This is a genomic window from bacterium, assembly GCA_040753085.1.
In the GTDB taxonomy this organism is placed as follows: Bacteria; UBA9089; JASEGY01; order JASEGY01; family JASEGY01; genus JASEGY01.
Genome location: JBFMHI010000002.1, coordinates 1 through 56,006 on the forward strand (window position 1 = coordinate 1; position 56,006 = coordinate 56,006).

Consider the following 56,006-nt stretch of genomic DNA (forward strand, 5'->3'; position numbering starts at 1 on the left):
TTTATTCACGCGCTGTAGCCTGTCTGAGGATGATTCTGAGTCTCTACGGTATCGAGGAGGATGAAAAGACACTGAGGAACCAGTGTGGAACTACAGAGCTTGGGACTTATGTTCAGAACATTGCAGCCTCGAGCATCGAGCCTCGAGCATCGAGCCTCGAGCATCGAACATCGAGCCTCGAGCATCGAGCCTCGAGCATCGAGTATCGAGCATCATTTTCATAAAAAGGGGGATGCTCAGGGTGAGGAGGTCAACAACGCCAATGCACACGCTGGCCAGGACCAGGTCGGAAATATGTGGTCTTAGAAATCCGGTGAATCTGATCAGGTTATTGAACGGCATCTATATAATGAGTGGCTGGGGTTCTGGGCGGAATGAATAACAAAGATGAGGCTTCATCAGTAATATCTACCCAATTGGGATCAAGCGAGGCGCCATTGGTTTCAAAATAGTCTGTGATCCTGGAATATTCTTCCAGGGGAACAGAATTTTCTTGCGTCAATGTGTCTCCTTTCAGGGAATCGTTGTTAGTTTCAGGAAAGTTTTTTTGTGGGATATCGACAAGCCCTTCCTGGTTGGCCATAGCATCATTGCTGGTTTCAGAAGAAATCTTTGATGTTTCTCCTTTTTCTTTACCCTCCATCTTAGCTGCAATCTCCTTTAGCATCTCTTTCAGCTTAGCTCTGGTTTTTTCTTCCATTTCTTCTCTCATTTTTATAGCTTCTTCTTTAGTTATTTGTCGAAGAGATTCAAAATCAAAATAAAAAAAATCATCTATTATTCCCTGTGAAACACTATCTTCCGCTCCCTCAAAAACAATCAAATCGGCCTTTACAATTTCAATTATCTCATCTTTACTTAAGTTCGCCACGTCCTTATTCTTAGATGCGGCTACAAGTTTAAGAATAACTACAAAATCCTGGGGGTCAACTATACCTTCTTCTTCAGCCATCAATCTCAATTTTTCTTCCTCTGTAATTGCTCCCCTAAAAAGGGTCTCATGGGCCTGAAGATATATTTCTTTATCTATTCCTGTAAGATTGCTATCTGCAACTTTTTTAACGTAATTCATCATTTTTAATTCTTTTCCTTTAGTAAGGTCACTGACCACTGAAAGCAACTCTTCTTTGCTAAGTTCAAAAGGGTGCTCTAAACCCATTTCTTTCGTTTTTTCTTCCCAAGCATCTGCAAGCTTGTTTAGACTAATATCAGCCATTCTCACTTCTATTGTTTCTCGCCAGATACTACCTTTATCCCTACCTTCTGCAGGCATACCTTCTACAGATAGACGAAGGAAGGCTGAAGCCAGTGTCTTGCTCGTATCTTCATCGAGGCCAGTAAACACTCCCCACAACTCTTCTACTTCTCTCACTGCTGATATAAGATCTTTTTTATCAATTATGTTAGAATGTGCGCTTTCTAATATATAATGAGCAATATTCTTTCCCCTTACAGAAAGAGTTACAGTACCAGAAGAGATGTCTGCTTCCTTTTCAGTATTCGTCTTTTCTTGATTGGACAACTTCTCGGTTTTGAGAACATCGGGTATATTTAAAGATGGTGATTGTATATCTAATCTTAGTTCCATTGTTCATCTCCTTCTCTAAGGTATTCAGAAGGCAAGCAGGAAATATCATCCCTTTACGTATATCGACATTTTTTAAAGAAAACTTTACTCCTTTTTTGCAACTGTTGCCTTTATATCTCTGCGCCTTTGCGAGAAATCCCCAAAATGCGACCTGTATGGTCAGAAATTAAGCTGGCTATAAACATCTCGCGCCCCGCTGAGGCTGAAAAGCTAACCCGCACGGGTTGCAAAATTTGTGGTTCATCGGGACGGTTCACAATCGATCATTTTGCTGTGAAACCTTGCGTCTTCGTATCTAAAAAGGAACACAGATTCCACAGATTACACAAGATTTCACAGATTGTCAGGAATTATTTTTTATCTGTGCAATCTGGGAAAATCGGTGTAATCTGTGTTCTCTAAATGAGGGCTGATAGACGCAAGCTATCACAGGAAGGTGAACCATCCCGTTCATCATATTATCGGGCCGTGGGCTCGACCCACTAATAGGTAAAATTCGCAAGAGAATCAACCTATCAGCGGGCTAAGCCTTCCGGCCAACTCTTAGTTGCTATACGACCTACCTAAGACAGCTTATCATGCAAGTAGCTGCCAATCGGATTCCTCGGCTTATAGTACCTCATGAGACGGTACCTATTCCAACCCATCAGGAATCTATACGACATACTTCTCACCCCCTCCCTTTTTTGGATTCAGCGCGCGCTCAAAAGTAAAAACCTTCACCCATCTCTCATTGATACTCACGCCGTCAAAGGAATATTACTCTTTCTAAATCAAAGTACTAACGGGTGAGTACCTAACCGTACAGGTCGAAATTTATTCGTGTGCAATCAGTATTCATTTGTGACTGAATAAAGACAAAAAAAGCCTAGGCATCTTTCGTCCTGCAGACGAAACACACCTGGGCTTTGCTTAGCCGATTTCCGTTTTTGTAATCTACGCCGCTGCGTTGGGGGGGGGGGGTATATTTTGTAACTCTATTATTTATCGTCTGTTTAGTCTCCATCGCCATCTCCTTCGTGAGGAATAATCCTCCTCACTATTCACCGCTTACATTATCTGACTTCCCCTCTTCTTCCTCCGCTAACCAAATCGGGAACTTATTATACAGTATATGCGCCATATTGTCAAGAAAAAATCGTATATCGACCACAAAAATGTTAGCGTTAATGTTTCTGCTTCTTCTGTTTTTTTAGATACATCCTGATCTCTTCAGCGGAAAGACCTTGCAGCCGCTTACCAGCGGAAACTCGCTGCAAGATCTCATCAGCAGTCAACAAATTTAAATGGTTCCATTAGTGAAAGACATAAATAAGTTGACATGTTTACTGTAAAATAACCCTTTAGGGCTACTTATAGCAAGGCTAAAGCCTTTATCCTATGTCTACTTATTTTAGCGTTCACTATAGCCGGGCCCGTTGTTCTGGATGAAGGAGAAGACAGTGATATAACAACAGACTCAGGATCAGGCTTCGGCGATATCCTTCTTCGTCAGGTTGTTTGGTCAACTGTCCCCATCCTTCATACGCAGCAATTCTTATTATGGCCAGCCAAGGGGGCGTGTTCCTCCAGATGAGGTGGTTTTCTATCTCGAAAATTGCAATTTCGTATGCGTAGATGAGGGCGTGTTCCTCCAGATGAGGTGGTTTTCGTAGCTGATTGAGTGGGAATAATGCATTGTTTCTGAATTGAAGTTTTTTTATTTCTCCTTGACATCTACCTCAATCATGTGTTAAAATTTATTCACGCGCTGTAGCCTGTCTGAGGATGATTCTGAGTCTCTACGGTATCGAGGAGGATGAAAAGACACTGAGGAACCAGTGTGGAACTACAGAGCTTGGGACTTATGTTCAGAACATTGCAGCCTCGAGCATCGAGCCTCGAGCATCGAGCCTCGAGCATCGAACATCGAGCCTCGAGCATCGAGCCTCGAGCATCGAGCCTCGAGCCTCGAGTATCGAGGATCGAGCATTGAGCATCGAGGATCGAGCATCGAGGATTATTTGGTGGCGGCGGGAGACCGCCCTATGTATATCTTCTCGATATTATGGAGGGCTCCTCCGTAAGCGGTGGGGTTGAGGTTGCCGAATTTGTTGCGGATAGCATAGATGGCCGGATCATTTACCGTATAAATCAAAGGTAACTGTTCAGCCACAATTTCCTGCCAGCGATGATACATCGCCTTTCGTTTTACATGGTCCATTTCAGAGACAGCCTGATTAAAGATGTCATCTATCTCCCGCTCCCAGCCGGTGAGCTTCTTTTCCCAGGTGGCCAGCTCTTTTTTGTAAACAGCCTCCTTTTCCTTCCATTCATTTACTTTCTTTTTATCCGCCTTTTCTTCATCACTCAGGGGCATTGGCTTCTGGGGTTTGGGGTTCCACATATGGAGGTGCCCGCTAGATTCCCAGACATTCTTTCCTCCATGCGGATCAACCTCTCCAGTTAAACCAATCAGGATCGCATCCCAGTCATAAATGGCATCAAGCCTGGTAACCAGATTATTGAAATCAATAGGGCTGAAGGTAACATCCATTCCCAATCGCTTTAAATCAGTCTGAATAATGGTTCCGATATCTTTTCTTACCGTGTTCTCAGCATTAGTAAGAAGGGTAAACTTTATGGGATTACCCAGTCTGTCCTCTTTAATTCCATTACCGTCTTGATCTTTATACCCGGCTTCGGACAGGATTCTGGCGGCCATATCAAGATCATAATCGTAAGTAGTCACCTTCGGATTAAAGAAGGCTACCGCCGCTTTGCTCATAGCCGCGGTTTGGGGGTAACCCAGGCTGTTAAAGATATTATTTATGATGGTCTCTTTGTCTAGGGCATAAGCGACCGCCTTTCTGAAGGTCAGATCAGTAAACCAATCTATCTTGGGAGACTTAACCCGATAAGGATTTTGATTAAAACAGATAAAGTTGGTCCCAAAGGCCGGACCACAATTATAGAGGGTAAAATTGCCTTCCTTTTCTTTACGCTTCAAGTGGGTATAGTCCTTTGACCTCACCCCGATAATATCCAGTTCACCAGACTCAAAATTGACTAACTCCACATCCTGATTTTCTACAATCTGGACGACTATTCGCTCCAGATAAGGAAGCCTGTTTCCCTCTTTATCCTTCTTCCAGTAATTGGGATTACGCTCGTAAACGAGGCGTTCATCCTGCCGAAATTCTACCATTCTAAATGGACCGGTGCCAATAAGTTTAGACGGATCAGTATCCACTCCCCAGGTGGAATTAAACCGTTTCTCCTCCACGGCCGGTCTTAGAACATGCTCTGGAAGGATAGCCTGTCCCAGATACCGGAGCAAAGGGACAAAGGGTTTGGGCAGCCTGAAGACCACCGTATAATCGTCTACCTTCTCTATCTTGAATTTCTGTCCATCGATAATGAATATATCTCGGGAAGAAGACGGGATGGACTCGTTAAAGATGAGATCATTATAAGTAAAGATAACATCATCAGCCGTGAAAGGCTCACCATCGAACCAGACCACATCATCCCTGAGATGAAAGGTCCAGACCAGACCGTTTTCGCTAAACTCCCAGGATTTGGCCAGGCGGGGAATAACTTCCGTGGTTACCCCATCGGTTTCGGTCAGACCCTCAAAGAGGTAACCAATCGCACTGGTGGTCGAAGTCTCTTTGGCGATAATGTCATTAAATGACTTGGGGCCGGAAATGGTAGAAAGAACCAGGGTGCCGCCATACAGACCCTTTGGTTTTACCTCCGGGACCTCCTTTTTTTCTCCGGCACAACCGATGGCCATCAGAATAGACAAAATCAATAGCCAGCCTGTGGTTAACTGTTTCATTTTGATATTACCTCACTTCCCCTCTCTGTTTTTAAGCCCTTCTGGTAACTATTCAACCCCTAAGGCACAAAGATTACAAATAATAGCCGTTCCGTGAGTTCTATTTCGGGCATACCAATAGGGTAGTTAGCGCCTCTCCCAAAACCGATAGCCGCGACCGTTAGGGAGCGGCTACAGGCTCTTGCCCTCTATCCATCGGTAGTTGTCCTCTATCGGCTTTCATCGCGCCGAGGTTTGGGGATAGGCTCTTAATATACCTAAATCTTAAAGTTATGTCAAGTGAAAAAAACGACCTGGTCAATCGGCTTTCTAAACCGCTAAAACGATGAGGAGGACTCTATGTGAAAAAAGCCGGGGGATGACTGAAAGTCATCCCCCGGCGCGCAGGCTAAGAGCCTATCCCACCTGCGCAAGCAGGAAATGCCCAATCAGCATACAACAAGGCTTCCCGGATGAACCATTATTGGCCAAAGAAGGCGGCAGAGGAGATTTTGGAGAAGATACAGGTGCAGGTGTAGGTATGTGTTTAGCAAGGTGTCGCATTTTATATTTGACAAAGGAGGATTTGTATAGTATAATCAATATAGTGAATAAAAAAAGACCTTTTTGTTCAGTATAATTATTTAAAATGATAAAAGATGTAGTCTTAGAACACAAATTAGAGAAAGAGAGGCTTCTTTTGAAGGATTATATCTTACGAGAGAAGCTTGATTTTGCTAAAAAATTTTTGGATTCCACCCTGATAAAGATAATCACCGGACCAAGGAGAGCGGGGAAATCTATATTTTCACTTCTGCTCCTTAAGGCTAAAAATTTTGCCTATATAAATTTTGATGATGAAGCCATTTTGAAGATAAAGGATTATGATGATCTCACAAAGTCAATCTTTGAGGTTTATCCTGAGACTGAGATTATTTTATTTGATGAGATTCAAAATCTACAAGAGTGGGAGCTATTTGTAAATAAACTTCAAAGAAGGGGGGTTAATCTAATCTTAACCGGCTCAAATGCCCGACTCCTAAATAAGGAGCTATCTACCCGCTTAACAGGAAGATATATCCCGATAGAACTCCTTCCCTTTGATTTCAAGGAGATTTTGCAGGCTAAAGGTTTTAATCTAAAAGAAGAAGATATTAATCTTGCCAGGACCAAGGCAAGGATTTTAAACTATCTGGAGGATTATCTTAAGAACGGTGGCTTCCCTGAGGTTGTAGTTACAAATTTAGAGCCAAAGATTTACCTTCAGACACTCTTTGATGCAACCCTTCTCAGAGATATAGTTAAAAGATATAATCTTAGATTCCCTCAAAAGATTTATGAATTAGCCCTCTATTTAGCAGATAATTTTTGTAATGAATTCAGTTTCACGAGATTAAAGAATCTCCTGGAGTTTAGAAGCACAAATACACTTCAGAACTATCTAAAATATCTTGAAGAAGCCTATCTATTTTTCTCTTTAAACAGATTCTCCTTCAAAATGAAGGAGATAATTAAAACCCCAAAGAAGATATATCTTGTTGACAATGGTTTTATTCTGTCAAAGGCATCTCTATTTTCACAGAATTTAGGTAGATTGATGGAGAATTTGGTCTTTATAGAGCTTTTAAGAAGGGAATTCCGATTAAACGAGAGCCTCTTTTATTATAAGACAAGAAACAACAGAGAGGTTGATTTTGTTATAAGGGAGGGGCTAAAGATTAAAGATCTAATCCAGGTATCTTATGAGATTAGTGATTTTAAGATAAAAGATAGGGAGATAAGATCATTAGTTGAAGCAAGTAAGGAATTAGATTGTAATGAGCTATTGGTGATTACCTGGGATTATGAGAATGAGGAAAGATTTAAAGAAAAGAGGATTAGATTTCTTCCTTTGTGGAAGTGGCTTTTGTATACAAAATGACAGTCAAGGAGGATGAGGGAAAATGAGACTGACGCTTGAAGAGATAAGCGAGTTATCTACCGAAAGCTCTTTTGAAAGGGGCCAGGAATACTTCCAGGAAGGTCGGGTTACTGACCTGAAACAATTTGGTGATATGATCACGGCTACTGTAGCTGGTACAAAGGATTATGAAGTAACAATCCATATAGATAAGGAGGATATTGAGGCTTCCTGCACCTGCCTTTATGATTGGGGATGTTATTGTAAGCATATTGCTGCCACTTTGATGGCGTTATCCGAGGACTACCCAAAGATTGAAGAAGAAGGAAAGAAGGAAAAGAGAAAGGCGGTATATCAGAGTCAAAAATTTCCTTGAGGCAGCTTCAATCTACCAGGCATTATCCGAGGTCATCTCTGAGAATAAGGATGAGATAAAAACCAGTGCCACGACCTTCTTTTATCCACATTTACAACCAAGGGGCCAGTTCGGCTCTAAATATTCATCTCATGGCTCAATACCTTAGAGAGAAAACCGGCCTGGATGTTGATATCCGAGGGAATCTTATTCCCACCCACGGCGACACCCAAAAATTAGTGGCTGAAGAGTTTGCTGGGGCAAAGATTGTTGACCCGCAGAAGAAGGGGCTAAATCCAGACCCGCTGTCGGCTGAGATTGAATATGAATCCAGGCTGCTTTCTGCTCAAAAGCCTTCCGGACTGCTTTATGATGGTTTCTGCGTGCAAGAGATATTTCGCAAGCTGATTCCTCAAATAGAACATAATCTAACCCATGCGCATATCATATTTACTTCCCGGCTCTTTGGGACTTATGAAGACAACCGTTACCATGCCAGGATAGCTGTCTTTGGCATTCCTTCTATTATTTCTACTACCGGAATAGTTGAGGCGCCGGCCAAACCAAGAGAGTTTTACTTAAAAAAGGAGCTGGGGCAGGATCTAGCCAGGCTCAAAGAGGAATTTAAGGGCAGATTTATTGACTATGATGACCCGAGGCTGACTGAGGTGATGAAGGGGTATGTGATGCAGGCCCTTTTCTATCATGCCTTCGGTAATCCTTTTTGTGACGACCCTGAGTGCAGGCTTTACAATGCTCATTGGCAAGAGGAAGTAATCAAAGCCCAGCTTGAGGCCGAATATGAATTCTGTCCCCTTCATGAGCAGGCTTTATGGGAGGCAGCCAATTGAATAGACAGGCACTTAACAAAGATGGTGGAGAGATCAAAGAGAGGCTCAGGTGCTGGGAGTTTTATGATTGTGATAAAATAGAATGCCCTGCTTACCAAAATAAAGACCTTCCTTGTTGGCTTGTCTCAGGAACCCATTGTCGGAATGAAATCCAGGGTAAGTTCTACGATAAGCTTGAAGAGTGCGTTAAGTGCAGGGTCTTTCTTTCAGAAATGGATGGGGAAGAAGGCAGACAGGTCGTAGAAAAGGTGGTTAGTTCCCTCCATTCAATGGTGGCCAAACTGGAGGAGGAAGAAGAGCATCTGAAGTTAGAGAATATTTATCTAAAGAAAAGACTATCTAAAGAATATGCGCCCGATCTGGTGGTGGGAGCCAATAAGCAAATGGAACAAATCTATAGTTTAATCACTAAAGTAGCCGTGACTGACTCGACCGTCCTGCTTACAGGTGAGACAGGTACGGGTAAAGGCCTCTTTGCCAGGGCCGTCCACTATCATTCACCAAGATCAAGCCAGCCCTTTGTGCCCGTAAACTGTAGCACCCTGAGCGAAAGCCTCCTTGAATCCGAATTGTTCGGCCATGTAAAAGGGGCATTTACCAGCGCTACTTCTGATAAACATGGTCTATTCGAGCTGGCCAATAAGGGCACCTTCTTCTTTGATGAAATAGGCGATATTTCTCTGGCCATTCAGGGCAAATTGCTTGAAGTCCTCCAGGATAAAACTACAAAAAGGGTAGGGGGAACAAAGCCTGTAAAGGTAGATGTGAGGATAATCGCCGCGACCAACAAGGATATTGAAGCCCACGTGAAAGAAGGCCGGTTTCGGGAAGACCTCTTTTATCGATTAAATGTCTTCCCCATCCATCTGCCGGCTTTAAGAGAACGCAAAGAAGATATCCCCGCCCTGGCGGAATATTTTTTAGAAAAATTTAACCGGGAAAGAAAGAAGGGCGCCAAAGGTATTCATAAGAAGGCATTAAAAAAGCTGATAGAATATGAATGGCCTGGCAATATCCGTGAATTTGAAAATGTTATTGAACGGGCGGTAATCTTAGCGGAGGAAGATCTTATCAGGCTTGAACACTTACCTATCTATATTAAAGGAAAAAGAGAAGGAACGGCCGCCGTTGAAGAGAAAGAAGTGATAAAAACCCTGGACGAATTAGAGAGAGAGCATATCTTAAGGGTGCTTAAGCTCACTTCCAACAAAAGGTCTGAAGTAGCTAAATTGTTGGGTATAGACCGAAAAACCCTTTATCGAAAGATAAAGGTATATAAGTTAGAAACAGCGGGGCATAATGTCCTACCTGTAGCATAATGCCTCAATTGGTTATATCTTAATCAGTGATTCAGACATAAGGATTAAGAATTAGGTTATGAATAGAAATAACAAGCTTTTGTAGAGGGCGCTTGTTTGGCAAGAGAATATTTATGTCGCCAATGATAGATACTGTAGGGGCAACCCCCTGGGGTTGCCCTTCAGACTGAGTGGTTACCTTCTGCCTTCATTACCCGGCGTAAAATCCGGTTTAGTTTTTCCGGTCTGTATGGCTTAGCGACCGTATCATAAAAACCGTAGTCTTTAAAGTCGGCCAGCACTGGATAGTCAGAGTAGCCGCTGGCTACAATCACTTTCACCTTGGGATCGATCTCGATCAGCTTGGAAATGGTCTCTTTCCCTCCCATCCCGCCAGGAACGACTAAATCTAAGATAACCGCATCAAAGGGCTGGTCGAATTCTTTGGCCTTTTGGTAGAGTTTAATGGCTTCATCTCCATCACAGGCTGTCTCTACATTATATCCAAAGGTCTCCAGGGCCTCCCTAATGATCTGTAAGATATCTTCTTCGTCGTCCATGAGAAGGATCTTTCCCTTTCCTTGGGCAGGCTCCTCGATCTCTTCCTCCTTTTCAATCACCGCCTCTTGGAAAGAGGCCGGGAGGAAGATGACAAAGCTTGTTCCCTTGCCAGGCTCAGACTCTACCTTAATCTCTCCATTATGTCTGATAATAATAGAATGGGCGATGGCCAGTCCCAGGCCACTTCTTTTCTCTTTGGTGGTAAAATAGGGGTCAAATATATGGGGCAGATATCCTTGCGAGATACCGGTTCCGTAGTCTCTTACCAGAATCTTTACATATTTGCCTTCTGCTAAAAGTGGTCTTTCTCCCAGTCTTATCTCTGTATTCTCTGCCCAAACCTCTATTCTACCGCCGGCCGGCTGGGCCTCTCTGGCGTTGACGATCAGATTGTTAAGGGCCTGAACAATCTGGGTTTGGTCACATTCGACCGGCCAGAGGTCGTGGGAGATAGATAAATAGCACCGAAGATTAGAACCTGCCAGGCCAAAACCAACCGAATCCGTAATGAGCCTCGAGATAAAAACAGTCTCCTTGATCGGCGCGCCGCCTCTGGAAAAAGTAAGCAGTTGGTGGGTCAGGTTTCTGGCTTTATCCGAAGCCTTTTCCGCTTGATCCAACCTCTTAAAGACCGCATCTCCAGGCCTTAGATCCATCTTGGCCAGGGCAATATTGCCCAGGATTACGGTCAGGATGTTATTAAAATCGTGGGCCAGACCTCCCGCCAGAACACCGATAGATTCGAGCCTTTGAATCTTCTCTCGCTGAAGCCTTTCTTCCATCTTCTTGCGCTCAGTAATGTCTCTGATAATCCCAATACTTCCGAGCAGCTTCTTATTCTTTTCTACGACAGGTCTGTCCCATTTCCCAAAAGAATGCAGCTCTGCCCAACAATAATCTGCTTCTTTATCTTTTAACCGGAGCCGCACCTCAAGGTTTTTAGTCATCCTCTCTACCGTCCGTCTCTCATCAAAAAACTTGGGGGAGTCTTCATCCCCGGTTATTCTTCCCTTGTATTTTGGTAAGGCCACCAAGTGGCTGACATTCTCAAAATCATCAGGATGGATTATCTCCTTGAAGTGTTTCCCCATGAGTTCTTCCGGATTATAGCCTAATTGCCTGACGGCATTATTTAGAAAGGTAAATCTTCCTTCGGCCTCAACCTCATACACTATATCCGGGATTGTTTGAATAAAGGTTCTGTATCTTTCTTCCATCCCCCTACTCCCTCAACCGGCTTCTTCTCTAAAGACGTTAACCCGGTTGCGTCCCTCTTGTTTGGCTTGATATAAGGCCTTATCGGCTCTTTCAAAAAGTTCTTTTTTGGATGGGGCAGGAAAGGCCGATACGCCTAAGCTGGCTGACAAAGGGATTGTTTTATCATTAATGGCATAAGGATGTTTAGCTATGGCCTCTCTAATCCTTTCGGCCACCTGAGCGGCTTCCTCTTTAATCGTTTCCGGGAGGATGGCCCCAAATTCATCTCCCCCAAAGCGGGCTAAATAGTCTACCGCTCTTATTTGCCGACCGACAATATCGGCGATGGTTTTGATCAGCCGATTTCCTTCTTCATGGCCGTAGCGGTCGTTTATCTCTTTTAAGTAATCGAAGTCTAACATAATAAAGGAAAGGGCGCGGTTGAATTTCCTGGCCCGTTCAAATTCGGCCTCTAATAGACGGTCAAAATAGCGGAAATTGTAAGTCCCAGTCAGCTCATCCCTTTCCGCTTGCTTCTTGGTCTCGGCAAAAAGCCTGGCCCGGTCGGTGGCTACTCCGGTTTGACTGGCAATAATGGCTATTAACCTCCGATCCAGGGCCGTATATTGATTTCTCTCTAAATGCTCGATATCTAAAAGTCCAGTGATTACCCCCTTTTCTTTTATCGGGGCAGTAATGAAGGACTTCATTTCTTCCTGGGTAACGGATCCCAAGACCTCGTATTCACTTTCTTTAATGGAAAACTTGATCTTCCTTTTCTCATCAGGATGAAATTTTTGCCAGGCGCTATTGAGTCGTTCCTCTACGCCTCTTCGACAGTTTATATCCAGGGGACAGGTTTCCTTTATCTTTCCTATAAGCCGGCCTTCGTCCTCCAGAACATAGGCCCCAAGGTGATAGTCAAAATAAGGCCTCATCTTTTCCATTACTATTTCTAAAATCCCCTCTGGTGCTTTCATCGGGGCAATCTCTTTGATCGTCTCATAGAGAAGTTTAAGCTCACGGGCCTCGGCTCTTATCTGGCCCAATTCCTCTTTCTCCTGCCGAAGTCTGTCTAAGCTTTCGGCATAGATCTGTCTGGTTTCCTCATCCGGAGCCTCTTCGTATTGTTTTTCCGTCTCAGTGATTTCATCCTCCAGGCCAAAGAGCCTGGAGGCTCGCTTGGCCTCCTCTTCCCAGCCTTTTATTTCATCTGTTTGTTCTTTGAGTCTGGCCTCTTTTTGCTTCAATTCGTCTCCCAGTTTAGCCTTCTCCTCAATAAACCGGATTTGGTCTGTATCTCTTTGTCTTTCAAGCAATTGCATTTCTTTAATCTTTTCTTCCAGCCTTTGTCTCTCCTCCTGGATTTTATTCTGATATTCAGCGATTTCCTGGGCCATCCTTTCTGTTTCTTCCCGGGCCTTCTGTCTCAATACCTCTGTTTCCGTCCTTACCCTTTCTTCTACCTCTTCGGCGTATTTGGCCCTTAAGGCAGCCGCCTCTTGTTCTATTTTAGCCCTTTCCGTTTGAATTTGAGCTTTCAGACCCCTCATTTCTTCCTGAAGCACGGCCAATTGGACGGACTTCTCTTCCGCCTTTTGCCTTTCTTCATCAGCGGCCGCCGCTAATCTTTCCATCTCGGCCTTTAACCCGGCCAATTCTTCTGCCCGGACGGCGGCCTGCTTTTGCTCAGCCCAGGCCACCGCCTTAGCCTCTTCTAATTCCGCCACCCTTTTAGCTACTTCAGCCGCTTTCTCTTCCTGGGCCCGGCAATATTCCACCATCCCCTCTACGGCTGATCCAATGTAACCGGTCACCTTAGCCAAAGAACTTATATCATTTTCATTAAAGGCCCTTCGGGTAGCCTCATTGTTGATATTCAAGGCCCCCACCACCTTATCCCTTATTTTAAGAGGAGATATCATCAGGGATTTGGTGTAGTACTTCTTCTTACTCCTTTTGATCCCAAAACGGGGGTCTTTCTCAATATCTTCCACCAGAAGGGGGGCGCCTGTTTTAATCACATGTCCTACAATCCCCTCACCATATTTTAACCTGGTGCGTTTAATAATTTCATCTTCCAGCCCCACCGCGGCTTTAATAGTAATATCGCCTGTTTCTTCATCCATGACCATTAGGGAACAGATCCTGGAATTCATGGCCCTGGTAGCTAAATCGACTACCAGGGCATAGAATTGCTCCGGCGCCAGATCAATGAGCAGGTCTCTGTTGAGCTTGAAGATGTCATAAAACTGCCTGGTGGCATCAATTTCAACATTTTCTTCCGTCAGCCTTTCTCCAGCGATAATAAGGTCTATGGAAGCCTGGGCCAAAAGACTGACTAATTCCGCCTCTTTCCTTAGCTTAGCCAGAGAAGCCGCCGGAGCGCCCTCAATGGCCGCTAAAAATTCCTCTTCCTTAAGCTCTAACTCCCTGGCCGTCTTTTGATAGACTTCCCTCTCCTGTTCCGATTCGATTACCTGACAGCAGCCGATAACCCCCAGCATCTCTTTATCCACCATAATGGGACTGTTAAAAGTAAGAAAACCAGCCGGACATGGACCGATGGCCACTTTTCTCTCTTCTTTGATCCTCTGCAAGGCGGCCAGAAAGGTCTCTTCACATTGTTTGCTTCCCTTGGCCCTTTCTTTGATCATCTTACAGTAAGGATGATCTTCCTTCTCCCGGTAGATAAAGTCTCCCCTTTCATCACCTACCCAACAGTAAACCGAACCCAGCTTGTGAAGAAGTATCTCCCGGATGGTCCTCTGCCACATAGTGCTGTCCACAAAATCCTTCAGGTGTCTTTTTATCTTTATATCCATGTTCTCACTATTTTCTTCAGTAACTATTCAGGTGGATAGGCTGAAGGCTTTTAGAAATAAATACGGAGGGCATATTATTGGACTTCAGCCTTCAGTCTTCAGCCTATCTACCTGAGTAGATACAGCTTGCCTTAGATAACGGGCGAGGGTTTTAGCGGGATGTTTCGAAGCATTGCCCTAGAGGTTAAAGAAAAATCAGCTTTTCCGTCTTGGTTAGTATCCACCTCGATCTCGACCTTTATCTGGCGAATGTTAATGAGGCTCGTCGGCGGTGAAGGAAGGGTGTCGCCCTTAATATCAAGGTAGGTAAGGCTGAAACCAAGAATGTTGTCGGCAATGGTAGCATTAATGGTAGTTCCTCCCAGGCTCGGGTCCAATTGGTCAACTCTCTGAATATGCCCGGTAGGATCTAATGGATCAGGCTTTTCAAAAGAGTATGTGATGGTATGGGTATCGGGGAGAGCAGTATCAGAGGGATTATCATCAACCAATTTTTCGAATACGATGGAACTTGTCTCGGCTTTAAGAATGTTACGTAATCTCCTTAGTTCGGGAATGATCCCCGGGTTTTTGACCTCTCTATGAATATCCCCATTCAGAGCCAGCCTGGCCTTCTGGACCGCATAGGCCTTACTCTCTCCACTTACCCAAGACTTAAGCTCGAAACTAAAAAAAGCCGCTATACTCAAGACTATAATCGCCAGGATAACCGCCGTGATAATAACTTCTATCATCGTAAAGCCGGGCTCTCTTCTCATCGCCATTTTCTCCTTGTATTAGTCCTCAGGGCAATCACCCCAAATTTTATCGACCTGTATGGTTAGCTTAACCTTACTCACATCTTTTAAAAACCACGAAGCACACGAAGCACACGAAGAATTATAGAACAAATCTTTTAATCCCATTTACCTTACCCTTAAATTACTTTCTTCGTGAACTTCGTGTTCTTTGTGGTTTATTTTTGCTTTTCCCTACCTAATCATACAGGTCGAATTTTATTTTTAGCTTTTAGGCGGGTCATTACTTTCGCTCGACAATAACCGCCACTGTGCATGAATAGGTATCATCTTCACCTACTATGGTAAAGGAATCCGACCCAGCACCATGGACTATCTTATACCAGAAATCAGGATCGTTTTCAAGCCGCCATTCGGCCCTATCAGCCCCTCCCTCAGCCACGGGTAAAGTATGCACTAGCTTTTCATCGAACTCTGTCCTCTTTAACTCAGAGGTGAACAGAAAGGTATAACCCAGGGCCAGAATGGCCAGGATGGCTATACTCACCACCACCACGATTAAAACCATTCCCTTTTCACTATTTGACTTAGTCATACTTCCACTCCTTAAAAATTAAGATAGGTAACGGCTTGTCTTTCTCTATCTACGTTATCTTCCTGCCAGTCTATCTTTACCTCTACTTTCAAATAATCCCTTGAGTCCGGGATATTGGCGGGCGCTATAGTATCAGTCTCGTCATTCCAATAGTTGACAAAGATGGTCATAGTGGCCGGATTATCTATGGGGACTGTCACGTTGTAATCGATGTCAGGCACTCCTATTTGCCAATTATTATTAGGATCCACAAACCATTTCCCCCCCCTACCTCTAAGTTCCTCCATTTCTTCTTCGATCATATGGGTAGCTCTCAGGGCTGTTTTGGTTCTGACGGTCAGGATGCTTCCATGCCGGAACAAGGCGGCCACGGCCAAGACCACTAACATCAAGATAGCTACCGCTATCACACTCCCAATCAATCCAATACCTTTTTCCGCCTTCCAGTGGTGAGCCATCTTAATCCAACCCCCGAATCCAATTAATAAACCTTGCCGGAACCCCTTTTTGTTCATACCAACGGTCCGGGATAAAGTATTCCGGCTGAAACACACTTACTTTCCCCTCAATTATTACTGTCCTTTCTGCCTTACCATAAATGCCGATGGAGGTAATGGTTGCCCTCATCGACACAAAGGGATCAACTACGTAAGGCTCTTTGTCTCTTACAAAGTATAAGGCGTTGCCGGCCAGATCAAACCCCCGCTCATCTTCGCCTACTTCATTAATTGGCGGTGGTGGGTTAATGTATTCTCCATTACCAAAGGGTGCTTCCCAAGAACCCCACTTGTTTGTATTATTATTCCATTTTCTGGTATACCAATAGAGATCATAATTTTCTGGGCCTTTTCGATTAGAGGCGAAAAAGAGATATTTTCCGTCAGGAGAAATTGATACGTCCTCCTCGTTATAGTCTGTATTAATTTTATAGTTTGGATTAATTGGCTCCGGCACTAACGCCGGGGTTCCCCAGGTATCGGCAATTGAATTCCGACGTGTAACCCAGATGTTCCTATCCTCATCCTTCCCTTTCTTTGGCTGATTGAAAGGGTTACTCCGGTCCCTATCAGAGGCAAAAAAGAGTTCCAGGCCATCAGTCGATATCCCCGCATCATTATCCTCAACGTCGTTGTGGGCGTAAACATTTAATTCACTCAGTTGTCTGGGTGGCCCCCATTTGGCTTTAGTGGCATCCCACTCACTTTGCCAGAGTCTCTTTTTGTGGCTAACGGGTGGGGATGACCGTTTGGATTCCCAGATAAGGATGGTGCCATCCCCATTCATAGTAGGGGAAAAGTCCGGGCTATCTGTGTTTATATCTCCAGTAACACATATATCATTCAAATTGGTCCCGCTATCCCAGGGATCATCTTTCGAGGTTCTGGTGAACATCCATAGATCCCAGTTCCTCTTTGGTTGATAACCCTTACAATCATTAAGCCCAATAACCATTTTGGTCTGATCGTCTGTTACCGCCATTTTCCCAACTCCGTGACAATTGGCGCTGCCATGATGCGTAAAATCTATAATTTCTTCAATCCTCCTCGGCTCTTCCCAGACTATCTCCATCCCTGAGGCGCCTCCCGGCAAGACCACCAGCAGCAGCCCCCAAAAGACTAAACATTCAGCCCACTTTTTCTTCATAATGATCTACCTCCTTAATCTTATTTTAGCCCCTCACCAATATCTTCCTACGTAATCTTCAAACAGCCTGCTTACCTCTTCCGGATTTACACGGTCATCTCTCTCTTCAATTACATCCGCCAACTTTTGCTTAAACTCTTCTTCCTCGGTCTCAGTCATACCCCGGTCAGGATACCTTTGTCTAAGTTCACTGGCCTCCTGGCTGATCTCCTCCAATCTCTTTTCAAACCGCTCTTTCCTCCTTTTGGCGATTTCCCCTATTTTAAAAGGTATCTCGACATATTTCCTCATCAACCTGTCTTTCTCTTGTTCGGAAAAAGAAGAACCAGGCCCTCTCAGGATATCTTCCAGTCTCTCCCTGAGCCGCCTGAATCCGGCTTCCTTCCGGTACGGGCTAATATCCCTTTGTCCCAATTTCTCGGCTTCCTGGGCCAGCTCTTCCATCTCCTCCTTCATCGCCGAAACGGCCCGGGATGATCTTTCTCCTTGCCACCCCTCTTTCCTCGCGACATCCTCTTCTCTCCCGGTCTCTATGGTAGAGTCTCCGCTGGCCGATGAAGGGGGAGGCATTTCCTCTCTGGCGCAACTCAGGGTCAAAAGTAGAATTAGTAACCATAAGCCGGTGGTCTTTTTTCTCTTTCTGGAAAACACGAATTAATCGCGAATCGCGGATCGCGAATTGCGAATTAAAAAATAGATTCGCGATTCGCAATTCGAGATTCGCGATTCGATATGAATGCTTCCTACATTTTCTTCATAACTTTATATTCTGAGAAATGTTAAATAAAGCGTCTTCTTCCTTTCTACTCCGCCAGGTGCTTGTCTATGAATGATCCTTTGGCATATTCCAAGGAATCCAGATCGAGCCACCTGACGACATTATCAGGCAGATAATTCAGGAAGAATTCCTTCGCCGTGTCCCGGCGAGTAAAGACCTCTTTGAAAAAACGGTTACAAAAATAGATTCGCGATTCGCAATTCGAGATTCGCGATCCGATATGAATGCTTCCGGCATTTTCTTCATAACTTTGACGGGAAACATGTTTCATTATAGCATATTCATTTAAAACTGTCAAGAAGGTTTCCCACCTTTCCCGCCACATAGAACCAAAAAAATTGTTCGGTTTATTAATTTTTTCTCTTGACAGGGGATGGCAATTATGATAAATTAGCCTTCGTATGTGAGGTCTAAAAGGAGGAGGACTATCCTGCTATGCGGGAGATGATTATTATTGCTTGCACTGGATGCAAGAGGAGAAATTATACCACGACGAAAAATAAAAAAAAGCATAGTGAGAAGTTAGAGCTGAAGAAGTTTTGTAGATTCTGTCAAGCCCACGTTCTCCATCGGGAAACAAAGTAAATTTGTATCTTCTCAATAAAAGAGATAAAGATAACTCCATCTCAAATCTCTATCTCTATCTGACCTTGAGAGGAATAAATTTCCTGCCGTCGTAGGCCAGTAGCTCTAACGGCTAGAGCACCGGACTCCAAATCCGGGTGTTGCGGGTTCGAATCCTGCCTGGCCTGCTTACTCTTAAGCAAGGTGATATGTGTTGGGGATAATAGGAAAGGGGATATTTATGTCTCTGAAATACTCGATACTCGATACTCGATGCTCGATACTCGATGTTCGATACTGGATATTGGATCCTTTACTAGCCTCGAGCATCGAGGATCGAGCATCGAGCATCGAGGATCGAGGATCGAGCATCGAGGATCGAGCATCGAGCATCGAGGATCGAGGATCGAGGATCGAGGATCGAGCATCGAGGATCGAGGATCGAGCATCGAGCATCCAGCCTAATGGCAAAGAGAGAAGAAATGAAAGAAAAGATAGATAGGTTAAAGAAGTTTTTAAAGGAAGTCTGGTTGGAAGTAACCCCTTCTCATGGCAAGGTGGCCTGGCCTTCTCGAAAAATGATCGTGGGGTCAACTACTGTTGTCTTTATTGCCGTGGCGATCATCAGTGTTTATATCGGTCTGGTAGATGTCATTCTATCCAAGACCATAAATTTTATTATTAGCAGGTGAGACGATGGTCATCGTTTCGGCCATTTTTCGCAAGCCTCTGGTAGCCGGGTGTTGGGTGGTCTAGTAGGCGGAAGAGCAGGCCACCAAAGACCCGGTGGCCAGAGGGCTTTGCGTAAATGGCCGAAACGATAATCAAAGCCGCCGGTGATAATCTAAGGATGGAAAAGTCGTGGTATGTGGTTCATACCTATTCAGGGTATGAGAATAAGGTTAAAAACAATCTGGAACGCCGCTTGAAAACGATGGGGCTGGCCGATAAAATTGAAGATATTCTTATCCCCACGGAAGAAGTTGAAGAAAAAAAAGGGGGCAAGAAAAGGATTACCACCAAGAAATTCTTTCCCGGGTATATCCTGGTCAAAATGGTTATGACAGACGATGCCTGGTATATTGTCCGTCATACGCCTGGTGTCTTTGGTTTTATTGGCCAACAGAATAAACCGGTGCCTCTCAAGGAAGAGGATGTTAAAAATATCCTGCATCAGATTGATTTAGGTGAAACCCGAGTGGGAGCTAAGGTGGCCTTTGAAGAGGGTGAAAGTATTAAAGTGGTGGAAGGGCCTTTTACCAATTTTGTGGGGGAAGTGAAAGAGATCAATCTCAAGCAGAACAAGGTAAAGGTAATGATGAACATCCTGGGTCGTCTCACGCCGGTGGAGCTGGAGTTTGGGCAGGTGGAGAAATTATAATTTATTGGTAACTACTCAGCCTCTATATAGTAGCCTTACCTAGCGAAACCACAACATATTGTGTTTAGGTGTTTAAAAGTTAGCTAAAATTCCTAAAAAACGGCTTTCTATGCAACCTATAAAAGGAGACGAACCACAATATATTGTGTTCTGTAAGCTTCAAAATCAATATGTGGTGGCTGAGTAGTTACATTTATTGTAACCGTTCATCACATGATGCTTGATCCTCGATGCTCGATGCTCGATCCTCGATGCTGGTAAAGGATCCAGTATCCAGGATCGAGCATCGAGCATCGAGCATCGAGCATCGAGGTTGTGTCTTTGTGGCTTAGTGGCTGAACGGTTACTAATTATTAATGATAACTGATCTTAAGGAGTAATCATGGCTAAGAAGAAAGTAGTTAAAGAGATTAAGCTTCAGATTCCGGCGGGAAGGGCTAATCCGGCACCTCCGGTTGGTCCGGCGCTGGGACAGGAGGGGGTAAATATCATGGAATTCTGCCGGGCCTTTAATGAACGCACCTCGAAACAAGAAGGTATGATTATCCCCGCCGTTATCAGTATCTATGAAGACAGGTCTTTTACCTTTGAATTAAAGACCCCGCCTGCCGCCGTTCTCTTAAAAAAGGCCGCGGCGGTTGAAAAGGGTTCTTCCGACCCCAATCGAAATAAGGTGGGTAAAGTGCCCCGCTCAGAGGTAGAGAAGATTGCCAAAATAAAGATGCCAGATCTTAATGCCATTAACCTTGAGGGGGCTATGCAGCAAGTCATGGGAACGGCCAGGTCAATGGGGATTGAGGTGGAAGGGTAGAGGGTTTAAGGAGATTCTGATCTATGCCCTTATTTATTGTGGCAGTAGCCTTTCTTTGTTTATTAGGAGCGTCTCCTACCTGGGCTGAGGAGAAATTTTACCTGAATTCTATCGAATATCTTCAGGCTGAACCAGAAGGCGATAAACTGGGTCAGCTCTTTCAAGGTATTGAGCTGGAAAAGCTAAGCGAAAAAGGAGATTGGGCGGAAGTTCGTCTAACCGGCTGGCTTAAAACCAGTTGGCTATCTACCCAGTCGCCCCAGACCAGAAAATATAAACCGCCTTTAGAGATTATAAATCTTGAGGACCGTTTTTCAGATTATGGTGATTATATTCATATCTTAGGGGAAGTGAAGAATCAGGGACCCCAGGACTATAAGTTTTTGCTGGTGACGGTTACTTTTTACGATCAAGACAAAAAGATAGTGGATACCACCACTACACTTATCTCCTCTTTGAAGAAAGGAGAGGTAAGACCCTTCAAGACTATATCTAAGAATCACGAAACAATAAAGATTTATAAGGCGAAGGTGGAACCGGTTAATTAACTATTAGGGCGATGTTCATCCTTTTGGCCATTTGTCGAATCGCTAATCTTGAATTGCGAATCGCCAATCTATCTTTGTAACCGTTCAGCACATGATGCTGGATGCTCGATGCTCGATCTTCGATGCTGGTAAAGGATTCAGTATCCAGGATCGAGCATCCAGCATCGAGGATCGAGGATCGAGTTTGTGCCTTAGGGGCTGAACGCTTACCTAAGTCTTTTAATTCGCAATTCGCGATCCGCGATTCGCGATTAATCCGTAAGCGGCCCCAACGATGAACAAGGCCACAATATTGTTAATGGTTAAGGAGGCAAGATGGCTAAGAAAGGAAAAAGGCTTAAAGAGACAGAAAAGTTGGTGGAACGGGGGAAATTGTACGAGCTTAAGGAGGCCATCTCCTTAGCTAAAGAAACAGCCAGCGTTAAATTTGACGAGACAGTTGAATTGGCCGCCAAATTGGGGGTAGAGACAAAACACGCTGATCAACAAGTTAGAAGCACGGTTATTCTCCCTTCCGGAACAGGCAAGCAAGTCCGAGTGGTGGTCTTTACCAAAGGAGAAAAGGTGAACGAGGCGCTTTCAGCCGGGGCCATTGAAGCCGGCGCAGAAGACTTAATCGAACGGGTGCAAGGGGGATGGCTTGATTTTGATGTGGCGGTGGCTACGCCCGATATGATGCGGGATGTATCCAAGCTGGGCAAGATCTTAGGGCCAAGGGGGCTTATGCCTAATCCCAAGGCCGGCACGGTCACCTTTGAAGTAAAGCAGGCTATTGAGGAAATAAAAAAGGGTAAAATTGAATTCAGGGCCGATCGTTATGGCATCGTTCATGCCCCCGTTGGCAAAGTATCTTTCTCTCTGGAACAACTCTATGCCAACTTAAAGGCGGTGGTGCAGGCCATTATCTCATCTAAGCCGGCCGGCGCCAAAGGGCAATATTTAAGAAGTCTGCATCTGTCAACCACTATGGGGCCAGGGATAAAACTCGATCTCCTCTCCGCCAGGAAAGCGATGGAAGAATAACCTTAATGAGGTAAGAGATATGAGAGCGGCTATTATTCAAAAACAAGAAAAGGTTAATAAATTAAAGGAACAGCTAAGTAAGAGTTCCGGCTTTATCCTGACTGATCATCGAGGGTTAACTGTCCGGGAAATTACTGAACTCAGGCGGCGGTTACGGGAAACCAAGACGGAATATCATATCATAAAAAACACCCTCCTTCAGAGGGCCTTGGAGGGAGGTAAGTTGGCATCCCTACGCCAGAGCTTGGAAGGGCCGACGGCGGTGGTCTTTAGTTCTGATCCGAACTTAGCCGCCGCTAAGGTCTTGTTAAGTTTTGCCAAAGAATTTGAAAAACCGGCTATCAAGGCGGGGGCTATTGCCAACTATGTCTTGACGGCGGAAGAGGTCAAGGCGGTAGCTAATCTGCCCTCCAGAGAGGTTCTCATAGCCAGGGTGATAGGAGGTATTCAGGCCCCCTTAAGTGGGTTAGTTAACTGTTTAGCCGGTCCGATCAGGGGATTAATTACGGTTTTGAAGGCAGCCAGCCAAAAAACAGGCAAGGAAAGTGGATAAATTATAAATGAGGAGGTAAGACAAGATGTCTGTAGCCACAAGAGAAGAGATAGTAGAAGCGGTCTCTAATTTATCGGTGTTAGAACTTTCAGAGTTGGTTAAAGACCTGGAGGTGAAATTTGGGGTTTCAGCCGCTATACCGATGGCTGTAGCCGGTGGTCCTATGCCTGGCGCCGCCGCCGAAGCCCCGGCTGTAGAGGAAAAAACAGAGTTTGATGTTATCCTGGTTTCGGTAGGGAGTCAGAAGATTCCTGTGGTCAAGGAAATCAGGGATATTACTGCCCTAGGCTTGAAAGAGGCCAAGGCCTTGGCTGATGAAGCGCCTAAACCTATCAAAGAAAAGGTTAGCAAGGAAGAGGCGGCAGAGATTAAGGCAAAATTGGAGGCAGTAGGCGCGACTATAGAGATAAAGTAACAGGGGGCAGAAGACCATCTGACTTCGGAGGAGAGATTCTATGAGTCTGGAAATGCTCAATGGGCGAATAAGTTTTGGGAAGACCGAGGAAATCGTACCTATTCCTGATTTGACAGCGATCCAACGTAAGTCTTATGAAGACTTTCTTCAGCGAGAGGTTCCACCGGAAAAGCGAGCCAATCAAGGATTAGAACAGGTATTTCGTGAAGTTTTTCCGATCGTCTCCTTTAATGAAAAGTTAGTCCTGGAATATGTCAGTTACAGCCTAGGGGAACCTAAATACGAGGAAGAAGAGTGTCGGGAAAGAGATGCTACCTATGCAGCTCCCTTGAAGGTAAAAATAAGGCTTATTTGCAAGGACACTATGGAGGTTCGGGAACAGGATGTTTATATGCGTGAAATACCCCTTATGACCTCGCGGGGGACCTTTATTATTAATGGAGCTGAAAGGGTGATTGTCAGTCAGCTTCATCGTTCACCTGGCATTTTCTATGCCTATGATGAGCCGACCCGGACCTATTCCGCCAGATTTATTCCTTATTGGGGCACCTGGGTTGAATTGGAGATTGATCCTAACAATCTCATCCTGGTGCGGCTGGCCAGAAAGAGAAAATTATTAGCCACCACTCTCTTGCGAGCCATTGGGTATCCGACTAACAAGGAAATCCTGGAATTGTTTTATCCTACCTCGAAGGAAGAAACGGCTTCAGATCGTATTATCGGTCTTAGGGTAGCTGAAGACGTAATCGATCCGGCGAGCGGAAAAATTATACTCGCCTGTAATCAAAAGATCAAACCGGACATCCTGGTCAGGATAAGGGAGGCGGGCATAGAAGCCGTATCCATCCTGGATATTGATGCCGTAAGTGATGATGTTTCTATCTTAAACACCCTTGACCGGGATGATACTCATTCCAAAGAAGAGGCCCTCCTGAAGATTTATAGTGTTACTCGACCAGGGGAGCCGACTATCTTAGAGAATGCCACCGTGGCTTTCAACCGGTTATTTTCTGATCCGGTCAGGTATAATCTTGGTCAGGTAGGGAGGTATAAGATTAACAAGACCCTGGGCCTTGATGTTTCTCAGGATGAAGGAACTCTAACCAAAGAAGATATAGTCGCGGCCATAAAGCGTCTCATTCGGCTTCATATTGAACACGGCGAGGCGGATGATATTGACCATCTGGGCAATCGAAGGGTCCGTTCCGTAGGGGAACTACTTCAAAATCATCTTCGAGTAGGCTTTGCCAGGTTGGAGAGAGGGGTTCAGGAACGAATGACCATCCAGGACCCGGAGACGATGATCCCCCAAACAGTGATTAATATCAAACCTGTTACGGCCGCCATAAACGAATTTTTTGGTTCTTCACAACTCTCTCAGTTTATGGATCAAACCAATCCGCTGGCTGAATTGACTCATAAACGCCGATTATCCGCCCTGGGGCAGGGTGGTCTTTCTAAAGAGCGGGCCGGATTTGAGGTCAGAGATGTGCACCATACTCACTATGGAAGGATATGTCCTATTGAGACCCCTGAAGGACCTAATATCGGCCTTATTGTTTCCCTTTCTACTTACGCTCAGGTAGATAAGTATGGTTTTATCGAGATACCTTATCGGAAGGTAGTGGAGGGGAAAATAACCAATGAAATTGAGTATTTACGTGCCGACGACGAAGAGAGGGTTTATATCAGCCAGGCTTCTACCTCTGCCGATGCTGAAGGAAGGCTGACAGAAAGCCTTATCTCGGTCAGGCACGGAGATAATTACCCCCTCGTGCCTCCGGAAGAGGTAAACTATATGGATGTATCTTTTAAACAGTTGGTTAGTGTCTCTACAGCTTTGATTCCCTTTTTGGAACATGATGATGCCAACCGGGCCTTAATGGGCTCTAATATGCAGCGTCAGGCCGTCCCCCTCCTGAAAGCTGAGCCGCCACTGGTAGGGACAGGCATAGAAGGTAAGGTGGCCTCTGACTCAGGGACGGTAGTCATTTCTGATGTGGAAGGGGTGGTAAGCCATGTCACCGGTGATGAAATCCAGATAAAGACCACCGCCGGAGAGACCAGGGAGTTTAGGTTGCGAAAATTTAAACGCTCTAACCAGGGGACCTGTATCAACCAGGTGCCCATAGTCAAAAAAGGGGATCAGGTAAAAATAGGCCAGGTCCTGACCGAGGGAACCGCTACGGCCGCAGGTGAATTGGCCCTGGGCCGTAATATTCTGGTGGCCTTTATGCCCTGGGAAGGATATAACTTTGAAGATGCTATCCTTATCTCGGAAAGACTGGTTCGGGAAGACGTTTTTAGTTCTATCCATATTGAACGTTTTGAAGTTGAAGCCAGGGATACTCAACTTGGACCGGAGTCTATTACCAGAGATATACCTAATTTAGGCGAAGAGGCCCTCAAAGAGTTGGATGAATCAGGTATAGTTAGAATCGGGGCGCATGTGCGGCCGGGTGATATCCTGGTGGGTAAGGTTACCCCCAAGGGGGAAACTGATCTATCTCCCGAATATAAACTCCTTCATTCGATCTTTGGTGAAAAGGCCCGTGAGGTGAGAGATACCTCTCTCAGGGTCCCTTATGGTAAAGACGGGATAGTAATTGATGTTAAGGTCTTTTCTCAGGAGGCCAGAGATGAGTTGTCCTCGGGCGTGGAAAAAATGGTGCAGGTCTATGTGGCCAAAAAGAGGAAGATATCGGTAGGGGATAAGATTGCCGGCCGGCACGGAAATAAAGGGGTTATTTCCAAGATACTATCCGATGAAGATATGCCTTTTATAGCTGATGGGACCCCCATAGACATGGTCTTAAATCCACTTTCCGTGCCTTCCAGAATGAATTTGGGACAGATTATGGAAACGCATCTGGGGTGGGCCGGCTTTAAACTTGGTCAAAAATACGCCTCGCCTATTTTTGACGGGGCCACCGAGGATGAGATTAAGGCAGCGTTAAAAGAGGCCTCCTTGCCCGAAGATGGAAAGGTAAGCCTTTACGATGGTCGGACCGGCGAGAAGTTTGATCAAAAGGTGACCGTAGGGTATATCTATATTATGAAATTGGCCCATTTAGTAGAAGATAAGATTCACGCCCGTTCTACAGGTCCTTATTCTTTGGTTACCCAACAACCCCTGGGTGGCAAGGCCCAATTTGGCGGTCAGAGATTGGGGGAAATGGAGGTTTGGGCCCTGGAAGCTTATGGCGCCGCGTATACCTTACAGGAGCTTTTGACCGTAAAAAGTGATGATATTATTGGCCGGGCCAAGGTTTATGAGGCCATTATTAAAGGAAAGAATGCCCGTTCCCCGGGAATTCCTGAATCCTTTAATGTTCTGGCCCATGAACTCAGAGGCTTGGCCCTGGATATTGAAGTTATGGATAAACAGGGTAAACCAGTAGATACGAAAAAACTGGACGAGATGCGGCGATTCTTTGATGAACCCAAAATAACCCCCCCAGAGAGAATCCTGGGTAAAAGGGAAGAAAAACCGGAACCAACCGTAACTGAGGTCTTTGCTAAGAGGGGGTAAATGTCAATTATCAAAGGGACCAAAGGGACTATTGGCTATTGGCTATTGGCTTCTGTAATTTTAGTGGCTTTGTGTCTTTGTGACTGAGTAATTACATTAATTGTTTTAGAGAGGAGGGATCTTTACTTGAGTGCTGAAGCGGCGGTTGCTAAGAGTCAATCGAGGAGTCTTCCGGTGACCTTGAATTATCAGGCGGATCACGATGATAAGCTCTTTGATTTTGCTTCTATTACCATTAAGCTTGCTTCGCCGGAACGAATTCGATCCTGGTCTCACGGTGAGGTAAAAAAACCGGAAACTATTAATTACCGAACATTTAAGCCGGAACGAGATGGTCTCTTTTGTGAGCGGATATTCGGGCCGACTAAGGATTACGAATGCTACTGTGGGAAATATAAGAGTATTCGTTATCGGGGTGTTATCTGCGATCGATGCGGGGTGGAAGTAACCCGGGCGGAAGTAAGAAGGGAACGCATGGGACACATTGAGCTGGTAGCCCCGGCCGCTCATATATGGTATTTTAAGCGGATCCCTTCTCAAATGTCTCTTCTTTTGGATATCTCGGTTAGAGACCTGGAACGGGTGCTTTACTTCGAAGAATACATCGTGACCAGGGTAGCTGGATCAGTGCCGCTCCAACTCGGAACCGTTATGGGAGAAGAGGACTTCTGGATGTATAAGGAGAAATATGGGGATGGATTTTCGGCGGGAATGGGGGCGGAGGCGGTTAGAAAATGTCTGCAGTCCTTAAACCTGGAAAAGCTGGCGGTGGAACTGCGTCAAGAAATGAAAGAGGAGTCTTCCAGCCAGAAGAAAAAAAAGGCAGTCCGTCGTTTAGCGGTCATTGACGCCTTTCTGAAATCGAATAATAAACCAGAATGGATGATACTCGATTGTGTGCCGGTTATCCCTCCAGAACTCAGACCGATGGTTCAATTGGATGGGGGCAGGTTTGCCACCTCTGATCTAAATGACCTTTATCGCCGGGTGATTAATCGTAATAATAGACTTCAGCGGTTGCTTGATTTAAAGGCGCCTGAGATTATTATTCGAAATGAAAAAAGAATGCTTCAGGAAGCCGTGGATACCCTCTTTGATAATTCCAGGCGGGGTAGAGGCGTCAAGGGACACGGGAGCAGACTGCTTAAATCTCTTTCCGACATTTTAAAAGGAAAACGGGGCAGGTTCAGACAGAACCTGTTAGGTAAACGGGTTGACTACTCCGGCCGGTCAGTCATTGTGGTTGATCCTAAGCTAAGACTGTATCAATGCGGTCTGCCGAAGAAGATGGCCATCGAGTTATTTAAGCCCTTTATTATGAAGGAATTAGTGGATAGGGGACTGGTTCATAATATCAAGTCAGCCAAGCGAATGGTGGAGAGGGAGGATAAAGAGATATGGGATGCGCTGGAAAAGGTCATTGCGGGTCATCCGATTCTCTTGAACCGAGCGCCGACCCTTCACCGGGCTGGTATTCAGGCCTTTGAGCCTATTTTGGTGGAAGGAGAAGCCATTAAAATACATCCCCTGGTCTGTGCCGCCTTCAATGCCGATTTTGATGGGGATCAAATGGCCGTTCACGTCCCCCTTTCTTTAGAGGCTCAATTAGAATGCGAGATGTTAATGCTTTCCGTCTACAATATCCTCTCCCCGGCTAACGGACATCCCCTGATGGTTCCCAGTCAGGATATTGTTCTGGGTTGCTGTTATCTAACCAAGGAGGTCCTGCCGACTTCCGATAGATTAAGATCCTATTATAATTCGGAAGAAGTTATGGCGGCTTATGATGCCGGAGTAATCGGCCTCCATACCCTGGTTAATGTCAGGATGAACGGATCCAAAGTAAAGACCACCGCCGGGAGACTCATTTTCAACCAGGTCATCCCACCGGAATTAGGTTTTATTAATCAAATGGTGGACAAGCACACCCTGTCTGAAATCGTCTATACCTCTTATCGAAAAAACGGCCTGGCCAGGACCGTCAATTTGCTTGACGAAGTTAAACAGCTTGGATTCAAGTATGCCACCAAATACGGGGGGTCAATCAGTATAGATGATATTAAGGTTCCGGGTGTGAAAAAGCAGGTGTTGGAAAAAGGGCATAAAGAGGTAGAGCATATCCTAAATGAGTATCAACAAGGCTTGATTACCGATGAAGAGAGATACAATCGGATCGTGGATATATGGACCTCTCTGGGAGAAGAGGTGGCTGATGCTACCTTTGAGCAGTTGGCCCGTGATATGGAGGGCTTTAATCCGATTTACATTATGGTCGAATCAGGCGCCAGGGGAAGCAAACAACAAGTCAGACAGTTAGCCGGAATGCGCGGACTGATGGCCAAGCCATCGGGAGAGATTATCGAGTTGCCTATTACGGCCAACTTCCGGGAAGGGCTTTCGGTGTTGGAATATTTCATTTCCACCCATGGAGCCAGGAAAGGGTTGGCTGATACCGCCCTGAAAACAGCTGATGCAGGTTATTTGACCAGGAGATTGGTTGATATAGCCCAGGATGTGATTGTTACCGAAATAGATTGTGGAACGATGAATGGCATGGTGGCTGAGTCCATCAAAGAAGGAGATGAAGTTATCGAGTCACTCAAGGAGCGGATTTTGGGCCGGGTTACCCTGGATGAGATTGTAGACCCCAGGTCGGGTAAGGTCCTAGTTGAGCCAGGCGAGGAAATAGATGAAGAGGCCGCCGACGCCATAGAAGATGCGGACATAGAAAGGATCAGGATGAGAACTGTCCTTACCTGTGAAACGGCTCGGGGTGTATGTGCCAAATGTTATGGAAGAAATTTGGCTACAGGGAGATTGGTGGATATAGGTGAAGCCGTGGGAATTATTGCGGCTCAGTCTATTGGTGAGCCTGGAACCCAGCTTACTATGCGGACCTTCCATATTGGGGGAACCGCCTTCCGTCAGGTAGAAGAAAGGGAAATCCGCTTGAACTATCCGGTTGAAATTGTCGCTTTACCCAGATACCTCATCTCCTTGAAGGAGGAGCAGGGGATGATTGTCTCGCGGGGGGGAAATATGCTGATCAGAAAGATTCTTAAAGAATATACCCTGGCCCCGGGAAGCAAGATTATGGTATTTGATGGATTATGGATTAATATGGGTGAAGTCGTGGCTGAAACAAGTGAAGGAGAAAGTATTAAGGCGGAAGTAGCCGGAATAGGTCGAATAACGGAAGAAGGCAAGGTCTTAATAGAGGCCAGGGAGAGGGAGATTCATCTTCGAACCGGCACGAAGATTTATGTCCAACCAAACACCTTTGTCGAGGCCGGACAGATCATCGCTGAATTTGATCCTTACAATGAGCTTATTCTGACTGAAACCACTGGTGAAGCCAGATTCAAAGATATTATCAAAGGTAGAACCCTACGGGAGGAGCTGGATGAAAATACCGGTCTTTTTAACCGGGTCGTGGTTGAAGACAGGGAAGAGGAATTACAGCCTTCGGTGGATATCATCAAAGAGGATGGAAAGGCCGTTAACTACATCTTGCCTCATGGAGCCAGGTTAGTGGTTCAGGACGGACAAAAATTGACGGCTGGAGATACATTAGCCAAGTTCCCTCAAGAATTGTCTAAGACTAAGGACATTACCGGTGGATTGCCCCGCGTGGCTGAGCTTTTTGAAACCAGGTGTCCCAAGGATAATGCGGTGATAGCTGAAATTGACGGTGTCATCGAGTTTAAACCAGCCGCGGGAGGCACAAGGACGGTGGTGATTAGAAATAAGGCCACTAATACCACCAGAGAATATTATATATCGGTAGGTAAACATTTGAAGGTTCATGAAGGGGATGAGGTTAAAGCCGGAGATCAGTTGATTGAAGGCCCTATAGATCCGCACGATATCCTTCGGATTAAAGGAGATTATGCCCTGCAGCAATATCTTTTAAACGAGGTCCAGGAAGTTTATAAACTTCAGGGGGTGGATATTAATGATAAACATATTGAAGTTATCGTTCGTCAGATGTTGAGACGGGTAGAGATAACTTCAGCCGGCGATACGGATTTTCTCGTGGGGGAACATATGGATAAGTTCCGCTTTATGGAGGAGAATAAACGGGTGGTCGCTCAAGGAGGCACACCGGCTCAGGCCAGCCCGCTTCTTTTGGGGATAACGAAGGCCTCATTAGCTACTGATTCTTTTATTTCAGCGGCCTCATTCCAGGAGACTACCAGGGTTTTAACGGAAGCGGCCATTAAAGGCAGAACGGATGACTTGCTTGGTTTGAAAGAAAATGTAATTATTGGCAGACTTGTTCCGGCCGGGACAGGAATGCCGATGTATAAAGACAGGCAATTTACTTTTAACCGATTAGGGGAAGAGACTGTTTCGGAGGAGGAACATCCACTTACGGCTGGTTCATTACCGATAACCGAATCACCGATTACCGATTAGGTGAGGAGTCTAGCTCGACGAAAGTTCTTGGGCGGTTTCAGGAGGGTTCAAGGGTTCAAGAGTAGATTTCTGTTACTCGATGTCCAAGTTTTTTTCTGTAGTTAACAGTAAATGGTTTTCTGCCGATAGTTAAAATAGCGCAAGGTTATGCTAACTTACTAGGGGAGAGGACCAAATTATGTTCAAGATGGCTAATAATAGACAGATGACATTATTAAAGGCAGAAGAGGAGCATATCAGGAGGGTTCTTCCCTTACTCCTAAAGAAAGATGACAGGTTTAGAACCGAGGTCTCTATTATCCTAAGCGAGGTCTTTGCCAAGAAGGATGAGCTAAGGATAGTTATAGAGGAGATTCAGAAAAGCAGAGAAGAGACAAGCCGAAGGTTTGAGGAGATGCGAGAAGAGACAAGCCGAAGGTTTGAGGAGATGCGAGAAGAGACAAACCGAAGGTTTGAGGAGATGCGAGAAGAGACAAACCGAAGGTTTGAGGAGATGCGAGAAGAGACAAACCGAAGGTTTGAGGAGATGAACCAAAGGTTTGAAGAACATCGCGAAGAGACAAACCGAAGGTTTGAGGAGATGAACCGAAGGTTTGAAGAACATTGCGAAGAGACAAACCGAAGGTTTGAGGAGATGAACCGAAGGTTTGAAGAACATCGCGAAGAGACAAATAAGAGGTTTGAGGCAGTAGAAACCCAACTTCAGGAACAAACAAAGCAGCTAAGGGAGCATTCAGTCCAACTTCAGGAACAATCAAGGGAAATAAGAAGGATGGGGATAAGCATCAGAACCGTAGGGGCAAGGTGGGGAATATTTGCTGAAGGGACAATCCGAAATACCTTAAAGGAGCTACTCCTCAAAAAGCTTAAAGTAAAAGAGGTATCCTCGTGGAAGGTAATGGATAAAGAGGGAAAGGTAGGTATTCCTAATTCAGAGGTAGAGGTAGACATCCTTATCCAGAATGAGAAGCATTTTCTAATAGAGATAAAATCCTCTGCCGATGAAGAAAATGTAGAGAGGTTTTATAAAATAGGAAATTTTTATTATGAGAAGACAAAGATTAAGCCAAATCTTATCTTTGTAGCGGTGGAGATGAACAAAAAGGGAGAAGACCTCTGCAAAAAACTAGATATCCAGCTTATAACCTACGAGGATTTGGACTGAAGAAGGTAGGTAGTACTCTATGACATTTGATAGGGTGGATAGAGTCTTTTGAGTTTGAGGCGGGCTTTTCGGGATGGTAAATTGCCAGTTTACTGACTTATACCTGACCCACCATATCAAATGTCATCGAGGAGTAGTTATATGGTCACAAAAGTAATGACAAGGGGGCGTGTTATCTAAGTTCTTATAACACTGTCGGTTAACGGGCAGGCTAATTAAAAAATCGCATCTTGATAAATGTTTTAGAAAAAAACTGTTGACAAAATAAAAATATGGTGGTAAACTGGTAACTCCAACGCCAGAGGGAAGTGCCAGGGTTAAGAAGCTGTTTTTTAAGTATCCCTAAGGGGGTGATTACCTATTTAGTTCTTAACGAAAGAAGAAAAGGTAGACGCTTAAAAAGGCAGCTCTGCGGGCTGCTTTTTTTTGATTATCAATTGCTAATGGTTAATGGGCCATACCGCCAAGGTCACCCCGACCACTTATTTTTGGTGATGGGTAGTCTGGTAACGGTCAGACCATAGACCCCAAGCCCCAGACGACCAGACACCAGATAAAGTGGTGGGTGGGCGAGTTTGGCCGTATGACGTTAAGGGTTAATTATTAGCCAAGAGGAGGAAGATTTTGCCGACGATTAATCAATTGATCAGGAAGGGTAGAGAAAAAGGAAAGAAGAAGACTAAAACTCCGGCTTTAGCGGGCTCGCCGCAAAGAAGGGGAGTTTGCACCAAGGTTTATACCACCACACCCAAGAAGCCAAATTCTGCTTTAAGAAAAATAGCCAGGGTAAGATTATCCAGTGGCTTTGAAGTTACTACTTATATCCCCGGGATTGGGCATAATTTGCAGGAGCACTCCGTTATTCTTCTGAGGGGAGGAAGGGTGAAGGATATACCAGGGGTGAGATATCATATTATTAGGGGAGCCTACGATGCCAGCGGCGTAGCTGATCGATTCCAAGGCAGGTCAAAATACGGAGCCAAGACACCGAAAAAGAAAGCAGAGTAAAAGTTTCGAGTTTCGAGTTGGCCGGAAGACGAAAGGCGAAACTTTAAACCCGAAACTCGAAACTTAAGAAGAAGGGGAGGTTTTTTCGTGCCCAGAAGGCGATTGACTAAAAAGCGTGATATCCCAGCGGACGCGGTTTATAACAGTCAGATGGTGGGTAGATTTGTCAATAAGCTTATGAGGCGGGGGAAAAAGAGTCTGGCGGAGAGGATATTCTATCGGACAATGAAAGTGGTTGAAGAAAAGACCGGTGAACCACCTTTAAAGATCTTTAAAAAGGCCGTCGATGGGGTAAGACCCAGATTGGCGGTTAAAGCCAGGCGAGTAGGTGGGGCCACCTACCAGGTTCCGGTAGAGGTGACTAAAGACCGGGGAATATCCTTGTCTATGCGATGGATTATTTCCTTTGCTAAACAAAGAAAAGGCAAAAGTATGGTGGAGAGGTTAGCGGCCGAATTAATAGATGCCGCTAAAGGCACGGGCACTTCTATCAAGAAACGAGATGATACTCACCGGATGGCTGAGGCAAACAAGGCCTTTGCCCATTATCGTTGGTAGGTAGCCATATTGAAACAGGGAGCAATTAATTTTCCCCACAAAAAGCTATTGAGTTAACTCAGAAAAGGTTTTTGCCTAACAACTCACTGCACCTGACCAAAACCGCCAGCGGTTTTTGCAGGTGAGTTCTATTGTTAGGCGGTACAACAAGTGTGCAAGATAAAAATCGCGGCCACGCTATGGCTCTCAGTGCAATCAAGCTCTACTGCATACGGAGGTAAGCAATGAATTTGCGTGAGATTCTCGCCGACATCCATGCTCTCGAAACGGAACTATTGGACTTTGAGCGGCGATATGGCGTCCGCTCGGAAACTTTCTACACAGCATACATCAATGGCGAAGAACCCGAAGATGACAACTGGGTATTGGATTTTGGAGAGTGGGCTAGTGTGTATCGAACCTGGCTGGCTCGCCAAGCCGAATATCGCAACGAAGTCCAGCGGGTCCAACTCCACGTGCCGAGTCTGGCGGGATTAGTCCGAGTAGCCGCATGAGCAATCCCTTGCGTACGTCAGAGGACTATGAACTGTTTCTAATTGGTAATTAAATTAATTAAGGAGAGGCATTCTTAAACGATGAGGATTCTTTCTTCGGGATGCGGAATTAAATTATGGCGGAAACAATTTTACTTAAGTATATTAGAAATATTGGTATTATGGCTCATATCGATGCTGGTAAGACCACCACTACAGAGCGGATGCTTTACTATACTGGTAAAGTTTATAAGTTGGGTGAAGTCGATGCTGGCACCGCTACTATGGATTGGATGGAACAGGAGCAGGAGCGTGGGATTACTATCACGGCGGCCGCCACCACCCTATCCTGGCGAGATCACCGGATCAACCTTATTGATACGCCCGGACACGTAGATTTTACTATGGAAGTGGAGCGGTCTTTAAGGGTTCTCGATGGGGCCGTGGCTCTTTTCTGTTCGGTAGGGGGAGTAGAACCTCAATCAGAGACGGTCTGGCATCAGGCTGAGAAATACAAGATTCCAAGGATTGCCTTTGTTAATAAGATGGATAAGGTAGGCGCTAATTTCCATCAAGTTATCCGAATGATGGAAGAGAGGCTTTCGGCGCGGGCCGTTCCGATACAACTTCCGATAGGTAGCGAAGAAAATTTTGTGGGTGTCATTGATTTAGTGGGAATGAAGGCTATCCGCTGGCAAGCTGATGACTTGGGGGCCAGTTTTACGGTGGAAGATATTCCGGAAGATTATTTAGAAGAAAGCTGGCATCATCATAATTTACTTATCGAGGCGCTGGCTGAATCCGATAATGAATTAATGGAGAAATATATTGAGGAGGAAGATATAAGCGAGGCTGAAATTAAGGCAACTCTCAGAAGGCTGACCATTGGGGCTAAGATATCCCCTGTTTTATGTGGGAGTTCCTTTAAAAACAAAGGAGTTCAGCCGCTGCTTGATGCCATTGTTGATTATTTACCGGCGCCCTCCGACGTTCCCGCTGTGGTGGGGATTAATCCTGACACAGAGGTAAGAGAAGAGAGGCTCGGGACCAAAGAGGAACCCTTTTCTGCCCTTATCTTTAAGGTGGCGGCTGACCCCTATGTGGGGAATTTAAGTTACATTCGGGTGTATTCAGGTTCTTGTGCCACCGGGGACCAGGTTTATAATTCAGTGGTCAGGAAGAGAGAACGACTAGGCCGGCTTGTTCAGATGCATGCTAACAAGAGGGCGGATATTAAGGAGGTTTCGGCCGGGGATATTGTGGCCATAGTCGGACTAAAAAATACCGCTACCGGTCAGACCCTATGTGATCGAAATCATCCTATCCTCCTGGAATCCATTCACTTTCCTGAACCGGTTATCTCGGTAGCTATAGAGCCTAAAACAAAATTGGATGAGGAAAAGCTGTCTCTTTGTCTTTCTTCTTTATCACAGGAGGATCCGACTTTCAAGGTGGTCACGGATCCGGAGACCGGCCAGATGATCATATCCGGGATGGGGGAGCTTCATCTTGAAGTCTTAACCGACCGGATGCAAAGGGAATTCAAGGTCGGGGTGAGGGTAAGTAAACCTCATGTCGTTTATCGGGAGACGATAAGGCGAAGCGTCAAATCCGAAGGTAGATATATCAAACAAACGGGTGGGCGCGGCCAGTATGGACACGTTTGGATTGAATTTATTCCTGGTGAACCAGGCTCCGAATTTACTTTTACTAATCGAATTGTAGGCGGAGCTATTCCCAAAGAATATATTTCAGCGGTGGAAAAGGGGGTTAAAGAAGCGGCTGAACATGGAGTTCTGGCCGGCTATCCCTTAGTGGATTTTGAGGCTGTTCTTTATGATGGTTCCTACCATGAAGTTGATTCATCCGAACTGGCCTTTAAAAATGCCGGGGCTTTAGCCCTTAGAGAGGGGCTTAAACGGGCGGCCCCTGTTTTGCTGGAGCCGGTAATGAAGATAGAAGTTGTTGTTCCGAGGGATTTTACGGGAGATGTAATTGGTGATCTTAATGCCAGGCGGTCCAATATTTCCGGGATGGAACCTCGGGGCAGAGAGACCCAGGTAATTAAAGGAATCGTTCCTTTAGCCGAGATGTCCGGCTACGCTACCTCCCTCAGGTCGTTAACCCAGGGCCGGGCAACCTATCATATGGAATTTTCTCACTATGAAGAGGTCCCGCGTCAAATCTCGGATGAGATTACCAAGGGATTGAAGGCGGCCTAAAACTAAGCTCGATGCTCGATGCTCGATGCTGGGTAAAGGATCCCGTATCCAGGATCGAGCATCCAGCATCGAGGATCGAGCATCGAGGATCGAGAGGAGTTGTTGTGGTTTCCCAAAAGATTCGTATTAAGCTTAATGCCTATGACCATAGGATCCTGGATCAGTCGGCGGGTGAAATTGTTTCTACGGCTAATCGGACCGGCGCCAGGGTGGCCGGCCCTATCCCTCTGCCGACAAAGATAAGTCGATATACGGTCTTAAGATCCCCTCACGTGGATAAAAAGTCAAGGGAACAATTTGAAATGCGCATCCACAAAAGGGTCTTGGATATCCTGGAGCCGACTGAAGATACCATCGCGGCTTTAATGAAGTTAGAGCTTCCGGCAGGAGTCGAGGTAGAGATAAAGCTCTAATTAGGGCGGACTTGTATCTACTCAGCCCTCATAGGGAACACCGATTATCCAGATTTTTCCCTGATGGCCCAGATTAAAAATAATTCGACCTGTACGGTTAGGTTGTAGACTACTGACGCTGAAAGCGTTGAATTTTAAATAGCCGTAGATGCAATCTCCGGAAACAAATCGCCACGCTCGACCCTGCAAGGGTCGAATATTATCCATCGCCTAGAATTCAACCCTTTCAGGGTTGAGATGTTCGTAGCTGTTTTACCTTCCGCAGGTTTCACCTGTGGTTATGTAAAATTCAAACCTTTCAGGTTTGAAGGGAATTGCTTGTAATCTCTAACCGCACAGGTCGAAATAATTCCTGAGAAGGGCTGAAATCGGGGTGCCTCTTTTGGTTTGGCTGAATATTTAGATGGGGGAGTGCAGGATAAAAAACCATGAATAAACAATCCGAAATCCGAAATCCGAAATCCGAAATGCGATTAGGCATTTTAGGGAAAAAAATCGGGATGACTCAGATATTTGGAGAGGCCCAGCAGCTTATTCCAGTAACTGTTATTGAGACTAAGCCTTGTGTAGTAACCCAGGTTAAAAGCCGGGAGTCGGAGGGATATAATGCGGTCCAACTGGGCTTTGAAAAACAAAAAGAAGGGCTGGTGGCCAAACCCCTTTTAGGCCGGTTCAAGAAGGTTAAGATACCTCCTATGAAATATTTGAGAGAATTCAGGTTGGATGATATTTCGGGGCACGAAGTTGGCCAGGAAGTGAGAGTAGAAAGTCTCTTTAAGCCGGGAGAATATGTGGATGTCACCGGAACATCTAAAGGAAAAGGATTTGCGGGGGTGGTTAAGCGATGGGGTTTTAAAGGCGGGAAGGCCAGCCATGGTTCTATGTTTCACCGGGCGCCCGGTTCTATTGGCGCTTCAGCGGCTCCGTCCAGGGTCTTTAAAGGGACCAGGCTTCCAGGACGGATGGGGGGAAAACAGAGCACCATTCAAAATCTAGAGATAGTCAAGGTAGAGGCAGAGAAAAATTTGCTTTTAGTTAAAGGAGCGGCCCCCGGGAAAAAGGGGGAACTTCTGGTTATCAGGAAAGCGAAGAAGAGGTAAGGGATGCCGAAAGCGGATTTGTATAATATGGAAGGAAGTATCCTGGGACAAGTTAGTCTTAAGGAAGATATTTTTGGCCAATCAGTATCCGAAGGCCTTTTATATGAGGTAGTGAGAGCTTATCTGCTTAATCAACGCCTGGGTTGCGCTTCCACCAAAGGGAAAGCTGAAGTTCGAGGCGGCGGACGAAAACCATGGAGACAAAAAGGCACCGGCCGGGCCAGAGCAGGCTCTACCAGGTCGCCTCTTTGGAAAGGGGGAGGCACTATCTTTGGCCCTCAACCCGGGCAGCACCGAATAAGAATTTCTGCTCAGGCTAAGCAGAAAGCCCTGCGTGGGGTCTTAAGTGAAAAGGTGGAGCAGGGGAATTTCAGAGTTCTGGAGACATTAAATCTGAATGAGGCGAAAACTTCGGCTATGGTTGAGCTGTTGAACCGCTTGCAACTGAATAGGCCTTTAATCGTCCTGGATGGGAATGATCAAAAAATATTAATGGCTTCTAAGAATATAAAAGGCTTAAAAGTGACCGGCGTAGATAATCTTAACCCTTATCTGGTCATTAAACATGAGAAAGTCCTTATGACCAAGGCCGCTTTAGCTCGATTGGAGGATTCATTATGATGCCCCATCATATTATCAAACGTCCTTTAATTAATGAAAAGGCGACTAAGATGCGGCAAGAGAAAAAAGACTCTAAGAAGTATTGCTTTGTGGTTGATAGAAAAGCGAATAAGTTTCAAATAAAACAGGCCATAGAGGAATTTTTCAAGGTTAAAGTAGTCAAGATAAATACGATGATTCAACATGGTAAACGCCGAAGGGTGAGATTTCGCCCTGGTCTGAGGCCGGATTGGAAGAAGGCTATGGTGACACTGGCGCCGGGTCAGACGATAGGTTTTTTTGAGGGGATCTAACCAGGGCAGATTGGGGATGGCCAAGGGCGGATTTAGTATCTGCTTTGCCATCCGAAATAAAAAGTGGAGGTTAGGATGGGCGTATTTTAGATGGGGGAAGAAAAGGTTTTAAATCCGCCATTCGAAATCTGCCCTCCAAAATTGTAGCGTGCCTATTAAGAAATGCAAACCAACTACCCCCTCCAGGCGGGGGATGTCGATAAATGTTTCTTCTGAAATTACGAGGCATAAGCCCGAAAAGTCGCTCCTTAAACCACTTACTCGCCGCGGGGGGCGAAACGTAAATGGACGAATAACGGTCAGGCATCGGGGAGGAGGCGCCAAAAGGCGGCTGAGAGTAATTGATTTCAGAAGGGAAAAACATGGAATTGCGGCCAAGGTAGCGGCCATAGAATATGATCCTAATCGTTCGGCTAATATTGCGCTTCTTCACTATCTGGACGGAGAAAAGAGGTATATCCTGGCTCCGGTAGGGCTTGAAGTAGGCGAGCCTCTTTCTTCGGGACCAGAGGCGGAAATTAAGCCTGGCAACGCCCTTCCCTTGAGAAATATTCCCCTGGGAAGCAGCATTCACAACATTGAAATGAAAATAGGCAAGGGTGGACAACTGGTCAGATCGGCTGGATCAGCGGCCCAGTTAATGGCTAAAGAGGGTAAATATGCCCAGGTTAAACTTCCTTCCGGTGAGGTGAGACTGATACATCTTGACTGTCTGGCCACGGTAGGTCAGGTAGGAAACTTAGAGCATGAAAATGTCTCACTGGGAAAGGCCGGCCGGTCAAGATGGTTGGGCAGACGTCCGCGGGTTAGAGGCGTGGCTATGAATCCGGTTGACCACCCCATGGGAGGCGGAGAAGGAAAATCATCGGGAGGTCGTCATCCTTGCAGTCCGTGGGGACAACTGGCTAAAGGTGCAAAAACTCGACGAAATAAGGCTACGGGTAAATTTATCATTAAGAGGAGGGGAAAATAAGGGATGGGTAGATCAGTTAAGAAGGGTCCTTACATCGCTGAGGAATTATTAGCTAAGATTGAAGGGATGAATAATACCGGCGAAAAGAGGGTCGTTCGAACGTGGTCAAGAAGATCCACCATTTTTCCGGAATTGGTAGGTCATACTATTGCGGTTCATAATGGACGGAAGTTCATCCCTATCTATATCAGTGAAAATATGGTGGGCCATAAATTAGGCGAATTCTCCCCGACCAGAACCTTCCGCAGCCATGCCAGGGGTGAAAAAACGACTTCCAAGAGATAAATCAAGGGCGGATTGCGGATTGCGGATTGAAGATTTTAAATCCGAAATCAGAAATCCGAAATCCGCAATAATCAGGAGACTTAGGTGGAAACAAGAGCCATAGCCAAATATGTTAGAATCTCTCCCAGAAAGGCCAGACAGGCCATCGATCTAATCAGGGGAAAGCATGTTAGGGAAGCGATTAATATCCTTACCCTTACCCCTAAAAAATCGGCCAGATTGGTCCAAAAGGTTTTAAAATCAGCGGTAGCTAATGCTACCCAGGGGAGCTTGGGGATGGATGAAGAAGATTTGTATATTAAAAGGGCCTTTGTGGATGGCGGTCCAAGTTTAAAACGGACAAGACCGCAACCTATGGGACGAACAGGGAGAATACTGAAAAGAACAAGTCATATTACGGTGGTGGTCGCCGACGAATGAATCAGAACACAGAGCCCAGAATACAGACAAAAGCAAATCTACCATCTGTAGGTGGGGATATGGGTTCTGTCCTCTGAATTAGGAAGGGAGATAGAAAAGGTATGGGGCAGAAGGTTCATCCGATTGGGTTTCGATTGGGCTATATCTATGATTGGCAGTCGAAGTGGTTTGCTAAAAAAAATTATGTCAAGAATTTACACGAAGACCTTAATATCCGTAATTTTATTAAAAAAGAATTGGCTCAAGCCGCTATCTCTAAGGTAACGATCGAGCGGTTCGGTCAAAAGACCAGGATTAATATCCATACCGCCAGACCAGGGATTGTTATTGGTCGAGGCGGGGCCGGCGTAGAAAAACTAAGAAAGCAAGTTCAGAAGATGACCAATGATAAAGTGCATATTGATATCCAGGAGATAAGGAGACCGGAGTTAGATGCTCAACTGGTGTCAGAAAACATTGCTCAACAACTTACGAAAAGGATTTCTTTCAGACGGGCAATGAAGCAATCAGTCACCACCGCCCTTAGACATGGCGCCAAAGGGATCAAGGTCCAATGTGCCGGAAGGCTGGGTGGCGCTGAGATCGCCCGAACAGAGTGGTATCGGGAAGGCCGGGTCCCCTTACACACTATTCGGGCTGAAATAGATTACGGTTTTTCAGAATCACCCACAACTTATGGCCAAATCGGCGTTAAGGTCTGGATATTTAAAGGAGAGGTCATGCCTAAAGGGGCGACGGAGGTGAATATCTAATTAGCCATTAACAATTATGTAACCGTTCATCCCATAAGGCTGGATGCTGGATGCTCGATTCTCGATGTTCGATCCTCGATGCTGGATACTGGATCCTTTACCAGCATCGAGGATCGAACATCGAGAATCGAGCATCGAGCATCGAGGATCGAGTTTGTGCCTTAGGGGCTGAACGCTTACACAATTATTAATTGTTAATGGTAAATTATAATTATGTTATTACCTAAGCGAGTTAAGCACAGAAAAACCCACCGAGGAAGACGAAGAGGAATGGCTACTCGAGGTTCAACCTTGGCCTTTGGCGAATATGGTCTTCAGGCTATGGAATGTTGCTGGATGACTAATCGGCAGATAGAGGCAGCCAGGGTAACAATGACCAGACATATTAAAAGGGGCGGAAAAATCTGGATCAGAGTTTTTCCGGATAAGCCGATTACCGCTAAACCGGCTGAAACTCGAATGGGTAAAGGAAAAGGAAACCCCGAAGGATGGGTGGCGGTAATTAAGCCAGGCCGGATTCTATTTGAAATGGCGGGCGTAAGTCAAGAATTAGCCAGGGAGGCTATGCAATTAACCGCGTATAAGCTGCCTATTAAAACCAGATTCTTGGTTAGATAATTTAGTTTCGAGTTCGCTTTGAGGTAAGGTAATGAAAATCGATGAGTTGAGACAGCTTACTTCGGAAGAGTTAGCCCAAAAAAGGCTCGATCTTTCTTCAGAATTAATCAATCTTAGGCATCAAAGGGTCATAAGTCCCATAGAAAATCCGATGCGAATTAGAGAGGTCCGGCGGACGTTGGCTCAAGTTGAGACCTTATTTCGGGAAAGAGAGCTGGGGATAAGGTAGTCTGATCCCTATCTGACTCTAAACTGGGGAGGAACTTAGGCCGTGAGAAAATCTAAAGGTCAAAGGCTTCAAAGGGTGAAACAATGAACAAACAATCCGAAATCCAGCAGCGTGGTAAAAGAAAAGTAAAGGAAGGAGAGGTGCTTTCCAATCGGATGGATAAGACGGTGGTTGTTTCTGTAGAGAGGCTAATCAGGCATCCCTTGTATGGCAAGGTGGTTAAAAAAAGGAGCAAATTCTATGCTCACGATGAGACCAACCAATGTCAAGTAGGAGATAAAGTAAAAATTATGGAAACAAGACCCCTTTCCAGGCTTAAAAGATGGCGGGTTATTGAAAGGATGAATTAAACATGGTTCAACAAGAGACTTATCTTAAAGTGGCTGATAATTCAGGAGCGAGAAAGATAATGTGTATTAAGGTCCTGGGCAGCACCAGGGCTCGATATGCCCGGGTAGGAGATGTCATTGTGGCCTCTGTCAAGGAAGCCACTCCCCACACCCCGATCAAAAAAGGTGAGGTGGTCAGGGCGGTAGTGGTGCGAACAGTTAAAGAAACACGGCGACCGGATGGTTCTTATATTAAGTTTGACAACAATGCAGCGGTAATAATAAATGAGGCGATGGAACCCAGGGGAACGCGAATATTTGGGCCAGTGGCCAGAGAACTTCGGCAGCGAAATTTTATGAAGATCGTAACTCTTGCCCCGGAAGTGTTCTAAATAATTAACAAGGTGGATAGGCTGAATAGTTACTTAACCATTAACCATGATCAATTATCAATTGATAATGGTTGATCGAACATTAAAATGAGATTGTCAGTCAAGAAAGGTGATAATGTTATAATCCTGGGCGGTAAAGACAGGGGGAAAAGTGGGAAGATCCTCCATGTCTTTCTCAAGAGGGAAAGAGTGATTGTAGAGGGCCTTAATTTAGTTAAAAAACATAGCCGGGTCCGGAGCGCGCAAGGTCCTGGAGGGATTAGTGATCAGGCGGCGCCTATCCATGTGTCCAATGTGATGCTTATCTGTCCTAACTGTAATAAACCGGCGCGAGTGGGCAAAAGGAGGCTGGAAGATGAGCGAAAGGTCCGGGTTTGTAAGCGATGTTCCGAAATTATAGACTAAAAGCAGATAGAGATAGGGACTTGAGAGCAGAGAGGTTCTCACCCCTCTCACTACGGGAGTCAGATGATGGCGATATTAAAAGAAAAATTCAAAAATGAAGTCATTTCTGCCATGGAAAAGGAATTTAATTACGGAAATGTTTGTGCCATCCCCCGGCTAAAGAAGATTGTGGTTAATATGGGGGTGGGCGAGGCGAGTAAGAATATAAAGTTGTTAGATTCGGCGGTGGAAGAGTTGACTCAGATTGCGGGACAGCGGCCGGTAAGGACTTACGCTAAAAAATCCATTGCCGGTTTTAAACTCCGGGCTGGAATGCCGGTCGGGTGTAAGGTTACTCTCCGAGGAAGCAGAATGTATGAGTTCCTGTATCGCTTGATTAATATTGCCTTGCCCAGGGTTCGTGATTTTAGAGGATTGTCAAGTAAGGCCTTTGACGGTCGAGGTAATTATACCCTGGGCATTACTGAGCAGATTATTTTCCCCGAAATTAACTATGATAAGGTAGAGCACTTTCGGGGGATGGATGTTTGCATAGTTACCTCGGCTAAAACCGATCGCGAGGGAAAGGAACTTCTCCGCTTGTTGGGGATGCCGTTTAGAGAGTAAAGTTTCGAACGACTGGCCACTGGCAACTCGAAAGGAGAAAGTTAAGTAGATGGCTAAGCTGTGTCTAAAACTTAAGGCACAACGTGAACCTAAATTTAAGGTCAGGGCTTATCATAGGTGTCCCCTTTGTGGACGTCCCCGCGCCTATCTTCGCCGGTTCGGTATGTGCCGAATATGTTTCAGAAAGCTGGTCCTGGAAGGGAAAGTCCCTGGCGTAGTTAAAGCCAGTTGGTAATTAAATCGTTACCAGAAGAGGAGAAAAGATTTCATGATGACTGATCCTGTGGCTGATATGTTAACGAGACTTCGGAATGCCAATTACGCTCAACACGAAAAGGTTGACATACCTTCTTCACAACTAAAGACAGATATTGCCCGAATACTTAAACAACGAAAATTTATCAAGAGTTATAAGTTTATTGAAGATAGGAAGCAAGGCATTTTGAGGATCTATTTGAGATACGGTCCTAATAAGGAACGAGTCCTGACTAATCTTAAGCGAGTTAGCCGTCCGGGATACCGTCGCTATGTAAGGGTTGATGAGATTCCAAGGGTCTGTGGCGGTTTGGGAATAGCTATCCTTTCTACCTCTCGGGGAATCAAGAGCGATAAGGAATGTAAACGGGAGAGGATGGGGGGAGAACTCCTTTGCTATGTCTGGTAAGCAGATAACCGAGCCCCCAAAAATTGGTGGGTGGTGGTTTAAGGAAAGGTTTTTGATATGTCACGAATAGGTCAGATGCCCATTCCGATTCCGGATGGGGTAAAGCTAAATATTGAGGGAAGAAGGGTTTCGGTTGTAGGCCCTAAAGGGACATTAACCCAGGAGATCCCTTACCCCATTACCTGTGAAGAGAAGAATGGCCATCTGGTCGTGGAACGGCCTAATGATACCCGATCCTATAGAGCCTTGCATGGATTATCGCGAGCATTACTTAACAATATAATCAAGGGAGTAACCGCCGGTTTCGAAAAGGTCCTTGAAATCAGTGGGGTGGGATATCGGGCTCAACTTCAAGGAAAACGCTTAACCCTTCAGATGGGCTTTTCTCACCCTGTAGTTTTTGAAGCTCCAAAAGGGGTGGAACTGGAGTTATTATCACCTACCAGGATAAAAGTTTTTGGCATTGATAAACAGTTGGTGGGAGAAGCCGCCGCCGAGATCCGGGCCATCAAAAGTCCTGAGCCTTACAAGGCCAAAGGTATCAGATATGCGGGTGAATATATCCGGCGCAAGGTAGGCAAGGCGGGCGTGAAATAACCATGACGGATAAAAATATCCTTAAGGCTAAAAGAAAAAAGAGGATTCGGTCTAAGGTCCTGGGATCAAGTAATCGACCCAGGTTCAGTGTTTATAGGAGCTTGAGACATAGTTATGCCCAATTGATAGATGATGAAGAGGGAAGGACTTTAGTTTCAGCCTCCAGTACCAAGAAAGGGATTAATACCATAAATAGAATGGAGGCGGCTAAACAGGTGGGCAAAGAAATTGCCAAACGGGCGTTAGCGGCCGGGATAGATTCTGTGGTTTTTGATAGAGGCGGTAATCTGTATCACGGCCGGGTAAAAGCCTTAGCTGAGGCGGCCAGGGAGGAGGGATTGAAGTTTTGAGTAATGATAAGTTGACCCCAGATGTCCAGCCAGTCGAATTAAGAGAAGAAGTGATTCACATTAATCGAGTAGCCAAGGTGGTCAAAGGGGGAAGGAGATTCAGTTTTTCGGCCCTGGTAGCCGTGGGTGATGGTCAAGGTCGAGTGGGCGTGGCTATAGGCAAAGCCAATGAGGTCCCTCAAACTATTAGTAAAGGGATAGAGGCGGCTAAGAAAAATATGATTGATATCCCCTGTAAAGGGACGACTATTCCTCACGAAATTGTAGGCCACTTTGGGGCGGGCAAGGTTATGTTAAAACCGGCTGCTCCAGGGACAGGAATTATTGCGGGAGGAGCGGTCCGGGCAGTAATGAAGGTGGCCGGAATCCAGGACATCTTGACCAAATCTTTAGGTAATGATAATCCCCTTAATGTAGTCAATGCTACGATGGAAGGCTTAAAACAAATAAAGCTTTTTCAAGAAAGGGCTATCCTGCGGGAGAAACCTGGATGAATGAAACCACGAATAAACACTTAGTAGTGGTCATTAGTAAGGGCCTCAAGGCCCAGTGACTAATGAGGGAGAGCTCTCTATTCGGGCCTATTCGGGTGTCTTCGTGGCTAAATTTACGGTAACTATTCAGCCACAAAGACACTAAGACACGAAGATTATAAGAATTATTCTTTGTGCCTTTGTGCCTTGGTGGCTGAATAGTGACAATTTACGATGAATACCTTACGGATTAAGTTGATTAAGAGTCAAATCGGTCGAAAAGAAAAACAGAGGCGAACTCTGTTTGCCCTGGGCCTTCGACGACTTAACCAAACCGTGATAAAACCGGACAATCCCCAGATCAGGGGGATGGTAGCCCATGTGGTTGATATGGTAGAGGTAGAAGAAGGGAATTGAGTTTCGGGTTACGAGTTTTAAGAGGCAACTCGAAACTTATTTAAAAGATGAGACTTAACGAATTAAGGCCTCCTAAAGGGGCCAAAAAGGCTAAAAAGCGGGTGGGTCGAGGGGTTGGTTCAGGCAGAGGGAAAACGGCCGGCCGTGGACACAAGGGCCAGTTAGCTCGGTCAGGCGGTAGATCACGACGGGGATTTGAAGGGGGTCAGATGCCGCTCGCCCGAAGGGTTCCTAAAAGAGGATTTACCAGCCTTAAAAAGAAATTGTATGCGATAGTAAATGTGCAAGACTTAAACCGGTTTGAGTCAGGGGCCTTGATTACACCGGATGTGCTTAAAGAAAGCGGACTGATAAAAGGGACCAAGTATGGGGTTAAGATTTTAGGGAAAGGCGACTTGAAGGTTCCTTTGATGGTAGGGATTGGGTGGATGAGTGAAGGCGCCAAGGCGAAAATCTTGAGGGCGGGAGGAAGCGTCGAGGGATGATTAACAGTATTGCTAGCCCTTTTAAGGCGCCGGATTTACGAAAGCGGATTCTCTTTACCGTCGCCTTGCTTGCTGTCTATAGGGTGGGGGCCTTTGTCCCAACTCCAGGGATAAATGGGCCGGCTCTCTCCGATTGGTTTCAACAACTGAAAGGGACGATCTTCGGTTTTCTTAATCTCTTCTCCGGTGGCGCCTTCGAGCAATTTTCCGTCTTTTCCCTGGGGATTATGCCCTATATCTCTGCCTCTATCATCCTCCAGCTTTTTACCATTGTCTTTCATTATTACGAAAAGCTTTCCAAAGAAGGAGACCAGGGAAGGAAAAAGATTACGCAACATACCCGATATGGCACTATTATCATAAGTATCATTCAGGCTCTGGGGGTCGGTTCCTACCTTCAAAGTCAGGTGGCTCCTTCCGGAGAGCCGATTGTTTACAATCCGGGTGTTAGTTTTCTCTTGATGACGGTTCTTACCCTCACTACGGGCACGGCTTTTATTATGTGGTTAGGGGAGCAGATTTCCGATAGAGGGATGGGAAATGGGATGTCGCTGATTATAGCGACAGGTATCATCGCTAATATCCCCGGGGCCATATCCAATACTGCCAAACTTGTCTTGACCGGCGAAATGAATCTCCTATCCCTAATCGGGATCATTATCGTTATCGTGGCGGTTACGGCGGCCGTAGTGATTATGCTCCAGGGACAGCGCCGAATTCCGGTTCAATATGCCAAGCGGGTGGTGGGACGCAAGGTTTATGGGGGGCAGAGCACCCATATCCCTCTTCAGATAAATCCGGCCGGGGTTATCCCGGTTATATTTGCCGCGGCTATCCTCGATTTTCCCAGGACAGTAGCTCTCTTCTTTAGTCAGAAAAACGTCATTGTGAGCACCTTTGTTAATATGTTCAGCCGGGAACATGTAGTTTATTCCCTTTTTTATTTTGTTATGGTTATTTTCTTTACCTACTTTTATACGGCCATTGTTTTTAAACCCGATGAGGTGGCTGACAATATGCGTAAATACGGGGGTTTTGTGCCGGGTATTCGTCCGGGCAAACCCACCGCTGACTATATCGAAAGGGTATTGAGCCGAATTGTCCTGGTGGGAGCGGTATTTTTAGCCTTGATTGCCCTGCTTCCTTCCATTCTTTATATGAGCCTGAAAGTGCCCTTTTGGTTCGGAGGTACCTCACTTTTAATTGTAGTGGGGGTAGTGCTGGATACGGTGAAACAGATTGAATCACAGCTCTTAATGAGTCATTATGAAGGATTTCTGAAGAAGGGCAAGTTAAGGGGACGGTTGAGGTAATTAATAATTGGTAACCGTTCATCCCATGAGGCTAGAGGCTCGATCCTCGATGCTCGATGCTGGTAAAGGATCCAGTATCCAGGATCGAGCATCGAAGATCGAGCATCGAGTGGGTGTTTTTGTGCCTTACGGGCTGAACGCTTATAATAATTGTTAATTATTAAGAAGGATGAGACTAATACTTTTAGGCCCTCCAGGGTCAGGCAAGGGAACTCAAGCTAAGTTTTTGATGACCAGCCACGGTATCCCTCAGATATCTACCGGTGATATATTGAGGGAAGCCGTGGCTAAAGGCACCAAATTAGGCCAGGAAGCAAAGGCTTATATGGAAGAGGGAAAACTGGTGCCCGATAAGCTCATCGTAGATATTATTAGAGAGAGGTTAGTAAAACCGGATTGTAAGAAGGGTTTTATCCTTGACGGGTTCCCTCGGACCCAGGCCCAGGCCGAGGCCTTACGGACCACCCTGGCTGAGATGGGTATCTCACTTTCTGCCGTCCTTAACATTCAGGTGGATGAACCTACCCTGGTTAGAAGACTTTCCGGGAGAAGGATTTGTCGTGATTGTCAAACCCCCTACCATATAGATTTTTCTCCACCTAAGATTTCTAATAAGTGTGATAAATGCGATGGGGAACTCTACCAGAGGAAGGACGATAAAGAAGAAGTAATTAAAAATCGACTGAAGGTCTATCTTGATCAAACAGAACCACTAATCAAGTATTATAAAGACCTGAGCGGGGTGCTTAAAGATATAGATGGAAAGGGAGAGATCGAGGAGATCTTTGATCGAATCGTAAGCGTCCTGAAATGATTCACATAAGGTCTCCAAAAGAATTGGCTAAAATGCGGCGTGGGGGCCGACTGGTAGCCGAGACCTTACAAATGCTGACCAAGTTGGTTAGACCGGGGATTAAAACCCTGGAATTAGATCGGGCCGCTTATGAGTTTATCACCTCACGGGGAGCAAAACCGGCCTTTTTGGGATATCGAGGGTTTCCGGCCAGTATCTGTACCTCCGTTAATTGCCAGGTAGTTCATGGAATTCCGGGTCAATATAGGCTTAAAGAAGGAGATATTATTGGAGTTGATCTGGGTGTAATTTGGGAAGGTTATTGTACCGATGCCGCTATTACTATTCCGATATGTGAAGTAACTCCTGAGACCTCGAGATTATTGGAAGTGGCTTTCGACGCCTTAAAGGCGGCGATGTCTGAGGCCAGGTCAGGCAAGCGAGTGCAAGACATCTCCTTTGCTATTCAATCTACGGCGGAAGCAGAAGGATTTTTCGCGACAAAAGATTTCGTCGGCCACGGTATTGGCAAAAAGATACATGAAGAACCTCAAATACCAAATATCGGCCAGCCAGGGAAGGGGCCGCGTCTTAAACCCGGGATGGTATTATGTCCGGAACCAATGATAAATGCGGGCACAGGAGAGACGGAAGTCCTGGCAGATGGGTGGACAGCCGTAACTAAAGATAGAAGCCTGTCAGCTCACTTTGAACATACTATTGTGGTGACTGAGGGTGAGCCGGAAATACTAACCATATAATTAACGTAACTATTCAGGCAGATAGGCTGAAGGCTTTTAGAAATAAATGCGGAGAGCAGATGATTGCACGTCAGCCTTCAGCCTTCAGTCTTCAGCCTTCAGCCTTCAGTCTTCAGCCTATCTACCTGAATAAATTGTTAATGGGGTGCTAAATGGCTAAGAAGGAAGAGGCAATCCGGGTAGAGGGAACAGTGGTTGAAGCCTTGCCGAATACCAATTTTAAGGTAGAATTGGAGAATGGACATAAGGTCTTAGCCCATATATCCGGGAAGATGAGAATGCATTTTATCAGGATATTGCCTGGAGACAAGGTGACAGTGGAGCTTTCTCCTTATGATCTCACCAGGGGGAGAATTATCTATCGGGCTAAATAATCAGAAGACAGAAATCAGAGGACAGATGACAGACATCTATATTTGAAACTTCGCCTTGTTCATCGTTTGGGCTATTTACCGACTTCAGCGAAAGGAGATGTATCATGGCCACCGACGAGCTATGGAGAGAATACGATTATCTCTTCAAACTGGAACAAAAGCTTAACAAGACTCGATGGACGGTATTTGTTGCCTTCTTATCGGTTAGCTTTATCGTCGCGTGCCTTGTTCTCAAGGAGATGGCTACGCTTGGGCCGTTGTTTGGAAAGTGTGGTATGACATTCGGGTGGCTCGTTTTCATGGCGGGCTTCTACCATTACTGGTGGTTTCATAGGAGAGCACATGAACTCCGGAACCGTATGTGCGAACTCGAGAAAAAGCTTGCCATCAGTGTATTCATAATCCGCACGAATAGACCACAACTGTGGGGTATGAAGATTTACTACCACTGGGCGGTGGACACTATGGCCATTGCTTACACCTTCATACTGATAATCCTCTTGGTGCGGTAGCCGGAGGGTACGATATTGAGCGCCAGCTAACAACCGGTTGCAGTGGACGGCCTTTGGCCGCCGCTGAACCGTAGCGATGAACAAGGCTGGTAAGTTGAATTGAGGTTTTAGAAATGAAAGTCAGGGCATCGGTTAAAAAGATATGTGAGAAATGCAAGATCATCAAAAGAAAAGGGATAGTGCGGGTTATCTGTGCTAACCCCAGACATAAACAGAGGCAAGGGTAATAATTATCAATTGATAATTGGCCATATCGCAAAACTCGCCCAGAAGTCACTTTGTCTGGTGTCTGGCGGTTATCAGACTACCAAACACCAAAGACAAGTGGCCGGGGTGACTTTGGCGGTAGGGCGATAATTGATAATGGTCAATTACTAATTGTTAATGGAGAAGAGGGGGGTGTGGTTTAGTTGGCCAGAATTGTGGGCGTAGATTTGCCGCGTGATAAGCGAGTTGAAGTAGCTTTAAGCTATATCTATGGCATCGGTATGTCCTCTTCCAGGAAAATTATTGGTATGGCTAACATTAATCCTGATACTCGGGTCCGGGATTTGACGGAAGAAGAAGTGACCAGGCTGAGGAATGTTATTGAGAAGAATTTTAAAGTGGAAGGTGATCTGCGAAGAGAGGTAACGCAGAATATAAAGAGACTTATGGATATAGGCTGTTATCGTGGGCTGAGACATCGTAGGGGTTTGCCGGTGAGGGGACAACGGACCCATACTAATGCCAGGACCAGAAAGGGCCCCAAAAGGATTATGGTAGGCAGAAAGAAAGGAAAGACGTAAAAATGGCTAAAAAAAGTTCTAAGAAGGCAGGGGGTAAGAAAAACATAAGAGTCGGGGTGGCTCACATACAATCTACTTTTAATAATACTATTGTTACCATTACTGATCAGATAGGTAATGCCTTGACGTGGGCTAGCGCGGGGACGGTGGGCTTTAAAGGTTCACGGAAATCGACACCTTTTGCGGCTCAAATGGCGGCTGAGGTAGCCGGAAAAAAGGCAAAGGATCAGGGGATGGAAGAGATTTCCGTTTATGTAACCGGTCCGGGAGCAGGGAGAGAATCAGCTATCCGGTCTCTTCAAGCCACTGGCCTGGAGGTCAAATTAATTAAGGATGTGACCCCTATTCCTCATAATGGTTGTCGGCCCAGAAAGCGGAGAAGGGTATAGTAAAAGGAGGGAGTTACTAATGGCTCGATATAAGGGGCCGGTTTGTAGGCTTTGCCGTCGGGAAGGTTCTAAACTGTTTTTGAAGGGCGAAAGGTGCCTTACTGAGGAATGCAGTATTACCAAGCGTAATTATGTTCCTGGATTCAAAGGTCAGGATAAGCGTCGTAAGATTTCCGAGTATGGAATCCAGCTTCGAGAAAAACAAAAAATAAAAAGAACCTATGGAATTTTGGAGCGGCAGTTTAGAAACTATTTTTATAAGGCCGAACGACAGCCTGGTATGACCGGCCAAAATCTTATCTTTCTTTTAGAACGAAGGCTGGATAATGTTATTTATAGGTTAGGATGGGCGTCCTCCAGAGCCCAGGCGCGACAGTTGGTTGAACACGGCCATTTTCTGGTTAACGGTAAAAAGGTAGATATTCCCTCTTTTATGGTTAAACCTGATGATGAGTTGGGGGTCTACCCACGAGACAGGAGTAAAAAACTAATAAAGGAATCGGTGGCCAGGCGGGCTAAAAAGGGAATTTCTGCCTGGTTAGAGGTCAATCCGGAGAATTTAACGGGTCGGTTTGTCAGAATCCCTGAAAGAGAAGAGATCGACCTTGAGGCCAATGAATCTTTGGTGGTGGAGCTTTATTCTAAGTAATTAACAATTATCGTAACCGTTCATCACATGATGCTCGATGCTCGATCCTGGATGCTCGATGCTCGATGACGGGATCCTTTTTTATCATCGAGGATCGAGCTTCGAGGATCGAGTTGGTGTCCTTGTGCCTGAGGGGCTGAACGTTTACCAATTATTAATTCAGCTGGGCGAAAGTTTCGGGGTGGTTTCAGGAGGGTTGGAGGATTCATCACTTGAATCCTCCAACCCTTGACCCCTATCTGACTTCAAACCAGGCAGGAATTTACGCCGGGCTGTATTAATGGTTAATTACCAGTATTGGAGGGAAATAGTGGTATGGGTGCAATACTATCCAGCAAGAGAGGGATAAAAGATATTGCTAAACTAAAGCGAGTAGATTACGAGGAAGCGACTCTAACTAATACTTACGGAAGATTCTTTGCCGGTCCTTTCGAAAAAGGCTTAGCCATTACTATTGGTAATAGTATCCGAAGGATGCTTCTTTCATCATTAACCGGAGCAGCTGTGACCTCAGTGAAGATAGCCGGTGCCCTCCATGAATTCTCGACCCTGCCGGGGGTAGTGGAAGATATAACTGATATTATCCTTAATTTGAAGGGACTGGTGGTCAAATTACATAATAGTAGCGGGCCTAAGACGATGCGTTTGGAGGTAGAGAGAGAGGGAGAGGTAACAGCCGCCGACATAGATGCCCCAGCTCAGGTAGAGATTTTAAATCCGGATCATCATATCGCTACGCTTAATTCAGAAGGGACAAAATTGGAGATGGAAATAGAAGTTGATACCGGAATTGGTTATGTCCCAGCGGAAATAAATAAGCAAGATAATCAGTCTGTTGGAGTTATACCCATAGATTCTTTCTTTTCTCCGGTAAAGAAGGTTAAATATGAAATCGAGGACGTCCGGGTAGAACATGTGACTGATTATGAGCGTCTTATTATAGAAGTTTGGACTAATGGCAGTATGGTTCCTCGGGATGCCCTGGCCTACGCCGCTAAACATCTCAAAGATAATCTGGCTATTTTTATCAACTTTGAAGAGGGCGTAATAGAAGAACCGGAGACAGAAGAAGATAAAGAACGGGAGAGACTTAAGGCCATTTTGAGAATACCTGTCGAGGAATTGGAACTCTCTGTTCGTTCGGCTAATTGTCTAAGGAGCGATAATATTCGGACCCTGGGAGAGATGGCTATGAAAACAGAGCAAGATATGTTGAAGACCAGGAATTTTGGAAAAAAATCTTTATTGGAAATTAAGGAGAAATTGGCCGCTTATGGCCTTCATTTGGGTATGGAAGGTATTGAAGAATTAATGAAGGAAGATGAGGAAGAGAAGTAATGCGCCACTTAAAAAAAGGAAAGAAATTAGGACGAACTGTTTCCCACCGGAAGGCAATGCTTTCTAATTTAACCACCTCTCTCTTCAGACATGGCAGGATTACTACCACCGAAGCTAAGGCTAAGGAGCTGGTCAAAGTAGCCAGCCGGGTGATAACTACGGCTAAGGGGGAAGATCCTCTACATGCCAGACGTCAAGTCGTAAAGCTGATTAAGGATAAAGAAATAGTAAAGACTCTTTTTGACGATATTGCGCCCAGGTTTAAAGACAGGCCAGGGGGATATATTCGTGTTTTAAGAGCCGGCCAACGACAAGGAGATGCGGCCCAGTTAGCCATAGTTGAGTTGGTAGAAGAAGCCTATGAAGTTTAAGGCATTATTTCGTAAATACGCTCAACTCGCTTTCGACTACGTTCAGCCAACTTCCGCGCCTCGGCGTAAGATATGTATTTCTAACCTCTCCGCCAAACGCCGGGCTTCTGTGCTCCCGGGCGTTTACCTTCCGCCAGCTACCTAACAGTCAATGTATTTCTTTTTCATGCCGATTCTCCTTTCTATAACACATTGCTATCATATTAGAGATATCGACATAATTGCCTAATAACTAAATCAAAGGTCATGGAAAAATTTCGACCTGTACGGTTAAGGTTGTAGACTACTACTGACGCTGAAAGCGTCAAATTTTAAATAGCCGTAGGTGCAAGCTACGGAAGATAAATACATCCGCAACGCTCGACCCTGCAAGGGTCGAATTATCCATCACATAGAATTCAACCCTTTCAGGGTTGAGCTGTGGTAGATGCTTCGTTTCCGCAGGTTTTACCTGTGGTTATGTAAAATTCAAACCTTTCAGGTTTGAGGAGAATTGCTTGTAATTCCTAACCGTACGGGTCGAAATTTTTCGACCTGTGAAATAGGTTTATACAAATATCCCCCAATTAGGGTAAGAAAGAGAATAAACAGATCGCTCCTCTGGAGCTAATTTGTTATGAGAGATATATTCTACAAACATGTCGCTCCTCTGGAGCTAACCTGAATAAAGCTCCGTAGGAGAGCAATCTGTTTGTAGTATTTCGCAAAAGCAATATATTTGCAGCTCCGTAGGAGCGACCTGTTTTTAGTAGTAGAGCTTGAATATCTATGTCTATGGGAAGTTTCTTGCATTTTATTTAAATCTATTTCACAGGTCGAAATTTTTCTTCACGGGTAACCGTTCATCCCATGAGGCTGAACGCTTACCTTCACGGCTGACGCATAAATTACCGAATATTAATGTCAAGGTCAAAAACTATGTCCATCTATAAAACCAGGGCCATTGTTTTAAGAACCAGGGAGTTAGGCGAGACAAGCCGGATTATTAGGCTGTATTCTCTTAGGTATGGTAAGATAGATGCTGTAGCTAAAGGAATCAGGAACTTGACTTCCCGTTTTGGGGCGAGACTGGAGCCTTTTACCCTGGTCGATCTGGTCCTTTGGGGAGATGTAGAAAAAGAAGGACTCCAGATCATTACCCAGGCCCAAATTATTAATTCACATCAAGCCCTGCGTGAAGACCTCGACCGGATAGCTATCAGCTCCTTTCTGGTCGAGTTAGTAGAATCCCTGGTTGAAGGAGGCAGTGAGGCGAATATCTTTTATCTCCTTGAAAACTTCCTTTACGCCTTAGAGACCAGAATCTCTCCCCTGTTTATTTACGCCTTTTTGCTTAAATTACTTTCCTTGCTTGGCCTTAAGCCCCATCTAAAAGACTGTCTAAATTGTCACGGCCAAGTAGAGACCAGGGTCGTATTTTCTGCCGCCGAGGGAGGAATTTTCTGCCTTTCCTGTGCTCCACCCCGAGGAGTAATCACTATTTCAGCCGGAAC

General features: G+C 45.4%; 68 protein-coding genes, 1 tRNA gene and 1 pseudogene (1 of these 70 running past the window's edge). 56 read left to right on the plus strand and 14 right to left on the minus strand.

The window, feature by feature from the left end:
* Positions 1–29 precede the first annotated feature (29 nt).
* Positions 30–74: pseudogene (locus tag AB1797_00310) on the plus strand (hypothetical protein).
* 16 nt (positions 75–90) lie between these two features.
* On the opposite strand, the gene AB1797_00315 reads toward AB1797_00310, so the two are convergent.
* From AB1797_00315 to AB1797_00330, 4 genes are all read right to left on the minus strand, one after another.
* Positions 91–342 carry a hypothetical protein gene (locus AB1797_00315; protein ID MEW5766057.1) on the minus strand — a complete coding sequence of 84 codons (252 nt, stop codon included), beginning with the start codon at positions 340–342 and terminating at the stop codon, positions 91–93.
* A complete protein-coding gene (locus AB1797_00320) occupies positions 329–1,588 on the minus strand; it encodes a hypothetical protein (GenBank protein ID MEW5766058.1) in 1,260 nt (419 codons plus the stop codon). Before AB1797_00320 ends, AB1797_00315 begins: the two co-directional genes overlap by 14 nt.
* Before the next feature lie 1,850 nt (positions 1,589–3,438).
* Positions 3,439–3,567, minus strand: coding sequence for a hypothetical protein (locus tag AB1797_00325; GenBank protein MEW5766059.1), 129 nt, complete (start codon positions 3,565–3,567; stop codon positions 3,439–3,441).
* Between the two features lie 20 nt (positions 3,568–3,587).
* Entirely contained in the window at positions 3,588–5,411 is a 1,824-nt protein-coding gene (locus AB1797_00330; GenBank protein ID MEW5766060.1) for an ABC transporter substrate-binding protein, read from the minus strand.
* Between the two features lie 628 nt (positions 5,412–6,039).
* Between AB1797_00330 and AB1797_00335 the strand changes: the two genes are divergently transcribed.
* The 4 genes from AB1797_00335 (at position 6,040) to AB1797_00350 (ending at position 9,815) form a co-directional block, all read left to right on the plus strand.
* The gene (locus AB1797_00335) at positions 6,040–7,311 is read left to right on the plus strand and encodes an ATP-binding protein (GenBank protein MEW5766061.1); all 1,272 of its coding nucleotides are present in this window, start codon (positions 6,040–6,042) and stop codon (positions 7,309–7,311) included.
* Positions 7,312–7,333: 22 nt separating this feature from the next.
* On the plus strand, positions 7,334–7,666 hold the full coding sequence (locus tag AB1797_00340) for a hypothetical protein (protein MEW5766062.1): 333 nt from the start codon (positions 7,334–7,336) through the stop codon (positions 7,664–7,666).
* A 65-nt stretch (positions 7,667–7,731) separates the two neighbouring features.
* Complete coding sequence (locus AB1797_00345; GenBank protein MEW5766063.1) at positions 7,732–8,496, plus strand: DUF6775 family putative metallopeptidase; 765 nt, start codon at positions 7,732–7,734, stop codon at positions 8,494–8,496.
* Positions 8,493–9,815 carry a sigma-54 dependent transcriptional regulator gene (locus AB1797_00350; GenBank protein ID MEW5766064.1) on the plus strand — a complete coding sequence of 441 codons (1,323 nt, stop codon included), beginning with the start codon at positions 8,493–8,495 and terminating at the stop codon, positions 9,813–9,815. Before AB1797_00345 ends, AB1797_00350 begins: the two co-directional genes overlap by 4 nt.
* Positions 9,816–9,976: 161 nt before the next feature.
* Here AB1797_00350 and AB1797_00355 read toward each other — a convergent pair whose 3' ends face one another.
* From AB1797_00355 to AB1797_00390, 8 genes are all read right to left on the minus strand, one after another.
* Positions 9,977–11,572, minus strand: a complete 1,596-nt coding sequence (locus tag AB1797_00355; protein ID MEW5766065.1) for an ATP-binding protein — start codon at positions 11,570–11,572, stop codon at positions 9,977–9,979.
* 12 nt (positions 11,573–11,584) lie between these two features.
* Positions 11,585–14,377, minus strand: a complete 2,793-nt coding sequence (locus AB1797_00360; protein ID MEW5766066.1) for a diguanylate cyclase — start codon at positions 14,375–14,377, stop codon at positions 11,585–11,587.
* Between the two features lie 131 nt (positions 14,378–14,508).
* Positions 14,509–15,135 carry a prepilin-type N-terminal cleavage/methylation domain-containing protein gene (locus tag AB1797_00365; GenBank protein ID MEW5766067.1) on the minus strand — a complete coding sequence of 209 codons (627 nt, stop codon included), beginning with the start codon at positions 15,133–15,135 and terminating at the stop codon, positions 14,509–14,511.
* Positions 15,136–15,397: 262 nt separating this feature from the next.
* A complete protein-coding gene (locus AB1797_00370; GenBank protein ID MEW5766068.1) occupies positions 15,398–15,709 on the minus strand; it encodes a hypothetical protein in 312 nt (103 codons plus the stop codon).
* An 11-nt stretch (positions 15,710–15,720) separates the two neighbouring features.
* Complete coding sequence (locus AB1797_00375; protein MEW5766069.1) at positions 15,721–16,167, minus strand: hypothetical protein; 447 nt, start codon at positions 16,165–16,167, stop codon at positions 15,721–15,723.
* A 1-nt stretch (position 16,168) separates the two neighbouring features.
* Positions 16,169–17,353, minus strand: a complete 1,185-nt coding sequence (locus AB1797_00380) for a hypothetical protein (GenBank protein MEW5766070.1) — start codon at positions 17,351–17,353, stop codon at positions 16,169–16,171.
* A 33-nt stretch (positions 17,354–17,386) separates the two neighbouring features.
* Entirely contained in the window at positions 17,387–18,004 is a 618-nt protein-coding gene (locus AB1797_00385; protein MEW5766071.1) for a hypothetical protein, read from the minus strand.
* Positions 18,005–18,156: 152 nt separating this feature from the next.
* Positions 18,157–18,402 carry an Rpn family recombination-promoting nuclease/putative transposase gene (locus AB1797_00390; GenBank protein MEW5766072.1) on the minus strand — a complete coding sequence of 82 codons (246 nt, stop codon included), beginning with the start codon at positions 18,400–18,402 and terminating at the stop codon, positions 18,157–18,159.
* 164 nt (positions 18,403–18,566) lie between these two features.
* Here AB1797_00390 and rpmG point away from each other — a divergent pair, with 164 nt between their 5' ends.
* Together rpmG and AB1797_00400 are read left to right on the plus strand one after the other, a co-directional pair.
* Positions 18,567–18,716, plus strand: a complete 150-nt coding sequence (gene rpmG / locus AB1797_00395) for a 50S ribosomal protein L33 (protein MEW5766073.1) — start codon at positions 18,567–18,569, stop codon at positions 18,714–18,716.
* A 93-nt stretch (positions 18,717–18,809) separates the two neighbouring features.
* A tRNA-Trp gene (locus AB1797_00400) sits at positions 18,810–18,883 on the plus strand.
* 7 nt (positions 18,884–18,890) lie between these two features.
* On the opposite strand, the gene AB1797_00405 is transcribed toward AB1797_00400, so the two are convergent.
* Positions 18,891–19,088, minus strand: coding sequence for a hypothetical protein (locus tag AB1797_00405; GenBank protein ID MEW5766074.1), 198 nt, complete (start codon positions 19,086–19,088; stop codon positions 18,891–18,893).
* 89 nt (positions 19,089–19,177) lie between these two features.
* Between AB1797_00405 and secE the strand changes: the two genes are divergently transcribed.
* The 46 genes from secE to rpsD all read left to right on the plus strand — a co-directional run bounded on the left by secE (position 19,178) and on the right by rpsD (position 52,804).
* Entirely contained in the window at positions 19,178–19,387 is a 210-nt protein-coding gene (secE, locus tag AB1797_00410) for a preprotein translocase subunit SecE (protein MEW5766075.1), read from the plus strand.
* 116 nt (positions 19,388–19,503) lie between these two features.
* Entirely contained in the window at positions 19,504–20,076 is a 573-nt protein-coding gene (nusG, locus tag AB1797_00415) for a transcription termination/antitermination protein NusG (GenBank protein MEW5766076.1), read from the plus strand.
* A 382-nt stretch (positions 20,077–20,458) separates the two neighbouring features.
* Positions 20,459–20,887: a 50S ribosomal protein L11 gene (rplK, locus tag AB1797_00420; GenBank protein ID MEW5766077.1), complete on the plus strand. Its 429-nt coding sequence runs from the start codon at positions 20,459–20,461 to the stop codon at positions 20,885–20,887.
* 23 nt (positions 20,888–20,910) lie between these two features.
* On the plus strand, positions 20,911–21,435 hold the full coding sequence (locus AB1797_00425; GenBank protein MEW5766078.1) for an FxLYD domain-containing protein: 525 nt from the start codon (positions 20,911–20,913) through the stop codon (positions 21,433–21,435).
* A 315-nt stretch (positions 21,436–21,750) separates the two neighbouring features.
* Positions 21,751–22,458: a 50S ribosomal protein L1 gene (gene rplA, locus AB1797_00430; GenBank protein ID MEW5766079.1), complete on the plus strand. Its 708-nt coding sequence runs from the start codon at positions 21,751–21,753 to the stop codon at positions 22,456–22,458.
* A gap of 19 nt (positions 22,459–22,477) precedes the next feature.
* Positions 22,478–23,011, plus strand: a complete 534-nt coding sequence (gene rplJ / locus AB1797_00435; GenBank protein ID MEW5766080.1) for a 50S ribosomal protein L10 — start codon at positions 22,478–22,480, stop codon at positions 23,009–23,011.
* Positions 23,012–23,036: 25 nt separating this feature from the next.
* Positions 23,037–23,426, plus strand: a complete 390-nt coding sequence (gene rplL, locus AB1797_00440; protein ID MEW5766081.1) for a 50S ribosomal protein L7/L12 — start codon at positions 23,037–23,039, stop codon at positions 23,424–23,426.
* A 40-nt stretch (positions 23,427–23,466) separates the two neighbouring features.
* Complete coding sequence (gene rpoB, locus AB1797_00445; protein ID MEW5766082.1) at positions 23,467–26,958, plus strand: DNA-directed RNA polymerase subunit beta; 3,492 nt, start codon at positions 23,467–23,469, stop codon at positions 26,956–26,958.
* A 126-nt stretch (positions 26,959–27,084) separates the two neighbouring features.
* The gene (gene rpoC, locus AB1797_00450; protein ID MEW5766083.1) at positions 27,085–31,377 is read left to right on the plus strand and encodes a DNA-directed RNA polymerase subunit beta'; all 4,293 of its coding nucleotides are present in this window, start codon (positions 27,085–27,087) and stop codon (positions 31,375–31,377) included.
* 178 nt (positions 31,378–31,555) lie between these two features.
* Positions 31,556–32,542, plus strand: coding sequence for a DUF3782 domain-containing protein (locus AB1797_00455; GenBank protein ID MEW5766084.1), 987 nt, complete (start codon positions 31,556–31,558; stop codon positions 32,540–32,542).
* Positions 32,543–33,166: 624 nt separating this feature from the next.
* Positions 33,167–33,550 (plus strand): 30S ribosomal protein S12, encoded by a 384-nt coding sequence (gene rpsL / locus AB1797_00460; protein MEW5766085.1) that lies wholly within the window; start codon positions 33,167–33,169, stop codon positions 33,548–33,550.
* An 87-nt stretch (positions 33,551–33,637) separates the two neighbouring features.
* Positions 33,638–34,108 (plus strand): 30S ribosomal protein S7, encoded by a 471-nt coding sequence (gene rpsG / locus AB1797_00465; GenBank protein ID MEW5766086.1) that lies wholly within the window; start codon positions 33,638–33,640, stop codon positions 34,106–34,108.
* Between the two features lie 224 nt (positions 34,109–34,332).
* Positions 34,333–34,602 carry a hypothetical protein gene (locus AB1797_00470; protein MEW5766087.1) on the plus strand — a complete coding sequence of 90 codons (270 nt, stop codon included), beginning with the start codon at positions 34,333–34,335 and terminating at the stop codon, positions 34,600–34,602.
* Between the two features lie 116 nt (positions 34,603–34,718).
* Positions 34,719–36,803 carry an elongation factor G gene (gene fusA, locus AB1797_00475; GenBank protein MEW5766088.1) on the plus strand — a complete coding sequence of 695 codons (2,085 nt, stop codon included), beginning with the start codon at positions 34,719–34,721 and terminating at the stop codon, positions 36,801–36,803.
* A 104-nt stretch (positions 36,804–36,907) separates the two neighbouring features.
* Entirely contained in the window at positions 36,908–37,216 is a 309-nt protein-coding gene (gene rpsJ / locus AB1797_00480; GenBank protein MEW5766089.1) for a 30S ribosomal protein S10, read from the plus strand.
* Between the two features lie 467 nt (positions 37,217–37,683).
* Positions 37,684–38,316: a 50S ribosomal protein L3 gene (gene rplC, locus AB1797_00485; GenBank protein ID MEW5766090.1), complete on the plus strand. Its 633-nt coding sequence runs from the start codon at positions 37,684–37,686 to the stop codon at positions 38,314–38,316.
* 3 nt (positions 38,317–38,319) lie between these two features.
* Entirely contained in the window at positions 38,320–38,937 is a 618-nt protein-coding gene (gene rplD / locus AB1797_00490; GenBank protein MEW5766091.1) for a 50S ribosomal protein L4, read from the plus strand.
* Positions 38,934–39,230, plus strand: coding sequence for a 50S ribosomal protein L23 (locus AB1797_00495; protein ID MEW5766092.1), 297 nt, complete (start codon positions 38,934–38,936; stop codon positions 39,228–39,230). The genes rplD and AB1797_00495 overlap by 4 nt, the downstream gene beginning before the upstream one ends.
* A 148-nt stretch (positions 39,231–39,378) precedes the next feature.
* Positions 39,379–40,203: a 50S ribosomal protein L2 gene (rplB, locus tag AB1797_00500; GenBank protein MEW5766093.1), complete on the plus strand. Its 825-nt coding sequence runs from the start codon at positions 39,379–39,381 to the stop codon at positions 40,201–40,203.
* A gap of 3 nt (positions 40,204–40,206) precedes the next feature.
* Positions 40,207–40,488 carry a 30S ribosomal protein S19 gene (rpsS, locus tag AB1797_00505; GenBank protein ID MEW5766094.1) on the plus strand — a complete coding sequence of 94 codons (282 nt, stop codon included), beginning with the start codon at positions 40,207–40,209 and terminating at the stop codon, positions 40,486–40,488.
* A gap of 84 nt (positions 40,489–40,572) precedes the next feature.
* The gene (gene rplV, locus AB1797_00510; protein ID MEW5766095.1) at positions 40,573–40,908 is read left to right on the plus strand and encodes a 50S ribosomal protein L22; all 336 of its coding nucleotides are present in this window, start codon (positions 40,573–40,575) and stop codon (positions 40,906–40,908) included.
* A gap of 101 nt (positions 40,909–41,009) precedes the next feature.
* On the plus strand, positions 41,010–41,660 hold the full coding sequence (gene rpsC / locus AB1797_00515) for a 30S ribosomal protein S3 (GenBank protein ID MEW5766096.1): 651 nt from the start codon (positions 41,010–41,012) through the stop codon (positions 41,658–41,660).
* A 43-nt stretch (positions 41,661–41,703) separates the two neighbouring features.
* Entirely contained in the window at positions 41,704–41,832 is a 129-nt protein-coding gene (locus tag AB1797_00520) for a hypothetical protein (protein ID MEW5766097.1), read from the plus strand.
* Between the two features lie 41 nt (positions 41,833–41,873).
* Positions 41,874–42,278, plus strand: a complete 405-nt coding sequence (gene rplP / locus AB1797_00525; protein MEW5766098.1) for a 50S ribosomal protein L16 — start codon at positions 41,874–41,876, stop codon at positions 42,276–42,278.
* Positions 42,279–42,309: 31 nt separating this feature from the next.
* Complete coding sequence (rpmC, locus tag AB1797_00530) at positions 42,310–42,507, plus strand: 50S ribosomal protein L29 (GenBank protein ID MEW5766099.1); 198 nt, start codon at positions 42,310–42,312, stop codon at positions 42,505–42,507.
* A 101-nt stretch (positions 42,508–42,608) separates the two neighbouring features.
* Positions 42,609–42,857, plus strand: a complete 249-nt coding sequence (rpsQ, locus tag AB1797_00535) for a 30S ribosomal protein S17 (GenBank protein MEW5766100.1) — start codon at positions 42,609–42,611, stop codon at positions 42,855–42,857.
* 2 nt (positions 42,858–42,859) lie between these two features.
* Positions 42,860–43,228, plus strand: a complete 369-nt coding sequence (rplN, locus tag AB1797_00540; GenBank protein ID MEW5766101.1) for a 50S ribosomal protein L14 — start codon at positions 42,860–42,862, stop codon at positions 43,226–43,228.
* A 93-nt stretch (positions 43,229–43,321) separates the two neighbouring features.
* Positions 43,322–43,633 carry a 50S ribosomal protein L24 gene (gene rplX / locus AB1797_00545; protein ID MEW5766102.1) on the plus strand — a complete coding sequence of 104 codons (312 nt, stop codon included), beginning with the start codon at positions 43,322–43,324 and terminating at the stop codon, positions 43,631–43,633.
* A 66-nt stretch (positions 43,634–43,699) separates the two neighbouring features.
* Positions 43,700–44,239, plus strand: a complete 540-nt coding sequence (gene rplE / locus AB1797_00550; protein ID MEW5766103.1) for a 50S ribosomal protein L5 — start codon at positions 43,700–43,702, stop codon at positions 44,237–44,239.
* A gap of 49 nt (positions 44,240–44,288) precedes the next feature.
* The gene (locus tag AB1797_00555) at positions 44,289–44,474 is read left to right on the plus strand and encodes a type Z 30S ribosomal protein S14 (GenBank protein ID MEW5766104.1); all 186 of its coding nucleotides are present in this window, start codon (positions 44,289–44,291) and stop codon (positions 44,472–44,474) included.
* A gap of 36 nt (positions 44,475–44,510) precedes the next feature.
* The gene (gene rpsH, locus AB1797_00560; protein ID MEW5766105.1) at positions 44,511–44,903 is read left to right on the plus strand and encodes a 30S ribosomal protein S8; all 393 of its coding nucleotides are present in this window, start codon (positions 44,511–44,513) and stop codon (positions 44,901–44,903) included.
* A 57-nt stretch (positions 44,904–44,960) separates the two neighbouring features.
* The gene (gene rplF / locus AB1797_00565; GenBank protein MEW5766106.1) at positions 44,961–45,500 is read left to right on the plus strand and encodes a 50S ribosomal protein L6; all 540 of its coding nucleotides are present in this window, start codon (positions 44,961–44,963) and stop codon (positions 45,498–45,500) included.
* A gap of 2 nt (positions 45,501–45,502) precedes the next feature.
* Complete coding sequence (gene rplR / locus AB1797_00570) at positions 45,503–45,850, plus strand: 50S ribosomal protein L18 (GenBank protein ID MEW5766107.1); 348 nt, start codon at positions 45,503–45,505, stop codon at positions 45,848–45,850.
* Complete coding sequence (rpsE, locus tag AB1797_00575) at positions 45,847–46,344, plus strand: 30S ribosomal protein S5 (GenBank protein MEW5766108.1); 498 nt, start codon at positions 45,847–45,849, stop codon at positions 46,342–46,344. Before rplR ends, rpsE begins: the two co-directional genes overlap by 4 nt.
* Positions 46,345–46,557: 213 nt before the next feature.
* Positions 46,558–46,740: a 50S ribosomal protein L30 gene (gene rpmD, locus AB1797_00580; protein ID MEW5766109.1), complete on the plus strand. Its 183-nt coding sequence runs from the start codon at positions 46,558–46,560 to the stop codon at positions 46,738–46,740.
* Positions 46,741–46,787: 47 nt separating this feature from the next.
* Positions 46,788–47,225 carry a 50S ribosomal protein L15 gene (gene rplO / locus AB1797_00585; GenBank protein ID MEW5766110.1) on the plus strand — a complete coding sequence of 146 codons (438 nt, stop codon included), beginning with the start codon at positions 46,788–46,790 and terminating at the stop codon, positions 47,223–47,225.
* Positions 47,222–48,538 (plus strand): preprotein translocase subunit SecY, encoded by a 1,317-nt coding sequence (gene secY / locus AB1797_00590; GenBank protein ID MEW5766111.1) that lies wholly within the window; start codon positions 47,222–47,224, stop codon positions 48,536–48,538. The genes rplO and secY overlap by 4 nt, the downstream gene beginning before the upstream one ends.
* Before the next feature lie 25 nt (positions 48,539–48,563).
* Positions 48,564–48,695 (plus strand): hypothetical protein, encoded by a 132-nt coding sequence (locus AB1797_00595; GenBank protein ID MEW5766112.1) that lies wholly within the window; start codon positions 48,564–48,566, stop codon positions 48,693–48,695.
* 12 nt (positions 48,696–48,707) lie between these two features.
* The gene (locus AB1797_00600) at positions 48,708–49,352 is read left to right on the plus strand and encodes an adenylate kinase (protein ID MEW5766113.1); all 645 of its coding nucleotides are present in this window, start codon (positions 48,708–48,710) and stop codon (positions 49,350–49,352) included.
* A complete protein-coding gene (map, locus tag AB1797_00605; GenBank protein MEW5766114.1) occupies positions 49,349–50,092 on the plus strand; it encodes a type I methionyl aminopeptidase in 744 nt (247 codons plus the stop codon). The genes AB1797_00600 and map overlap by 4 nt, the downstream gene beginning before the upstream one ends.
* Positions 50,093–50,244: 152 nt before the next feature.
* On the plus strand, positions 50,245–50,466 hold the full coding sequence (gene infA, locus AB1797_00610) for a translation initiation factor IF-1 (protein ID MEW5766115.1): 222 nt from the start codon (positions 50,245–50,247) through the stop codon (positions 50,464–50,466).
* A 104-nt stretch (positions 50,467–50,570) separates the two neighbouring features.
* Complete coding sequence (locus tag AB1797_00615; GenBank protein ID MEW5766116.1) at positions 50,571–50,978, plus strand: hypothetical protein; 408 nt, start codon at positions 50,571–50,573, stop codon at positions 50,976–50,978.
* 113 nt (positions 50,979–51,091) lie between these two features.
* Entirely contained in the window at positions 51,092–51,205 is a 114-nt protein-coding gene (rpmJ, locus tag AB1797_00620) for a 50S ribosomal protein L36 (GenBank protein ID MEW5766117.1), read from the plus strand.
* 183 nt (positions 51,206–51,388) lie between these two features.
* Positions 51,389–51,766 (plus strand): 30S ribosomal protein S13, encoded by a 378-nt coding sequence (gene rpsM, locus AB1797_00625; protein ID MEW5766118.1) that lies wholly within the window; start codon positions 51,389–51,391, stop codon positions 51,764–51,766.
* 2 nt (positions 51,767–51,768) lie between these two features.
* On the plus strand, positions 51,769–52,155 hold the full coding sequence (rpsK, locus tag AB1797_00630; GenBank protein MEW5766119.1) for a 30S ribosomal protein S11: 387 nt from the start codon (positions 51,769–51,771) through the stop codon (positions 52,153–52,155).
* A gap of 19 nt (positions 52,156–52,174) precedes the next feature.
* Positions 52,175–52,804: a 30S ribosomal protein S4 gene (gene rpsD, locus AB1797_00635; protein MEW5766120.1), complete on the plus strand. Its 630-nt coding sequence runs from the start codon at positions 52,175–52,177 to the stop codon at positions 52,802–52,804.
* A gap of 23 nt (positions 52,805–52,827) precedes the next feature.
* Here rpsD and AB1797_00640 read toward each other — a convergent pair whose 3' ends face one another.
* Entirely contained in the window at positions 52,828–53,016 is a 189-nt protein-coding gene (locus tag AB1797_00640; protein ID MEW5766121.1) for a hypothetical protein, read from the minus strand.
* Between the two features lie 103 nt (positions 53,017–53,119).
* On the opposite strand from AB1797_00640, the gene AB1797_00645 reads away from it, so the two are divergent.
* The 3 genes from AB1797_00645 to recO all read left to right on the plus strand — a co-directional run.
* Positions 53,120–54,142, plus strand: a complete 1,023-nt coding sequence (locus tag AB1797_00645; protein ID MEW5766122.1) for a DNA-directed RNA polymerase subunit alpha — start codon at positions 53,120–53,122, stop codon at positions 54,140–54,142.
* Positions 54,142–54,513: a 50S ribosomal protein L17 gene (rplQ, locus tag AB1797_00650; GenBank protein ID MEW5766123.1), complete on the plus strand. Its 372-nt coding sequence runs from the start codon at positions 54,142–54,144 to the stop codon at positions 54,511–54,513. Before AB1797_00645 ends, rplQ begins: the two co-directional genes overlap by 1 nt.
* A gap of 900 nt (positions 54,514–55,413) precedes the next feature.
* Positions 55,414–56,006, plus strand: partial view of a DNA repair protein RecO gene (recO, locus tag AB1797_00655; protein MEW5766124.1) — the 5' portion only. 166 nt of this gene lie beyond the right edge of the window; only the first 593 of its 759 coding nucleotides appear in the window; the start codon lies at positions 55,414–55,416; the stop codon falls past the right edge of the window.

Bases quoted from the DNA above. Each gene is read 5' to 3' on its own strand.
- rpsC (MEW5766096.1), top strand. From the start codon at position 41,010: ATGGGGCAGAAGGTTCATCCGATTGGGTTTCGATTGGGCTATATCTAT.
- map (MEW5766114.1), top strand. From the start codon at position 49,349: ATGATTCACATAAGGTCTCCAAAAGAATTGGCTAAAATGCGGCGTGGG.
- rpmC (MEW5766099.1), top strand. From the start codon at position 42,310: ATGAAAATCGATGAGTTGAGACAGCTTACTTCGGAAGAGTTAGCCCAA.
- AB1797_00455 (MEW5766084.1), top strand. From the start codon at position 31,556: ATGTTCAAGATGGCTAATAATAGACAGATGACATTATTAAAGGCAGAA.
- AB1797_00615 (MEW5766116.1), top strand. From the start codon at position 50,571: ATGGCCACCGACGAGCTATGGAGAGAATACGATTATCTCTTCAAACTG.
- AB1797_00555 (MEW5766104.1), top strand. From the start codon at position 44,289: ATGGCTAAGCTGTGTCTAAAACTTAAGGCACAACGTGAACCTAAATTT.
- secY (MEW5766111.1), top strand. From the start codon at position 47,222: ATGATTAACAGTATTGCTAGCCCTTTTAAGGCGCCGGATTTACGAAAG.
- AB1797_00320 (MEW5766058.1), bottom strand. From the start codon at position 1,588: ATGGAACTAAGATTAGATATACAATCACCATCTTTAAATATACCCGAT.
- AB1797_00370 (MEW5766068.1), bottom strand. From the start codon at position 15,709: ATGACTAAGTCAAATAGTGAAAAGGGAATGGTTTTAATCGTGGTGGTG.
- rpmJ (MEW5766117.1), top strand. From the start codon at position 51,092: ATGAAAGTCAGGGCATCGGTTAAAAAGATATGTGAGAAATGCAAGATC.
- AB1797_00330 (MEW5766060.1), bottom strand. From the start codon at position 5,411: ATGAAACAGTTAACCACAGGCTGGCTATTGATTTTGTCTATTCTGATG.
- AB1797_00335 (MEW5766061.1), top strand. From the start codon at position 6,040: ATGATAAAAGATGTAGTCTTAGAACACAAATTAGAGAAAGAGAGGCTT.
- AB1797_00355 (MEW5766065.1), bottom strand. From the start codon at position 11,572: ATGGAAGAAAGATACAGAACCTTTATTCAAACAATCCCGGATATAGTG.
- AB1797_00375 (MEW5766069.1), bottom strand. From the start codon at position 16,167: ATGGCTCACCACTGGAAGGCGGAAAAAGGTATTGGATTGATTGGGAGT.
- rplE (MEW5766103.1), top strand. From the start codon at position 43,700: ATGGCGATATTAAAAGAAAAATTCAAAAATGAAGTCATTTCTGCCATG.
- AB1797_00520 (MEW5766097.1), top strand. From the start codon at position 41,704: ATGCTGGATGCTCGATTCTCGATGTTCGATCCTCGATGCTGGATACTG.
- AB1797_00390 (MEW5766072.1), bottom strand. From the start codon at position 18,402: ATGAAACATGTTTCCCGTCAAAGTTATGAAGAAAATGCCGGAAGCATT.
- rplR (MEW5766107.1), top strand. From the start codon at position 45,503: ATGACGGATAAAAATATCCTTAAGGCTAAAAGAAAAAAGAGGATTCGG.
- rpoB (MEW5766082.1), top strand. From the start codon at position 23,467: ATGAGTCTGGAAATGCTCAATGGGCGAATAAGTTTTGGGAAGACCGAG.
- rplO (MEW5766110.1), top strand. From the start codon at position 46,788: ATGAGACTTAACGAATTAAGGCCTCCTAAAGGGGCCAAAAAGGCTAAA.
- nusG (MEW5766076.1), top strand. From the start codon at position 19,504: ATGGCCGAAACGATAATCAAAGCCGCCGGTGATAATCTAAGGATGGAA.
- rplP (MEW5766098.1), top strand. From the start codon at position 41,874: ATGTTATTACCTAAGCGAGTTAAGCACAGAAAAACCCACCGAGGAAGA.
- AB1797_00340 (MEW5766062.1), top strand. From the start codon at position 7,334: ATGAGACTGACGCTTGAAGAGATAAGCGAGTTATCTACCGAAAGCTCT.
- AB1797_00365 (MEW5766067.1), bottom strand. From the start codon at position 15,135: ATGAGAAGAGAGCCCGGCTTTACGATGATAGAAGTTATTATCACGGCG.
- rpsK (MEW5766119.1), top strand. From the start codon at position 51,769: ATGGCTAAAAAAAGTTCTAAGAAGGCAGGGGGTAAGAAAAACATAAGA.
- AB1797_00360 (MEW5766066.1), bottom strand. From the start codon at position 14,377: ATGGATATAAAGATAAAAAGACACCTGAAGGATTTTGTGGACAGCACT.
- rpmD (MEW5766109.1), top strand. From the start codon at position 46,558: ATGAATACCTTACGGATTAAGTTGATTAAGAGTCAAATCGGTCGAAAA.
- rpmG (MEW5766073.1), top strand. From the start codon at position 18,567: ATGCGGGAGATGATTATTATTGCTTGCACTGGATGCAAGAGGAGAAAT.
- AB1797_00470 (MEW5766087.1), top strand. From the start codon at position 34,333: ATGAATTTGCGTGAGATTCTCGCCGACATCCATGCTCTCGAAACGGAA.
- AB1797_00315 (MEW5766057.1), bottom strand. From the start codon at position 342: ATGCCGTTCAATAACCTGATCAGATTCACCGGATTTCTAAGACCACAT.
- rplL (MEW5766081.1), top strand. From the start codon at position 23,037: ATGTCTGTAGCCACAAGAGAAGAGATAGTAGAAGCGGTCTCTAATTTA.
- rplD (MEW5766091.1), top strand. From the start codon at position 38,320: ATGCCGAAAGCGGATTTGTATAATATGGAAGGAAGTATCCTGGGACAA.
- AB1797_00425 (MEW5766078.1), top strand. From the start codon at position 20,911: ATGCCCTTATTTATTGTGGCAGTAGCCTTTCTTTGTTTATTAGGAGCG.
- AB1797_00380 (MEW5766070.1), bottom strand. From the start codon at position 17,353: ATGAAGAAAAAGTGGGCTGAATGTTTAGTCTTTTGGGGGCTGCTGCTG.
- rplJ (MEW5766080.1), top strand. From the start codon at position 22,478: ATGAGAGCGGCTATTATTCAAAAACAAGAAAAGGTTAATAAATTAAAG.
- AB1797_00645 (MEW5766122.1), top strand. From the start codon at position 53,120: ATGGGTGCAATACTATCCAGCAAGAGAGGGATAAAAGATATTGCTAAA.
- rplC (MEW5766090.1), top strand. From the start codon at position 37,684: ATGCGATTAGGCATTTTAGGGAAAAAAATCGGGATGACTCAGATATTT.
- rplF (MEW5766106.1), top strand. From the start codon at position 44,961: ATGTCACGAATAGGTCAGATGCCCATTCCGATTCCGGATGGGGTAAAG.
- fusA (MEW5766088.1), top strand. From the start codon at position 34,719: ATGGCGGAAACAATTTTACTTAAGTATATTAGAAATATTGGTATTATG.
- AB1797_00495 (MEW5766092.1), top strand. From the start codon at position 38,934: ATGATGCCCCATCATATTATCAAACGTCCTTTAATTAATGAAAAGGCG.
- infA (MEW5766115.1), top strand. From the start codon at position 50,245: ATGGCTAAGAAGGAAGAGGCAATCCGGGTAGAGGGAACAGTGGTTGAA.
- rpsD (MEW5766120.1), top strand. From the start codon at position 52,175: ATGGCTCGATATAAGGGGCCGGTTTGTAGGCTTTGCCGTCGGGAAGGT.
- rplN (MEW5766101.1), top strand. From the start codon at position 42,860: ATGGTTCAACAAGAGACTTATCTTAAAGTGGCTGATAATTCAGGAGCG.
- rpsH (MEW5766105.1), top strand. From the start codon at position 44,511: ATGACTGATCCTGTGGCTGATATGTTAACGAGACTTCGGAATGCCAAT.
- rplK (MEW5766077.1), top strand. From the start codon at position 20,459: ATGGCTAAGAAGAAAGTAGTTAAAGAGATTAAGCTTCAGATTCCGGCG.
- rpsS (MEW5766094.1), top strand. From the start codon at position 40,207: ATGGGTAGATCAGTTAAGAAGGGTCCTTACATCGCTGAGGAATTATTA.
- rplA (MEW5766079.1), top strand. From the start codon at position 21,751: ATGGCTAAGAAAGGAAAAAGGCTTAAAGAGACAGAAAAGTTGGTGGAA.
- AB1797_00600 (MEW5766113.1), top strand. From the start codon at position 48,708: ATGAGACTAATACTTTTAGGCCCTCCAGGGTCAGGCAAGGGAACTCAA.
- rplQ (MEW5766123.1), top strand. From the start codon at position 54,142: ATGCGCCACTTAAAAAAAGGAAAGAAATTAGGACGAACTGTTTCCCAC.
- AB1797_00405 (MEW5766074.1), bottom strand. From the start codon at position 19,088: ATGCTCGATGCTCGATCCTCGATGCTCGATCCTCGATCCTCGATGCTC.
- AB1797_00325 (MEW5766059.1), bottom strand. From the start codon at position 3,567: ATGCTCAATGCTCGATCCTCGATACTCGAGGCTCGAGGCTCGATGCTC.
- secE (MEW5766075.1), top strand. From the start codon at position 19,178: ATGAAAGAAAAGATAGATAGGTTAAAGAAGTTTTTAAAGGAAGTCTGG.
- AB1797_00595 (MEW5766112.1), top strand. From the start codon at position 48,564: ATGAGGCTAGAGGCTCGATCCTCGATGCTCGATGCTGGTAAAGGATCC.